The 57671-nt window shown below is 29.7% G+C and carries 40 protein-coding genes (2 of these 40 cut by a window edge); 18 read left to right on the top strand and 22 right to left on the bottom strand.

What is annotated here, in order from left to right; genetic code table 11:
- The 7 genes from ABNT14_RS05890 to purB form a co-directional block, all read right to left on the bottom strand.
- On the bottom strand, positions 1–1451 hold the 5' portion of the coding sequence (locus ABNT14_RS05890; protein WP_101903779.1) for a SulP family inorganic anion transporter. Its footprint begins 754 nt before the window's first position; 1451 of the gene's 2205 nt are visible here — the first part of the coding sequence; the start codon lies at positions 1449–1451; its stop codon lies off the left edge, out of view.
- A gap of 1 nt (position 1452) precedes the next feature.
- Positions 1453–2280: a universal stress protein gene (locus ABNT14_RS05885; RefSeq protein ID WP_101903778.1), complete on the bottom strand. Its 828-nt coding sequence runs from the start codon at positions 2278–2280 to the stop codon at positions 1453–1455.
- Between the two features lie 89 nt (positions 2281–2369).
- Positions 2370–4076, bottom strand: coding sequence for a DNA polymerase III subunit gamma/tau (gene dnaX, locus ABNT14_RS05880; RefSeq protein WP_101903777.1), 1707 nt, complete (start codon positions 4074–4076; stop codon positions 2370–2372).
- 100 nt (positions 4077–4176) lie between these two features.
- The gene (locus ABNT14_RS05875; protein WP_101903790.1) at positions 4177–6507 is read right to left on the bottom strand and encodes a TonB-dependent receptor; all 2331 of its coding nucleotides are present in this window, start codon (positions 6505–6507) and stop codon (positions 4177–4179) included.
- Positions 6508–6677: 170 nt separating this feature from the next.
- Complete coding sequence (locus ABNT14_RS05870) at positions 6678–6959, bottom strand: hypothetical protein (protein WP_159459563.1); 282 nt, start codon at positions 6957–6959, stop codon at positions 6678–6680.
- Positions 6960–7098: 139 nt separating this feature from the next.
- Positions 7099–7521 carry a hypothetical protein gene (locus tag ABNT14_RS05865; RefSeq protein ID WP_101903775.1) on the bottom strand — a complete coding sequence of 141 codons (423 nt, stop codon included), beginning with the start codon at positions 7519–7521 and terminating at the stop codon, positions 7099–7101.
- On the bottom strand, positions 7521–8864 hold the full coding sequence (purB, locus tag ABNT14_RS05860; RefSeq protein WP_101903774.1) for an adenylosuccinate lyase: 1344 nt from the start codon (positions 8862–8864) through the stop codon (positions 7521–7523). Before purB ends, ABNT14_RS05865 begins: the two co-directional genes overlap by 1 nt.
- Before the next feature lie 181 nt (positions 8865–9045).
- On the opposite strand from purB, the gene ABNT14_RS05855 reads away from it, so the two are divergent.
- From ABNT14_RS05855 to ABNT14_RS05815, 9 genes are all read left to right on the top strand, one after another.
- Positions 9046–9468 carry a group III truncated hemoglobin gene (locus ABNT14_RS05855; protein WP_101903773.1) on the top strand — a complete coding sequence of 141 codons (423 nt, stop codon included), beginning with the start codon at positions 9046–9048 and terminating at the stop codon, positions 9466–9468.
- A 94-nt stretch (positions 9469–9562) separates the two neighbouring features.
- Positions 9563–11659 carry a vWA domain-containing protein gene (locus ABNT14_RS05850; protein WP_348719401.1) on the top strand — a complete coding sequence of 699 codons (2097 nt, stop codon included), beginning with the start codon at positions 9563–9565 and terminating at the stop codon, positions 11657–11659.
- Between the two features lie 74 nt (positions 11660–11733).
- Positions 11734–12123, top strand: a complete 390-nt coding sequence (locus ABNT14_RS05845; protein ID WP_058885076.1) for an acyl-CoA thioesterase — start codon at positions 11734–11736, stop codon at positions 12121–12123.
- Positions 12124–12168: 45 nt separating this feature from the next.
- Positions 12169–12507 (top strand): hypothetical protein, encoded by a 339-nt coding sequence (locus ABNT14_RS05840; protein WP_145993490.1) that lies wholly within the window; start codon positions 12169–12171, stop codon positions 12505–12507.
- Positions 12508–12828: 321 nt separating this feature from the next.
- The gene (locus ABNT14_RS05835; protein ID WP_101903771.1) at positions 12829–17181 is read left to right on the top strand and encodes a CusA/CzcA family heavy metal efflux RND transporter; all 4353 of its coding nucleotides are present in this window, start codon (positions 12829–12831) and stop codon (positions 17179–17181) included.
- A 59-nt stretch (positions 17182–17240) separates the two neighbouring features.
- Positions 17241–18443, top strand: a complete 1203-nt coding sequence (locus tag ABNT14_RS05830; RefSeq protein ID WP_101903770.1) for an efflux RND transporter periplasmic adaptor subunit — start codon at positions 17241–17243, stop codon at positions 18441–18443.
- Between the two features lie 10 nt (positions 18444–18453).
- Positions 18454–19137, top strand: a complete 684-nt coding sequence (locus ABNT14_RS05825; protein ID WP_101903769.1) for a HupE/UreJ family protein — start codon at positions 18454–18456, stop codon at positions 19135–19137.
- A 10-nt stretch (positions 19138–19147) separates the two neighbouring features.
- On the top strand, positions 19148–19792 hold the full coding sequence (locus ABNT14_RS05820) for a hypothetical protein (protein ID WP_232115115.1): 645 nt from the start codon (positions 19148–19150) through the stop codon (positions 19790–19792).
- 80 nt (positions 19793–19872) lie between these two features.
- Positions 19873–20709: a prohibitin family protein gene (locus ABNT14_RS05815; RefSeq protein WP_101903768.1), complete on the top strand. Its 837-nt coding sequence runs from the start codon at positions 19873–19875 to the stop codon at positions 20707–20709.
- A gap of 403 nt (positions 20710–21112) precedes the next feature.
- Here ABNT14_RS05815 and ABNT14_RS05810 read toward each other — a convergent pair whose 3' ends face one another.
- The gene (locus ABNT14_RS05810) at positions 21113–22948 is read right to left on the bottom strand and encodes a DEAD/DEAH box helicase (protein WP_101903767.1); all 1836 of its coding nucleotides are present in this window, start codon (positions 22946–22948) and stop codon (positions 21113–21115) included.
- Positions 22949–23120: 172 nt separating this feature from the next.
- Positions 23121–24473 (bottom strand): hypothetical protein, encoded by a 1353-nt coding sequence (locus ABNT14_RS05805; protein WP_101903766.1) that lies wholly within the window; start codon positions 24471–24473, stop codon positions 23121–23123.
- Positions 24474–24655: 182 nt separating this feature from the next.
- Here ABNT14_RS05805 and ABNT14_RS05800 point away from each other — a divergent pair, with 182 nt between their 5' ends.
- Together ABNT14_RS05800 and ABNT14_RS05795 are read left to right on the top strand one after the other, a co-directional pair.
- Positions 24656–26275 (top strand): ABC-F family ATP-binding cassette domain-containing protein, encoded by a 1620-nt coding sequence (locus ABNT14_RS05800; protein ID WP_101903765.1) that lies wholly within the window; start codon positions 24656–24658, stop codon positions 26273–26275.
- 587 nt (positions 26276–26862) lie between these two features.
- Positions 26863–30054 (top strand): type ISP restriction/modification enzyme, encoded by a 3192-nt coding sequence (locus tag ABNT14_RS05795; protein ID WP_101903764.1) that lies wholly within the window; start codon positions 26863–26865, stop codon positions 30052–30054.
- A gap of 428 nt (positions 30055–30482) precedes the next feature.
- Here ABNT14_RS05795 and ABNT14_RS05790 read toward each other — a convergent pair whose 3' ends face one another.
- On the bottom strand, positions 30483–31040 hold the full coding sequence (locus ABNT14_RS05790; protein WP_101903763.1) for an RsmD family RNA methyltransferase: 558 nt from the start codon (positions 31038–31040) through the stop codon (positions 30483–30485).
- Positions 31041–31193: 153 nt separating this feature from the next.
- On the bottom strand, positions 31194–31934 hold the full coding sequence (locus ABNT14_RS05785) for a hypothetical protein (protein ID WP_101903762.1): 741 nt from the start codon (positions 31932–31934) through the stop codon (positions 31194–31196).
- A gap of 102 nt (positions 31935–32036) precedes the next feature.
- Between ABNT14_RS05785 and ABNT14_RS05780 the strand changes: the two genes are divergently transcribed.
- Both ABNT14_RS05780 and ABNT14_RS05775 read left to right on the top strand, forming a co-directional pair.
- Entirely contained in the window at positions 32037–33458 is a 1422-nt protein-coding gene (locus tag ABNT14_RS05780) for an ATP-dependent DNA helicase (RefSeq protein WP_101903761.1), read from the top strand.
- Between the two features lie 106 nt (positions 33459–33564).
- Positions 33565–34194 carry an energy transducer TonB gene (locus ABNT14_RS05775; RefSeq protein WP_101903760.1) on the top strand — a complete coding sequence of 210 codons (630 nt, stop codon included), beginning with the start codon at positions 33565–33567 and terminating at the stop codon, positions 34192–34194.
- Between the two features lie 256 nt (positions 34195–34450).
- On the opposite strand, the gene ABNT14_RS05770 is transcribed toward ABNT14_RS05775, so the two are convergent.
- From ABNT14_RS05770 to ABNT14_RS05760, 3 genes are read right to left on the bottom strand one after another with little or no spacing between them, the layout of a single operon-like run.
- On the bottom strand, positions 34451–35542 hold the full coding sequence (locus tag ABNT14_RS05770; protein ID WP_101903759.1) for a M42 family metallopeptidase: 1092 nt from the start codon (positions 35540–35542) through the stop codon (positions 34451–34453).
- A 43-nt stretch (positions 35543–35585) separates the two neighbouring features.
- Entirely contained in the window at positions 35586–36425 is an 840-nt protein-coding gene (locus tag ABNT14_RS05765) for a lysophospholipid acyltransferase family protein (protein ID WP_101903758.1), read from the bottom strand.
- Between the two features lie 53 nt (positions 36426–36478).
- Entirely contained in the window at positions 36479–37105 is a 627-nt protein-coding gene (locus ABNT14_RS05760) for an NUDIX hydrolase (protein WP_101903757.1), read from the bottom strand.
- Positions 37106–37242: 137 nt separating this feature from the next.
- Between ABNT14_RS05760 and ABNT14_RS05755 the strand changes: the two genes are divergently transcribed.
- Positions 37243–37557: a hypothetical protein gene (locus tag ABNT14_RS05755; RefSeq protein ID WP_101903756.1), complete on the top strand. Its 315-nt coding sequence runs from the start codon at positions 37243–37245 to the stop codon at positions 37555–37557.
- Between the two features lie 98 nt (positions 37558–37655).
- Here the strand turns inward: ABNT14_RS05755 and ABNT14_RS05750 are convergent, their stop codons facing one another.
- Positions 37656–39782, bottom strand: a complete 2127-nt coding sequence (locus ABNT14_RS05750; RefSeq protein ID WP_101903755.1) for an endonuclease — start codon at positions 39780–39782, stop codon at positions 37656–37658.
- 185 nt (positions 39783–39967) lie between these two features.
- Between ABNT14_RS05750 and pheT the strand changes: the two genes are divergently transcribed.
- The 3 genes from pheT to ABNT14_RS05735 all read left to right on the top strand — a co-directional run bounded on the left by pheT (position 39968) and on the right by ABNT14_RS05735 (position 44235).
- A complete protein-coding gene (gene pheT / locus ABNT14_RS05745) occupies positions 39968–42394 on the top strand; it encodes a phenylalanine--tRNA ligase subunit beta (RefSeq protein ID WP_101903754.1) in 2427 nt (808 codons plus the stop codon).
- Positions 42395–42493: 99 nt separating this feature from the next.
- Positions 42494–43525: a quinone-dependent dihydroorotate dehydrogenase gene (locus ABNT14_RS05740; protein ID WP_101903753.1), complete on the top strand. Its 1032-nt coding sequence runs from the start codon at positions 42494–42496 to the stop codon at positions 43523–43525.
- A gap of 86 nt (positions 43526–43611) precedes the next feature.
- Positions 43612–44235: a LysE family translocator gene (locus tag ABNT14_RS05735; RefSeq protein ID WP_101903752.1), complete on the top strand. Its 624-nt coding sequence runs from the start codon at positions 43612–43614 to the stop codon at positions 44233–44235.
- Here the strand turns inward: ABNT14_RS05735 and ABNT14_RS05730 are convergent.
- Positions 44232–44789, bottom strand: coding sequence for an HNH endonuclease signature motif containing protein (locus tag ABNT14_RS05730; protein WP_101903751.1), 558 nt, complete (start codon positions 44787–44789; stop codon positions 44232–44234). The genes ABNT14_RS05735 and ABNT14_RS05730 overlap by 4 nt on opposite strands.
- Before the next feature lie 445 nt (positions 44790–45234).
- Here ABNT14_RS05730 and lon point away from each other — a divergent pair, with 445 nt between their 5' ends.
- Positions 45235–47709: an endopeptidase La gene (gene lon / locus ABNT14_RS05725; protein WP_101903750.1), complete on the top strand. Its 2475-nt coding sequence runs from the start codon at positions 45235–45237 to the stop codon at positions 47707–47709.
- Between the two features lie 542 nt (positions 47710–48251).
- Here lon and ABNT14_RS05720 read toward each other — a convergent pair.
- From ABNT14_RS05720 to ABNT14_RS05695, 6 genes are all read right to left on the bottom strand, one after another.
- Positions 48252–49928 carry an RluA family pseudouridine synthase gene (locus ABNT14_RS05720; RefSeq protein ID WP_251009897.1) on the bottom strand — a complete coding sequence of 559 codons (1677 nt, stop codon included), beginning with the start codon at positions 49926–49928 and terminating at the stop codon, positions 48252–48254.
- Positions 49929–51510: 1582 nt separating this feature from the next.
- Positions 51511–53010, bottom strand: coding sequence for a hypothetical protein (locus tag ABNT14_RS05715; RefSeq protein WP_101903749.1), 1500 nt, complete (start codon positions 53008–53010; stop codon positions 51511–51513).
- 83 nt (positions 53011–53093) lie between these two features.
- Complete coding sequence (locus ABNT14_RS05710) at positions 53094–53738, bottom strand: SPOR domain-containing protein (RefSeq protein ID WP_101903748.1); 645 nt, start codon at positions 53736–53738, stop codon at positions 53094–53096.
- 60 nt (positions 53739–53798) lie between these two features.
- Complete coding sequence (locus ABNT14_RS05705; RefSeq protein ID WP_101903747.1) at positions 53799–56108, bottom strand: FdhF/YdeP family oxidoreductase; 2310 nt, start codon at positions 56106–56108, stop codon at positions 53799–53801.
- The gene (gene fdhD, locus ABNT14_RS05700; RefSeq protein WP_101903786.1) at positions 56105–56932 is read right to left on the bottom strand and encodes a formate dehydrogenase accessory sulfurtransferase FdhD; all 828 of its coding nucleotides are present in this window, start codon (positions 56930–56932) and stop codon (positions 56105–56107) included. Before fdhD ends, ABNT14_RS05705 begins: the two co-directional genes overlap by 4 nt.
- A gap of 36 nt (positions 56933–56968) precedes the next feature.
- On the bottom strand, positions 56969–57671 hold the 3' portion of the coding sequence (locus ABNT14_RS05695; RefSeq protein WP_101903746.1) for a class I SAM-dependent methyltransferase. It continues 479 nt past the right edge of the window; the window shows 703 of its 1182 coding nt (coding positions 480–1182); the start codon falls outside the window, past its right edge; the stop codon is at positions 56969–56971.

The following is a 57671-nucleotide window of genomic DNA, read 5'->3' as shown; positions in this document are numbered from 1 at the left end:
TCAATAATTGCTTCTTCAGTTTCAGGTATTTGATCTAATTTTGATTTTAATTTTGTGAAGTTTAAAAAACTTGCGAAGTTTTTTACTGAAACATAATATTTTTCATCTTCTTTAAACATTAAAACATTTGGTTTTAATAGGTTTGTAATAAAAAACATAATGTTTTTATTAATAAAAACATGAATGATAAAAGTAATAAAAATACCCACTAAAATACCCGTAATTAAATTGGTAGCTATAGTAGTTAATAGGGTTGCCAAAAAGATAATTAATTGCTCTTTTCCTATTTTAAATACTTTAACAATATTTTCGGGTGATGCTAATTTATAACCTGTATATACTAATATTGCTGCTAAAGCTGGTAATGGTATTTTTCGTAATTCGGTAGCGAAAAGTAAAATAAATACTACTAAAAATAATGCATGAAAAAAGTTTGCTGAACGATTACTTCCTTTGTTATTTACATTAACAGAGCTTCGTGCTATTACCGTTACAACATTTAAACCACCTAGAAGACCACTGATTACTGTGGCTAAACCTAAGGATCTGATGTCTTTATTAACGTTAGAACGACGCTTTAAGGTATCTAATTTATCTACCGCTTTTATACTTAATAAACTTTCAATACTAGCAATTAATGTTATGGAAATTACTGCATTTATAAATTCAAATTCATAAATTTTATCAAAATTAGGAAAAGCAAAGCTCGATAAAACATCGTTGGGTAACTCTATTAATAAACTTTTATCAATAGGGTATGGGCTTACTGAAAATAAATCATAATAGTAGTACATACCAATACTTAAAACAACAATCCACATAGGAGCAGGGATTAATTGAAAGTATTTATTACGTATTTTACTGTAAAAAACCATGATTAATAAACTAACAACACCAACTAAACCTGCACAAAAAATACTGGTGTTATCGGTTTTTATAAAATCAATGATTCCGCTAGGCATTTGTAAAAGTAAGTCTATAATACTTCCTTTTGCATTTAAATTACCCAGCATTACATGTATTTGTTTGGCAAAAATACCGATACCTATAGCTGCTAGCATTCCTTGAATAGCGGAGGATGGAAAATAATCTCCTAAAGCTCCCATTCGAAGAAAACCAAGAATAATCATGATAATTCCTGAAATAACAATGGCCGCAAGGGTATATAAATATCCTTGATGCATATTGCCAGCTCCTAAGGTAGTTATTGCTGCTAATACAACAACAACTAATCCATTTCCAGGACCTGTAATTGTTACATTAGAACCTCCCAAAATAGCAACAACAGTACCTCCTACAATTGCAGCAATAACTCCTGAAATTGGTGGTGCCCCTGATGCTAAGGCTAATCCGAAACCTAAGGGAAGGGCTATTAATGATACTACGAAACCTGCAAAAATATTTTGAGGTATTTCACTTAAAAATGTTTTAAAACGTTTTGATTTTCCCATTTTACTTAACTATTAAAACATCTGTTGGTAATTCGGATAAGATATATTCAATATCATGCGGAAATATTCGATCTAAAAGCCCTATTTTTTTAGGGGCACTTATAACCAATAAATCGGCTCTTTTTACTTTTGCATAATGACCAATAGAATATCCTCTACGACCAAAAATATTTTGTGTTTTTATGATAATATCAGCTGTTTTAATGTGTTTTAGCATTTTATTTACACGTGCATCTTCACGTTTTTGCACACGTTCTTTGGTTAGTGTTGCTTTACGTAATGATACGTCATCACTTACGTTTACGTTTAATTCGGCAGCACTTATTTCTTCAACAATAGTAACTCTTTTGCAGTCTAAACTTGTAGCGAAATTAAAGCCTGTTTTAATGGTTTCTTCTGTTTTTTCGTCTTGTAAACCACTGATAACAATGTGTTTACAGGGCGCTCTTTCTGTAGATGGTTTTATTAATAATAATACAGAGCAAGGAGCTTTACGGGTAAGTTTTCGGGCAATTGAGCCTACATAATAGGTGTATATTTTTTCTTTTTGTAAAGCACCCAGTATTAATAGATCTACTTTTTCTTGTGTTGTTGTTTGTAAAATTACATCAACGGGTTTTCCTTCTTGCCAAATAACTTTTAAAGGTTTTTTTAGGGTAGGGGCCTCACTTAATAAGTGTTGTAGTTGTTTTTCTTTTTCGTCAGATTTTTGTCCGACGTGAACTCCAATTAATTGTGCATTAAACATATTTGACAAGCGAATGCTCTCAAATAAATTAGCTTTTAAATTGGGGGAAAAAGCAATACCAATAAGAATGTTTTTTATCAAAGTATAAATTTTAAAAAGCCCTAATATATAATTTTCTGACTGTTTTAAAAAAAATAGAGGATTAAAAATAAATAAGCATTAGATAGTTACTAAATATCTAAGCCAAAAATACTTTTTAATTTTTCTATTACAGGATTTTTCTCTTTTAATTTGGTATATTTTTCTTGAGGAGTATAGGCAAATTTTTTCTGTTCAACTTCATTAACTATAATTTTTAAATGAATTGCATAATTATTTAATTTTTCACGCAAAAATCGAGTAAGTTTAGCTTTAATACGTTCTAATTGGGTTTGCATCAATTCATTTGGGATAGAAAAAGTAATTGCATATTCTTTTGCTAAAACAGGTTGGTTAGAGGCTAAAACTGAAGCAATACTAAGATCGCCTAGTTGTTGTGTTTTTAAAGTGTATGCTTTCCAAGCATCTTTAAGTTCTTTGTCTGTAAAAAGAGTTTTAGGATGGTTTTCAAAATTTTCAGAATCATACTCTGTATTTTTAACCACTGGTTTTTGATGAACACTTTTTAAAGATAAGCCTGAAGTGCGGCGTTTTATATTTTTTAATAATGGTTTTGATGATGGTTGACTAGTAGCGCTAATTAGCGGCTTTATTGGAGCCGCTGATACTTTTACTGTTTGTTTTACAATAGGTTCTGCTGTGTTATTTTTTACTGGAGATAAAGAAGTAAAAAAAGTAGCTGGAATTATGTAGTTGCTAGATTTTTTTTTTGCTCCATCAAAATTGATAGAGGCTATTTGCATTAAGGTTAATTCTACTAGCAATCGTTGGTTTTTACTGCCTCGATATTTTAAATCGCAATCGTTTGCTTTGTCAATTCCTGGGAGCAGAAACTGCATACTTGCTTTTTTTGATTGTTCAAAATATTTTTTCTTAGTAGTATCACCAACTTCAAGTAAAGAAATAGTAGTGGCATCTTTTGCAACCAACAAATCTCTAAAATGAGATGCTAATCCGTTTATAAAATGATGACCTTCAAAACCTTTGTTTAAAACAGCATTAAAAGCCAGTAAAACTTGTGGAATTTTTTGTTCAATTAGTAAATCAGTAATTGTAAAATATACGTCATAATCTAACACGTTTAAATTTTGGGTGACTGCCTCTCGAGTTAAGTTTTTCCCTGAAAAACTAATTACTCTATCAAAAATAGACAAAGCGTCACGCATGGCACCGTCTGCTTTTTGAGCGATAATATGCAGCGCATCATCATCTGCTGTAATATTTTCTTTAATGCAAATGGTTTTTAAATATTCTTTTGCATCTAAAACACCAATACGTTTAAAATCAAAAATTTGACAACGAGATAATATCGTGGGAATAATTTTATGTTTTTCGGTAGTTGCTAAAATAAAAATAGCATGGGCTGGAGGCTCTTCTAGGGTTTTTAAAAAGGCATTAAAAGCCGCTTGAGAAAGCATGTGAACTTCATCAATGATATATACTTTGTATTTTCCTGTTTGTGGAGGAATACGAACTTGATCGGTTAAATTTCGGATGTCATCAACAGAATTATTTGATGCTGCATCTAATTCAAAAATATTAAAAGCAAAATCTTCATCAGTTTTAACTGTTGTATTGTCTTCTTGATTGATGCGTTTTGCTAAAATACGCGCACAAGACGTTTTTCCAACACCTCTAGGACCTGTAAATAATAATGCCTGGGCTAAATGGTCATTTTTTATAGCATTTTCAAGCGTGTTTGTAATTGCTTGTTGCCCAACTACATCTTCAAAAATTTGAGGACGATATTTACGTGCTGATACTATAAAATGTTCCATTTAATTGCTCCTTTTTATACTTACAAAAATAGAAAAACTCCGCTATAATAGCGGAGTTTTTTACATTTATTTAAAAATCATTTTAATTTTTAAATAAAAATTAAATCGTAAAATCAATTCCAAAAACAATATTTCTACCAGCATTTAAAATAGCGTCTGATTTTAAACGGGATAAATGATTTATATATTTTTTATCAAAAATATTTTTAACACTAATTGATGTTGTAAATTTATATTTATGAATAAAAACATCACCGCCAATACCAAAATTAACCAAACTATAGCTAGGTGTTTTTGTTTCAAAAGAGCTTATGTTTTTTTGTTCAAAAGAAGAATGAATACTTAACGAAGTATAGCCGTTTTGTAACCATTTCGTGTTTAAAACTTCGGTTCTAAGCGTGTTTTTTAAGGTATTTGCCGGTATTAATGGTAAATAACTGTTTTCGTTTTTTGTGTTATTTCGTTTACCGATAACTGTTTCAAAACTACTTTCTAAATGCAACCAATCTAAAGGGTGTGGGTGTAAATGAACTCCAAATTCACCACCGTATAATTTAGCATCTTCTTGTAAATAGGTATAAACAGGTGCTTCATCTTCAATTTTACCCGTTGGCGATAAATAAATATAATCATTTATTTTATTATAAAATCCGTTGGCAAAAACCTCAAAATGTTTCGATTTATAATCAAAAGAAATATCTAATTGCAGGTTTTTTTCGTTAGATAAATCATTATTTCCTTGTTCAAATCGATTGGTTCCGTGATGAACACCATTTGATGTTAATTCGGCTAAATTGGGAGCTCTAAATCCGTTAGCGATATTTATACGAGTATTTATATCTTTAAAAAGTAAGGTTTTAAAACCTAAGGAAGCTGTAAAACTATTAAATTGTTTATCTATTGGATTAAAAATATGAACTTCATCTTCATGCTTAATTTCATGTTTTTCGGTTTTTATAGCCCTATTATCGAAACGAATTCCTCCTTGTAATTTAGTGGTTTCGTTTACATCAAAATTAGCGGTTGTAAAAACACCAAAATCATTAATAGTTGCATCAGGAATTAATAATTCGTCACCAAAATTAGTGTTTGTTTGATGCAAACCTTGTGTTCCTAAAAGAATTTCAAAATTTTTCATTTTAGGAAAATGATATTTCAAATTATAGCTAAATGTTTTTAGCTCCATATTTAAGGCCGGCTCATTATTTGCGTGTTCGTCATGCTCCTGATGGTCATCGTGATCATGATCTTCGTGATTCGCATGGTCATCGTGTTCGTCTTCATGCTCATGTTCATCATCATGATGTTCATGTTCGTCTTCAAATTCTTTTCTACTATTGATTGTATATCCTAAATCGATATCTAATTTTGAAGCGTTAAAAAAAATGTGATTATGCAAGCTTATAATATGGTTATTAATATCTTGATACGGGTTTTCAAGGGCTGTTTTTTTGGTTTGTGTTCCAATTCCTTCTGTTAAACCTAGTTTTGAGTTATTAAAATTATAACGCAATGCTGATGAGAAGTTTTTTTGATGAAAACCAACACCTAATTTCAAATCTTTTTCTTTAAAACGAGTATTAGTAACACGATATGAAGGTGTTTTGTAATCAGAATGAATTCCATATGTTCCACGAGCTAAAAATTGCCATTTTTCAAGAGATGATTTAACACCTAACGACATATTACTTCCCATTGTATTGGTAAAATAACGCTGATTAACATTGGTTTTAGTGGTGTTTTGCGAAGCAAATTTTTCTGGTTGAATATATAAAACTCCTCCTAAAGCATCGGAACCATAAAGAAGCGATGCAGGTCCTTTTATTACTTCAATACCTTGAATACCAGATTGGTTAATACCTAAACCATGTTCGCCACCAAATTGTTGATTTTCTAATCGAATTCCTTGGCTATACACTAAAACACGGTTACCGCTTAAACCTCTAATTACAGGTTTTCCGATAGATGCGCCTGTTGATATTTGAGAAACTCCTGCAATATTTGTAATTCCTTCTATAAGTGTCGTAGCACCTGTTCTATGCAATGCTTTTGCCGATAATCGCTCAACTTTCATTACATTTTCAGATTGTAATTTATTAAAAGGCGTAGAAATAATTATTTCATCAATTTTAAAAATAGCTTCTTCTAGTAAAGGATTAAAAATTTGGTTTTCGTTATTAAAAATAAATGTTTTTGAAACATTTTTAAAACCTAAATAATTAAATGTAATGGTTATTTTACCGTTAGGAATATGATTAAAAGTGTAGTTTCCTTGCGCGTCTGAAGTAACGCCTTTGTGCAGTTGTTCTGCATAAATTTCAACACCTAATAAAGGGTTTTTATTAATGTCTGTAATTTTCCCTGAAACTTTATTTTGTGCATACGAGTTTGAAATCCCTATTAAAAATAGGAAAAAGATTATTTTTTTCATTAAATGTTTTTTATGAATATTTTTATTAATAAAATTTTTATAAATCATCCTTAAAATGATTATAAAGCGTTGTAATACGTAATTATGAAGCATTATTTTACTTCTTTCATTTTATTAAATAAAAAAGTGAAATTAAGTTCAAAAAAACACGATTACATAAAAAGGCTATGTTAAACCGTAAAATAGGGTGGACCTCGGGTAAGTTTTTTATCGGTATAAACAACCGAAATTACTTGTGGTTGCTCGTTGTAGTTATTTTTGTAAAAGTGTTGTGGAATTACAGCGTAATTTGAAGCAGCTGTGTATGAAAATACTTGAAAATGAAAATCGTCTAATGAACAATCTAATTCTTGTTCATGAAAATGATGCTCATCGATACTGGTACAAATAGTATGTTTGTGATTTTCAAAAGTATGCACGAGTTGTATTACTGACGGAAGTAGTAATAGCAACAAATTTAAAAAAGCGATATATTTTTTGAAACGATACATTGAATTTGCAAATGTATAAAAAAATAAAGACCTGAGAGTTATTTATAATTCTCAGGTCTTTTAAATATTATAAAAGGCAGTTAAGCGCCAATTTTAATTTCTAGTTTACTTTATAAACCGTTCCGTTTTGTTTGAAATTTGAATATCCAATTTTAGCGGTAAAACTATAAGAGCTATCAGTTACTTTGGTTATTTGCACAAATATCGGGTCTTTATCTAAATCATTTTTAGGGTTTTTCATACGTAATGAATAGGCAAAATTATTTTTCCATTTGATAAAAAGTGTATCAATATGTTTTTCTTGCTTTTCACTAACCGAACCATCAGCCAAAGAAATACTTGTTGTTTTGGTATATTCTTCAATTTGTAAACTGTCAGTTCTTACAATCGTTGTTTTTCCGTAGTTATTGCTCCCTGGTATTTGAAAATTTCCGTGTTTAAAACGTTCGGGATCGCCTTGTTTATCCGTAGAATTACAAGAAACCACTAAAAAAGCTACTAAAAAATAAAAAAAATATCTCATTAAATTCCTGTGTAATTAGCTGGTGTAATTGCTTTTAATTCTTCTTTAATTTCTGATGAAACCTCTAAAGTATCAATAAAATTAGCAATTGATTTTTGATTGATTTTTTCGTTGGTACGCGTTAATCCTTTTAAAGCTTCGTAAGGATTAGGATATGCTTCACGACGTAAAATTGTTTGAATTGCTTCGGCAACAACTGCCCAGTTATTTTCTAAATCTTCAGCAAATTTAGATTCGTTTAATAATAACTTATTCAATCCTTTTAAAGTAGATGAAAAAGCAATTAACGTATGCCCGAAAGGAACACCTACATTACGTAAAACAGTACTATCGGTTAAATCACGTTGTAATCTTGAAACAGGTAATTTTGCTGATAAATGCTCAAAGATAGCGTTGGCTAACCCTAAGTTTCCTTCAGAGTTTTCAAAATCAATAGGATTTACTTTGTGTGGCATTGCTGATGAACCAACTTCTCCAGCTTTAATTTTTTGTTTAAAATAATCGTTTGAAACATACGTCCAAACATCTCTGTCTAAATCAATTAAAATAGTATTTACACGCTTTAAACCGTCATATAAAGCCGCCATGTGGTCGTAATGCTCTATTTGAGTCGTTGGAAAAGAGTGGTGTAATCCTAAAATATCTTCAACAAAATGCGTTCCGAAGTTTTTCCAGTCGATATCTTTATAGGCTACTTTATGTGCGTTAAAATTCCCTGTTGCTCCACCAAATTTAGCGGCGTGAGGCGTGTGCTGAATGTGAATTGCTTGATTGTTAATACGCTCTACAAAAACAAAAAATTCTTTTCCTAAACGAGTAGGAGAAGCAGGCTGTCCGTGCGTTCGTGCTAACATTGGAATATCGTCCCATTCTTCAGATAAATCGGCTAATTTAGATACTAATTCATCTAAAGCAGGATAATAAACTTCATCCATCGCGTCTTTAATAGATAATGGAATTGCCGTATTATTAATGTCTTGAGAAGTTAATCCGAAGTGAATAAACTCTTTATATTTTTGTAATTCTAATTTGTCAAATTCTTCTTTGATAAAATATTCAACCGCTTTTACATCATGATTTGTAATCGCTTCAATATCTTTAATTTTCTGAGCATTTTCAGTAGAAAATTCTTCGTAAATTTTACGTAAATTAGGATATAATTCTTTATTGAAGTCGGCTAATTGTGGCAAAGGAATTTCACATAAAGCGATAAAATACTCTATTTCAACTTTTACTCTGTATTTAATTAGGGCTTCTTCAGAAAAATAGTTTGCTAAATTGGCTATTTTATTACGGTATCTACCATCAATAGGAGAGATGGCGTTTAATTGTGTTAAGCTCATGATTTATGCTTTTTTATGTAATTTTGTTGTGTTGTTTCGCAAAAATAGAAAATACTATTCTTTTTTAACGGATTATAATTGATTAATAATTAAGTTCTATTTTATTTTTTATTTATGACGGTTGTCATAGAATAATAGCATATAAAAAGATACTTTTGTATTTTATTAAAAGTCACTTAAAATGAATGAAATAGATACAAAAGAAATTGAAAATAGAGAAGATGTTTTTTTATTAGTAAGCACTTTTTACGATAAAATTAAAGCGGATGATTTTATTGGGCATATTTTTTTAAAAACAATTCCTACGGATGCTTGGGATGCTCATTTAGAAAAATTAACGGATTTTTGGGAATCGAATCTTTTTTTCGTTCGAAAATTTAAAGGAAATCCGATGAAAGCCCACAAAGATTTAAATACTCATTTTAATCACAGCATTTCACAAGAGCATTTTGGAAGATGGTTGCTTTTATGGTTTGAAACATTAGACGAAAATTTTCATGGAGCAAAAGCCAACGAAGCAAAAGAACGTGCTAGAAATATCGCTTCTATGTTGTTTTTTAAAATGTTTGAAGATAAACCAAAAGCAAAACTAACAGATTCTTAACAATAAGAAATAATAACAGAAAAAATTTAACAAAGCTATTTTTATTAAATAGCTTTTTTTACCTTCACAAATTCAACTTTTTTAAACTTTTTTTGTGGAAAAGATAACTATCATTTACCTTGTTTTGGCTGTTTTGTTAAGTGTTGTAATCGCTTATTTTCAATATTTTTACAAAACAACACAGAAATCTAAAAGAAATAAATTCCTTTTTGCTTTAAAAACATTGAGTTTATTTTTACTGTTTTTATTGTTGATAAACCCTAAAATAAAAAGCATTAAAACTCAAAATATAAAACCTGTTTTAAGTATTTTAGTAGATAATTCATCATCAATAAAATATTTTAATGCCGAAAAAACAGTAGCATCGGTTTTAAAAACCTTAAAAAATTCCGCCAAAATTACCGATAAGTTTGACGTTCAATATCTTTCTTTTGATAAAAAAACAACAGTTTTATCGGCTGATAGTTTAAATTTTTCAGGAACTCAAACAGCTATTTACCAAGCAATAAATGCAGTGAATAAATTGCAAAAAGAACGCTTAAATGCGACTGTTTTAATTACTGACGGAAACCAAACTAACGGAAATGAGTATCAATATATAACCTCAAAAAACAAAGTTTTCCCCGTTGTTATAGGCGATACTACCGCTTATCAAGATTTGCAAATTTCACAGGTAAACGTTAATAAATACAGTTATATAAAAAATAAGTTTCCTGTTGAAACCTTAGTCTATTATCAAGGAGAATTTAACGGGAAAGAACAAATAAACGCTACTTTTTCAATTACACATCAAGGTAAAAAAGTGTTTTCTAAAAAGGTTACCTTTTCGGCAGATAATCCTACAAAAACAATCACTACTAATTTAACTTCGGATAAAAAAGGAATCCAATATTATAAAACGTCAATAAGTGAAATTAAAAATGAAAAAAACACCAAAAATAATTACAAAAATTTTTCAGTAGAAGTTATCGACCAGCAAACAAAAGTATTAATTTTAAGTTCTTTCTTACATCCTGATATAGGAGCGATTAAAAAATCGATAGAAAGTAATAAACAACGAAAAGTAGATATCGCTTTTATAAATGATAAAAACATTAAATATAATGACTATCAGTTTTTTGTTTTTTATCAACCAAATAGTTCTTTTAAAAAGGTTTTTGAAAAAGTAACATCTAATTATTTAATCGTTTCAGGAACAAAAACGGATTGGAATTTTTTAAACACACAAAATTTAGGCGTTCAGAAAGAAGCCATTAAGCAACCTGAAAATTATACGGCACTTTATAACGCCAATTTTTTACCTTTCTTACAAAAAGACATCAATTTTAATGATTTTCCGCCACTAAAAGATGTTTTTGGAGAGATAAGAATAACAGGCGATGCCCAGATTTTATTACATCAAAAATATGCAGGTTTTAAAACCAAAGAACCCTTATTGGCGACTATCGAAAACTTTGAAAATAAAAATTATAAAACTGAAAAATCGACAAAAAACAATCAAAAACACGCTGTTTTATTTGGAAAAGGAATCTGGAAATGGCGTTCAGCTAGCTTTTTAGAATCACAAGGAATTGAAAATAACTTTGAAAATTTTGATGCTTTTTTAGGCAATTTAGTACAATATTTAGCCTCTAATAAAAAAAGAAAAAGACTATCTGTAAAAAGTAAATCATCATATCTACAAAATGAATCCGTAACAATTTCAGCTTTTTATGTTGACGAAAATTATAAATTTGATAACAGGGAGTCTCTAGAAATAACCATTACAAATACCCTAACAAAGCATCAAAAAACACTGCCTTTTTCATTGGTAAATAATTCGTATCAGGTTTCAATTTCTGACCTTTATTCTGGCTATTATTCATATAAAGTAGCTGTAAAAAACAACAGCAATCAAAAAATAAACAGCTACGGGAAATTTAAAATAACCGAATTTAACATAGAAGAGCAGTTTGTAAATGCCAATGATCAAAAACTACATCAATTAGCCTTAAAAACAGCAGGAAAATTAATATATCCTGATAAAATAGATAATTTTTTAACGCAATTATCCGAAGATAAAACCTATTATACTACTCAAAAATCAAGCATCAAAAAAGAACATTTAATTAATTGGAAATGGCTTTTATCGTTAATCATTGTTTTATTTTCAGTAGAATGGTTTATCAGAAAATTTGATGGTAAAATATAAAAAACGAATCGCTTTTAATTGTGTAATTTAGCATTGTTCCTGTACTTTGTATATATAATTTAAAACTTAAAAAGATGAAATTTAACACCAGAAAATGGATAAAACCAGAAGATTTAAACCCAAATGGAACGTTATTTGGCGGTCGATTATTACAATGGATTGATGAAGAATTAGGAATTTATGCTATTATTCAATTAGAAATACCCCGAACGGTTACTAAATTTATGTCTGAAATAGATTTTGTAAGCTCTGCTAAACAAGGCGATATTATTGAAATTGGCATCGAAGTTGTAAAATTTGGGAACACCTCAATTACCTTAAACTGCCAAGTACGCAACAAGCTTACCCACAAAACAATTATAGAAATAGACAAAATTGTAATGGTTAGTTTAGGTGAAGATGGAACACCAATACGCCACGGAAAAACCAAGGTTGAATACGTTAAAGACCGATTAAATAAATAATTTTTATATCTTTGTTACTGTAATTTATTTTTTTAAATCAATAAATTGAAAATTATTAGCATCCTCATATTAACCTTATTGCTCTTTGTGCCTCCGGTGCAGGGACATTCGGATGCTATTATTTTTTCTGATGCCCAAACCACACATTTTAATACGATGGACGATGCACATTTGCAAACCCATCATCAAAATGATACCGAAGAAGAAAGAAATACCGAACACCATCATCATTGTATTTTTTTAGGTATTTCAAGCGCTGTAATTGCGCCTGAATTCAATTTTCAGATTATTACATTCTTTCAAAAACACTCAAAAAATCATTTTTATAAAGTGTTAAATACCGCTAGTTATTTAAACCAGCTTTTTCAACCTCCAATAGTTTAATTCTTTTTTTACTTTTTAATAATCGTATCATTTTCAACTGTTTAATAGTCGAGGTGATGTTGTTATTTCGTGTAAGTTTTTATCGATTTTCATCCTTTTTATTAACTTTATTTGAAGCAATTTCCCGCTTTTCGCACTCGCTCTTTTTTGAAAAAAATCAAAAAAGGAGCTCAAACAATGCTACAATCGGGGCTAGGCATACAGCTCTTTTACTATTGTTTAGAGCTTTTATTTAAAGAAAGTTACATCAATAATAAGATTCAATTATCGTAAAAATTACACTTCAAAACTTTTAAAAATCAAGAATTAAACACATAAAAGATGTTAGATAACATTATAAAATTTTCAATTAAAAATAAATTGATTATTGGCGCTTTTGTATTGATATTAATTGGTTGGGGAATTTATTCACTAAAACAATTACCTATTGATGCAGTGCCAGATATTACCAATAATCAGGTGCAAATTATTACTTCAGCACCTTCACAATCGGCACAAGATATAGAAAGATTAGTAACATTTCCCATAGAAATGACTATGTCTAGTATTCCTAATATTGAAGAAGTTCGTTCTTTTTCTCGTTTCGGATTAAGCGTAGTAACCATTGTTTTCAAAGATAATGTAGATATTTATTGGGCAAGACAACAAATTAGCGAACGCTTAAACGAAGCAAAAAATAATATTCCAAACGGAGTTGGTTCGCCCGAAATGGCACCTGTAACTACTGGTTTAGGAGAAATTTATCAATATACGCTATTTACAAAAGAGGGGTTTAAAGAAAAGTTTTCTATTATGGAATTGCGTTCTCTTCAAGATTGGGTTGTTCGCCGTCAATTATTAGGAATAAAAGGAATTGCAGATGTTAGTAGTTTTGGAGGTTTTTTAAAACAATACGAAGTTGCTTTACAACCTGAAAGATTGCAAACATTGGGTGTAAGTATCAACGAAGTTTTAGAGGCTTTATCTAAAAATAATCAAAATACAGGAGGTGCTTATATTGATAAAAATCCGAAGGCATATTTTATCCGAAGTCAAGGATTAATTCAATCATCTGAAGATATTCAGAATATTGTTATTAAAAATACTCAAAATGGTACACCTGTTTTAATTAAAGATATCGGAAAAGTACAATTAGGAAGTGCTATCAGATATGGAGCAATGACTAGAAACGGCGAAGGAGAAGTTGTTGGAGGAATTGTAATGATGCTAAAAGGCGCAAACTCATCAAAAGTGATAAAACGTGTTAAAGAACGAGTTGCTCAAATTCAAAAAAGTTTACCCGAAGGAGTTATTATCCAACCTTTTTTAGATAGAACAAAATTAGTCGATAAAGCAATTAGCACGGTATCAACTAATTTAATCGAAGGAGCTTTAATTGTGATTCTTATTTTAGTGTTATTATTAGGAAACTTACGTGCGGGATTAATTGTTGCATCGGTAATTCCGTTGGCAATGTTATTTGCTATTATATTGATGAACTTATTTGGAGTTTCAGGAAATTTAATGAGTTTAGGAGCAATTGATTTTGGAATTATAGTCGATGGTTCGGTGATTATTGTGGAAGCAACATTGCATTATTTAGTGATGAAGAAATCAGGAAAAAAATTAACACAATCCGAAATGGATGAAGAAGTATATCAGTCAGCTTCAAAAATTAGAACCAGTGCTGCCTTTGGAGAAATTATTATTTTAATTGTATATCTTCCTATTTTGGCGTTGGTTGGTATTGAAGGGAAAATGTTTAAACCGATGGCAATAACCGTAAGTTTTGCCATTTTAGGAGCATTTATTTTATCATTAACATACGTTCCGATGATTAGTGCTTTATTTTTAAAGAAAACAATTTCTGATAAAAAAAATATTTCTGATAAAATAATAGGAGCATTACAAAATGTTTATACACCTATTTTAGAGTTTGTTTTAAGCTATAAAAAATCGGTTCTTATTGTTGCTATTATTACTTTTTTATGGAGCCTTTTTACCTTTAAAAATATGGGTTCAGAATTTATTCCATCTTTAGATGAAGGAGATTTAGCCGTTCAAGCAACCGTTTCTACAGGAAGTTCATTATCATATACGATTGATGTTACGAATAAATCTTCAAAATTATTATTAGCAGAATTTCCTGATGAAATTGAACAAATTGTAAGTAGAATAGGTTCATCAGAAATACCTACAGACCCAATGCCTGTTGAAGTGGCTGATATTATTATCATCTTAAAAGATAAAAATGATTGGAAAAAAGCACGTACTAAAAATGAGTTGACCGAAAAAATGAATCATTTATTAGATGAAAATATGTTAGGTGTCAATTTCGGATTTCAACAGCCAATACAAATGCGTTTTAATGAATTGATGACAGGAGCAAGGCAAGATGTTGTTCTAAAAATTTACGGAGAAGATTTAGATAAATTAGTAAAATATGGAAATGAATTAGGAAAAATTATTCCTGAAGTAGCTGGTGCTGAAGATTTGTATATCGAAAAAATGACAGGTTTAAAACAAATTGTTATTGATTATAAACGAAATCAATTAGCATTATACGGTTTAAATATTTCTGATGTAAATACGGCTGTAAATACGGCCTTTGCTGGGCAAAGTGCAGGTTCTGTATATGAAGGTGAGCAACGTTATGATTTGGTTGTTAGAATGTCAAAAGAAAATAGAGCAAATATTAATGATATTCGTAAATTATATATAATGACAGCTAATGGAGTACAAATTCCGTTAGAAAATGTTGCTGATGTAAGCTTTAAAACAGGACCAAACCAAATACAAAGAGATGATGCTAAACGAAGAATAACAGTAGGTTTTAACGTTCGAGGTCGTGATGTAGCAAGTATTGTTACTGAATTACAACAAAAAGTTAGCAAAAAAATACAATTTGATACTGGGTATTATATCACCTATGGCGGAACTTTTAAGAATTTAGAAGAAGCACGTACAAGATTAGGAATTGCAGTTCCTGTTGCTTTATTATTGATTTTTTTACTTTTATATTTTACTTTTAAATCGATTAAACAAAGTTTTTTAATTTATACAGCAATTCCAATGTCGGCAATTGGTGGAATTTTTGCATTATGGCTTAGAGATATGCCTTTTTCAATATCGGCAGGAATAGGATTTATAGCCTTGTTTGGTGTCGCTGTTTTAAACGGAATTGTATTAATTGCAGAATTTAATCGTTTGAAAAAAAATGGAATAACTGATGTAAAAGAAATCATAAAAAAAGGAACTTCTGTTCGATTACGTCCCGTAATTATGACGGCAATGGTAGCTTCATTAGGGTTTTTACCGATGGCTATTTCAGCATCGGCAGGAGCAGAGGTACAAAAACCATTGGCAACCGTGGTTATTGGTGGTTTAATATCGGCAACGTTATTAACCTTATTAATTTTACCAGTTTTATATCTGTTTTCTGAAAGTAAAAATGCTAAATCAATAAAAATAAATTCAAAAATACTGAGTTTGTTATTTATAATATCAGGAAGTTTATTTGTTCAATCACAAGAAATAACAAATAAAAATCCTCAGAAATTAAGTGAGCAAGACGCAATTAATATCGCTTTAAAAAAATCAATAACTAATTATAAATCTGATTTAAATATCGCTAAGAAAAAAGCAGGAATTAGAAGTGCAATTACTTTAAATCCTCTTTCTTTAAAATATCAAGATATTGGAGTTAGTGCTGGTTTATCGGAAAAAGAATGGTCTGCAAATCAAAATTTTGGTGCTGTTTTAACACATCTTCAAAAAAGAAAATTAGCGATTGCAAAACATGAATTAGCAATTTCAGAAAATGAAATTTCTATAAAAGAAATTATCAGAAATACTAGAAGTTTATATCAGCAATGGAATTATTTATATGGGCTTATTTCATTACTTAAAGAGCAAGAAAAAAATAGTAATCTGATTAAAAAAATTTCTAATAAATTATACAATTCAGGAGAAATAGGAGGTTTAGAAAACGATTTAACAATCTTACAATCTTTAGATATTCAATCTAAAAAAAGTACTATTTATAAGGGTTTTACATCCGTAGAAAATAAATTAAAAGAATTATTACAGATAAAAACAGCTATAATTCCTCAAATAAAATTTCCTATTAAAAAAACGCTAAAAAACGCTGTTTTACTTAAAAATAATATCAAAAAAGATAACCTTTCAAAGGCATTCTTAGAAATTTTATCTAAAAGAGAAAAAGTAGCTAAAAAGAATATTTTAGTAGCAAAATCAATTTATTTCCCTGAAATAACAGCTGGGATTGTTAATAGAAAAACAGAAAATGCAACCGATTATACAGGTTTTAATATCGGGTTGAATGTTCCTATTTCATTTTGGTCTAACAATGCTAAAATTAAACAACAAAAAATAATATCCAAAGAAATAACTTTTGAAAATGAAGCGAATAAAATAGCTATTCATAATAATTTTAAAAGTTTACAAGAACAAATAAAATATTTAAAAACGGAATTATCTTCTATTGACAGAATGAAAATAAAGGCTGAAAAATTTATTAAAAAACTAAAATTAGCATATACATCTGGCGAAATAGATGCGTATCAGTACAATCAAAGTTTTAACATTTATTTTCAGGTGATGCAAAATTATTTGTTGTTGATTCATAATTATAATCAAACAGTAATTAACTACGAATTTTACACAAAAAAATAATAAAGATTAAAAGGCTCGGCTCTTATTTAGTCGATTTAGCCAAATAAAAATATAAAAAGATGAAAAAATATATCAATAAAATAAGTTTATTAATAACAATAGTATCGATTATCAGTTGTAATTCGAAAAAAGAAAATCATAAAGGACACAACCATACATCCGAAGAAAAAGAAATAAAACATAAAGAATCAGAAGAAAAACATGCCGAAAATGAATTGCATTTAACAAGTGAACAAGTAGCGTCTGCAAATATAAAAGTAGCCGAAATTACGCAACGAAAAATACGAAACAGCATTGCCGTAACAGGAACAATAGAAGTGCCTCCGCAAAGTAAAGCAACTATTTATGCTCCTTTAGAATCGTTTGTGTATAAAACCGATTTATTACCTGGAGATAAGGTGAAAAAAGGGCAGACCCTTGCCGTTTTAGAGCATCCAAATTTTATAAGATTGCAATATTCGTATTTAGAGGCAGTGAATAATAATAAGGTTACAAAGGCGGATTATGAGCGTAAAAAAATGCTGTTAGCAAACGAAATTACCTCTAAAAAATCATTTCAAATAGCAGAAGGAATGTATAATTCTTCAAAAAGTTTGGTAGCTAGTTATGCAGCACAATTAAAGATGGCAAATTTATCGGCAAGTAGCATTTTAACAAATGGAATTCAACAATATGTGTATATAAAAGCGCCAATTTCGGGCTATGTGGTAGAAAATAACTTGAATAAAGGTATGTTTTTAGCTGCAAATTCTGAAATGATGGAAATTATTGACACCGATCATATGCACGCCGAATTAAATGTTTTTGGAACGGATATTACCAAAATTAAAAAAGGGGATGAATTTGTTTTTAAACCTTCAGGAATTGACTCAGAATATCAGGGAGTTATAAAATTAATCAGTCAAAAAATAAACGATAAAACAAAAACGGTAAATGTTCACGGACATTTTGAGGATGAAAAAAATGTGTTAAAATCAGGGATGTTTATCAATGCGGAAATATTATTAAATGGCGAAAAAACATTTGCAATTCCTCAGGCTGCAATTATAGAAAAAGAAGGCGAAAGCTTTATATTTGCTGCCGAAAATAGTGTAGAATTTATTCCTTTAAAAGTAACTTTAGGGAATAGTGATACAGGTTTTGTAGCTATAAAAACAATTGAAGGAAATAATTTTGATGTTAAAATAGTTACGCAAGGTGCTCATTTTTTAAAAGGCAAATTATTACAACAAGCAGGTGGCATGGAAGGCCATGTGCATTAATTAGATGACGATGGATTTAAAAAAAAACCGATTATTACTGTTAATTTTACTACTCATCCCTTTGGCGGGTTTTGCCCATGGAGTAGATGAAACGACTCAATTATTTTTAGTAAATAATAAAGGAGTTTCTTTTGGTCCGTTCCTTTATATGGGTGCAAAACACATGCTTACGGGCTATGATCATTTACTTTTTTTGGTAGGAGTATTGTTCTTTTTGTATAAAACAAAAGACGTTATAAAGTATGTTACTTATTTTACAATTGGACATAGTTTTACTTTATTATTAGGCGTATTAACTGATGTGAGTATTAATGCTTTTTTGATAGATGCCATTATAGCATTTTCAATAATATATAAAGGATTCGATAATTTAGGCGGTTTTAAAACGCTTTTTAATAAACAGCCTGACACTAAAAAAGCCGTGTTAATTTTCGGGTTATTTCACGGGTTGGGTTTGGCTACTAAATTACAGGAATTTCAATTAGATAAAGACGGGCTTCTTGTTAATTTATTAGGGTTTAATTTAGGCGTAGAAATAGGACAGTTTTTAGCTTTAGGCGCAATTTTATTGTGTATTTCTTACTGGCGACATTATGAAAGTTTTTTAAAATTCTCAAAAATTACCAATGTGCTTTTAATGGCAGCAGGATTTTTATTATTAGGGTATCAATTAACAGGGTATTTCATTTCTTAACATATAAATAATGACAACAAATAAACAAACTTCAATAACTTTAATGAGTAAAAAACAACTAATAAAATCAGTATTTATAGCCTTTTTTATAGGATTATTGGTTTTTTTTATAGCCGTATTACCTGCTGAATATGGCGTAGATCCTTTAGGGACAGGCAAATTAATGGGCTTTGCTAAGCTTTATCAAGAAAATAAAAAAGAGCTAGTAAGCGATGCTTCATCTAAATTAAATTTCAAGAAAATAACGCTTAAAAGTATTGGTTCTAATCCAAATATTGTAAAACCTTTAGAGGCTAATAACCCGCCTTCTGAACAGCGATTAATTGAAAGACAAGATAGTATTCGTGTTATCGTCCCTGCTAAAAAAGGGATAGAATATAAAGTTAATACTCTTAAATACAGTAGTTTTAATTATGAATGGTCATCAGAAAAAAAAGACATTCTTTATACTGATTTTCATGGGGAAGTAAAACAAAATAATCCGCCTGAAGAGGTATTTTATGAAAGTTATACCGTCGCATATTCTAATAATATGGCAGGAACTTTTACCGCTCCTTTTAAAGGAAAGCACGGTTGGTATTTTAAAAATTTAACAGATAAGGATATTACTGTTGTTTTAAAATTAAAAGGAAAATACAAAATATTTATGAAATAAGCAATTTTAAGGTTTCGCTTTACTACGATTTAAAACAAGATTAATTGTACATTTGAAATTAAATAAATTAAACTATAAAAATGAATAATAACAGAAAATTAGATTTTCAATTACCAAAAGGGGGATTTCTTTTAGCAATAGTTGCTGTACTTGGAATTATTGCTTTTTCAAAATCGACAGTAACCATAAAATCAGGGCAGGCAGGTGTTTTATATAAAACATTTGGCGGCGGTGTAGTAACTGATCAGCCAGCAATGGGCGAGGGATTCCAAATTGTAGCTCCTTGGAATAAAGTTTTTATTTATGAGGTACGTCAACAAGAGATTTTTGAAAAAATGCAGGTTTTATCATCTAATGGTCTGGAAATTAGACTAGAAGCTTCGGCATGGTTTCAACCACAAACTGATAAAATTGGTTCTTTACATCAGGAAAAAGGAGAAAATTATATTTCGAGAGTTATTCAGCCAGCTATTCGTTCTGCAGCTCGTAGTGTTGTAGGACGTTATACCCCTGAACAATTATATTCTAGTAAAAGAGATGTTATTCAAACAGAAATTTTTGCAGAAACAAAAAAGATTTTAGACAAACAGTTTATTCAATTAAATGAAATTTTAGTTCGAGATGTAACTTTGCCTACAACTATTAAAACAGCAATTGAACGTAAATTAAAACAAGAGCAAGAATCTTTAGAATATGAGTTCCGATTGGTTACGGCTCAAAAAGAAGCAGAAAAACAAATTATTGAAGCAAAAGGTAAAGCGGATGCGAATAAAATTTTAAGCGCTTCTTTAACCGATAAAATTTTACAAGATAAAGGAATTGAAGCTACCTTAAAATTAGCAAATTCGCCAAATAGTAAAGTGGTTTTAATTGGTTCGGGTAAAAGTGGAATGCCTATTATATTAGGAAATCAATAATAATTTAAATTGAAAAACCTGAACTAATTGTTCAGGTTTTTTTATGTCTTAATATGGTTCTAGCATCATCATATTGTCTTTGGTAGGCTAGCTCGTTTAAATCATAACTAAAAAAGAAAGTTTCGGTTCATTAAAAAAATATTTTTTAAGTATCAGTCAGTAAGAATACAACCTTTTACTAAATCAAAAAAATCTACATATCTATATTTTTTTATCGTCCGTAAACTGATTAAGGTTTAAAAAACTATATATATAAATAATTTTTAAGTCGTTTATTTTTTTATAAGTAGGTAGGAACAAAGGTTTAGTCTGTTTACTCCAAAATAATGGAAATTATAAAACAAAAAAAGACAGCTCAATTGAGCTGTCTTTTTTTTGTTTTATATGATGTAAAAGATTGTAATTAATCTCTGTTACGTCTTCTTCCAAAACCTGAAGATGCACCGTCACCGCTACTTCTTCTTGGAGAAGAAGAACTGCTATCGTTACGTCTTCTTGAATCTCTATCTCCTCTTGGAGCTCTATCTCTAGAACCTCTATCTCTTGGAGCTCTGTCGCTTCCACCACGAGGTCTTCTTCCGCCAAAACCACCACTACGGGGTTTTCTTCCGCCTCTTCCACCGCCACCACGGTTAGATTTGGTAATTTCAATATTAACAGAACGTCCGTTAAAATCGGCATCATTATTACTAAAAGCTTCTAATGTTTCTTTTTCAAAGTTTTTATCTATTTCAAAGAAAGAGAAAGTATCTAAAATATCAATCGCTCCGATTTCAATTTTATCAGCAATTTTTTGGTCATTAATTAATCCAATTAATGTTGCAGGGTTTAATTTATCTTTTCTACCTAAGTTGATAAAGAAACGAGTCATATTTTCGTCTGTTGCTCTAGCTCTTGAATTATCTCTAGAAGATAAATCATTTAAATCATCAGACTTATTATAATACGTTAAGAATTTATTGAATTCTAAAGAAACAAATTTTTGAACTAATTCTTCTCTACTTAAGTCTTCTAATTTTTCATAGATACTTGGTAAAAATTCTTCAATTTGTTCATTGTTAACCTCTGTAGCTTTTACCTTTTCAATTAAGTGCATTAATTGATTTTGGCAAATTTCTTTTCCAGTAGGAACTTTTTTAGCTTGAAATTTCTTTTTGATAATACGCTCAATAGAACGTAATCTACCTTTTTCTTTGTTGTTTACTAATACAACAGAGATACCTTTACTACCAGCTCTACCAGTTCTACCACTACGGTGATTGTAGTTTTCAATTTGGTCTGGTAATTTATGGTTAATAACGTGTGTTAAATCGTTTACATCAATTCCACGTGCAGCAACATCAGTAGCAACTAAAATTTGGATAGTTTTTTTACGGAATTTCCCCATAACACTATCTCTTTGTTGCTGAGATAAATCTCCGTGTAACGAATCTGCGCTATAACCATCTTTAATAAGATTGTTAGCAACTTCTTGAGTTTCACGTCTTGTTCTACAAAAAATAATTGCGTAAATATTAGTATTTACATCTGCAATTCTTTTTAAAGCTTGATAACGAGTTCTTTCGTTTACTACATAGTATTCGTGGGTTACGTTATCAGAACCTTGATTTTTTTCTCCTGATGTAATTTCAACAGGGTTACTCATATAATTTCTGGCAATTGCTTCAACTTCTCTAGGAAATGTTGCCGAAAATAATAATGTTTGTTTTGTTTCAGGAGTAGCATCTAATACTTTATCAAGTTCATCTTTGAACCCCATATTAAGCATTTCATCAGCTTCATCTAAAACTAACCATTGTACGTTTCCTAATCTTAATGCTCTTCTATTTATTAAATCAACGGTTCTTCCAGGAGTACCAACAACAATTTGCGCACCTCTTTTTAAACCTCTAATTTGTTCTTCAATATTAGAACCACCATATACTGTTACAACTTTTAAGTCTGGAATGTATTTAGCGAAATCTTTAATATTATTTCCTATTTGAACGGCAAGTTCACGAGTAGGCGATAAAATAATAGCTTGAGTATTTTTATCAGAAGTATCTATTTGTTCGATAATAGGTAAACTAAAAGCAGCTGTTTTACCTGTTCCTGTTTGAGCAAATGCTTTTAAATCATCGGTAGATGAAATAATTTGAGGAATTGCTTTTTCTTGAATTACAGTTGGTTTTTCGTAACCTAAATCTGTTAATGCTTTGTTTATAGGCTCTTTTAAGCCTAAATCTAAAAATGTTGACATATATACGTCTGTGTTCTTTAGATTCACAGACGCCAGTATCTGTAAACCTGATTCTTAATTTGGACAATAGATTAATAGCTAGTAATCTGGTAGTTAATAATCTAGACTTTATTTTGCTTGAAAAATAAAATCCCGCAAATTTACGCTTTTTTACATAAAATAACAACTATTATTAATTGTTTTGTAAATCTTGCACTTGTTTATTGATATTTTTAGCCGATAAACTAGTGTATCCGTTTTTGATAATACCTTGCTTATCAATTAATAGCATACGAGGGAATTTACTTGAAGAAAAATTACAAACAAGGCTCTTTTCAGGTAGGGTATATTGGTGTTTTATAGCTATTTTTTTGGTGTATCTTTTAAAATTATTACATAAATTAACTACAATAAAGGTAACATTAGGATTATTTTTTATTAAAAAATTAGTTCGAGATGAAATCCAGTCATCTGAAGCGTATTTATAGTCTTTAAATAAAATTACAGCGCTTTTTCCTTTTATCAACTTTGAAATACGTTTTGTTTCACCTGTTGAAGCTATTAAATTAAAATCGGGCAATTTATCGCCTGTATTTAATAATTTAAGGTCATTAACCAATCGTTGCATGTTTTTTTTCTGCTCAATATTGGTATTTAACTTAAAGAATTCAAAAAATGTTTTATTTTTATTTTCATCGTTTGGTTCTTTAAAAAAATGACGTATTACCGTATTATAAAGTAGTTTGTTTTTTATTTCTTCCGAAGAAATACTAGCATCAATATTATTTAATAAATTACGTGTAAAATTAACGGAATTACCTTTTTCAAGATATACATCGTTATATAATTTATCAATTGTTAAAGCATAATAGGGGCTAAAAAAAATTAGAGAATCTTTTTTTAAATTGATATCTGCCCGATAATCAAAATAAGAATCCACTAATTTTTCAGGAGTTTTTTTATTGAAGTTTTTAATAGCATATTGTTCTGAATACGTATAAACAGGGTAAAACAATGCTACTTTTAATATTTCTAAAAATTCTTTAGAAGCCTTTTCTTTATTTCTTTTTTTAAAAGTGATAAATTTTTGTTCTTTAATTTTTTTAATAGAATCAATTTTTATTAAAAAATCATGTTGTGAAAGCTGGTATAATTTTTCAAAATTTTTGTCGTCTTGTTCTGTTTCTAAAAAAGCTTCAATTAATATATTGTTTCTATTGGCATCTTTTCCGCTAAAGACTAACGATTCATCAAAACTCCAAGTATTTAAACGAAATAATAAACTGTCTTGAGGTTCTAGGTAAACATATTGATGTTCTGTTGCGTGTCCAAAAACATACAAACCTTTTTTTAAATGTTTATAATTTCCTAAAAAGCTGTTATCTTTTTTTAAATAAATAGTATCATTAAATGTATAATTATCCGATAAAGTGATATAGTTTGATTTCGGATTAATAATTTTACCGCCAAAATAAGTAATTTTTGGTGTTTTTGATGAATTACATCCAATGAATAAAATTAATAGGGGTATTAAGTATTTAGTCATGTGTTGGTTATTAACGGTATAAAAACATACTGTTCAAAAATAAACATATTGCTATCATTTTGTTGTTAATTCGTTGTTAAAAGAATTATCGCCGCCAAATGTAATGTGTTAAATAGTTCCTTGCAAATTCTTTTTAGGCAACTATATTTTATACTTTTGTAGCCGAATTTAAAAAACTTTCAATGTTATCAGTTTCTAATTTATCAGTTCAGTTTGGTAAGCGTGTTTTGTTTGATGAAGTAAACACTAAGTTTACTCAAGGAAATTGCTACGGTATTATCGGAGCAAATGGAGCGGGAAAATCTACTTTTTTAAAGATTTTATCAGGAGTACAAGAACCTACTTCGGGTCAGGTTCATTTAGAGTCTGGTAAAAGAATGTCAGTATTAACACAGGACCATTATGCTTTTGATGAGTTCACTACTTTAGATACTGTATTAAAAGGGAATAAAGAATTATATAAAATTAAATCGGAAATTGACGCTTTATATGCCGATTATACCGATGAAAATGCCGAGAAAATAGGCGAGTTACAAGTTCGTTTTGAAGAAATGGACGGATGGAATGCCGATTCTGCTGCGGCAACGTTATTATCTAATTTAGGGATTAAAGAAGAAGACCATTACACTTTATTAGCCGATTTAGACTCTAAGAAAAAGGTACGTATTTTATTAGCCCAAGCTTTATTTGGGAATCCTGACGTGTTAATTATGGATGAGCCTACCAACGATTTAGATTTTGAAACTATTTCTTGGTTAGAAAATTTTTTAGCGAATTTTGACAACACGGTAATCGTAGTATCGCATGACCGTCACTTTTTAGATGCCGTTTGTACACATATTTCTGATATCGATTTTGCTAAAATTAATCACTTTTCAGGAAACTATACTTTCTGGTATGAATCTAGTCAATTAGCAGCAAAGCAAAGAGCCCAACAGAATAAAAAAGCCGAAGATAAAAAGAAGGAATTAGAAGAATTTATCCGTCGTTTTTCTGCAAATATGGCAAAGTCGAAACAAGCGACTTCTCGTAAGAAGATGATAGACAAGTTAAATGTTGATGAAATTAAGCCATCTAGTCGTCGTTATCCTGCTATTATTTTTGATAGAGATAGAGAGGCGGGAGACCAAATTTTAAACATTGAAGGATTATCAAAAGATTTTGAAGGAAAACCTTTATTTGCTAATGTTGACATTAATTTAAACAAAGGCGATAAAGTAGCAATTATTTCAAAAAGCTCGAAGGCTGTTTCTACTTTTTACCAAATTATATCAGGAAATGAGCAAGCCGATTCAGGTAAATTTAGCTGGGGAGTAACAACTACACAATCGTATTTACCGTCTGATAACTCATCATTTTTTCAGAATGGCGAGTTAGATTTAGTAGATTGGTTACGTCAGTATGCACAAACCGAAGAGGAAAGAGAAGCTGTATTTATTAGAGGTTTCTTAGGGAAAATGATTTTTTCTGGCGAAGAGGCTTTAAAGAAAAGTAATGTATTATCGGGAGGTGAAAAAGTTCGTTGTATGTTATCGAGAATGATGATGACAAGAGCAAATATTTTAATGTTAGACGAGCCTACAAATCACTTAGATTTAGAATCTATTCAGGCATTAAACAACTCGTTAATTAATTTTAAAGGAACAATTTTGTTCTCTACCCATGACCACGAGTTTGCACAAACCGTAGCAAACAGAGTTATTGAAATTACGCCAAAAGGGGTAATCGATAAATATGCTACTTTCGATGAATATTTAGCCGACCCAAAGGTAAAAGAATTAAGAAAGAAGATGTATTCATAATATATTTTACAACATATTTATAAAAAGGAAGCGCAAATATTGTGCTTCCTTTTTTTTGTGCTTTTTTGAAGTATATTTTTTTTGAAGCTATTTCCCGCTTTCCGCACTCGCTTTTTTTATTTTTAAAGGGAAAAATAAAAAAGAGCTCAAACAATTGCTTCAATCGGGGCTAGGAAATCCGTAGTCTTAAAATTATTTTATTTTTAAGAACCTAAATAGAAATTATCAATTCTAGCCTGTCAGTTCGAGTGATTTTTTTTCCTTCAAAAAAATAGTATCGAGAACTTTTTAGTATCAAATTCATCAACAGAAAATAATTCAAATTCTCGATATCATTTTAATACAGACCTCACAGGTTTTTAAATTAAAACCTGTGAGGTCTATTTTTATAGCCATTTAATTTTTACAGCTTTATTTGATAATTATTTGCTAATAAAATGATACTTTTAGCCGTAAAAACAAAGAGTGCCTTCTATGAAAAAGATGAATACCAGAAAAAGCACTTTTCTAAATAAAATTTAATAAAGACTCTAAAGAAAATCAAAATAATTATTTGATTACATTTAAATTGCATACAAAAAAACACTATGACCATACAAGAATACATTACCAAAATAAATACGCTTTTTATAACTGGTAATGCCCGAGAACACTCTTACAGAGGAGATTTACAAAATCTTATTATGGCTATTTTGCCCGATGTGTTAGTAACCAACGAACCCGCAAGAGTTGCCTGCGGTGCGCCTGATTACGTATTAACACGTAAAAATATTCCTATCGGATATATTGAAGCGAAAGATATCGGTGTTGATTTAAAAAGTAAAACCCTAAAAGAACAATTCGACAGATACAAAGCTGGTTTAACAAACTTAGCGTTTACCGATTATCTAGAATTTCAGTTTTATAGAAATGGCGAATTAACCACAAAAATTGCCATCGCTAAAATTGAAAATGAGCAAATTGTTGGAATCCCTGAAAATTTTAAACAGTTTACGCAACTGATAAAAAACTTTGCGCAAATAGTATCGCAAACCATAAAATCGCCCACCGTATTGGCGCAAATGATGGCGGGTAAAGCCAAATTAATGGCGAATATCATTGAAAAATCTTTAAATAAAGACGACCAAAACGAACATCGTTCGAATATAAAATCGCAAATGTTGTCGTTTCAACAAATGCTAATTCATGATATTGATAACAAAGCTTTTGCCGATATTTATGCACAAACAATCGCTTACGGAATGTTTGCCGCCCGATATCACGACCCAACATTAGAAAGCTTTTCAAGACAAGAAGCCGCCGAATTAATCCCTAAAAGTAATCCGTTTTTACGTAAACTTTTTCAAGATATTGCGGGCTTCGATTTAGATGACCGTATTGCGTGGATTGTAGATGAATTAGTACAAATATTTTTAGCGTCCGATGTTGCCGACATCATGAAAAATTTCGGTAAAAGCACCAAACAAGAAGACCCTGTTGTACATTTTTACGAAACGTTTTTAGGAGAATACAATCCCGCTTTACGCAAAGCTCGTGGTGTTTGGTACACACCGCAACCCGTGGTTAATTTTATTGTTCGGGCGGTGGACGATGTGCTAAAATCAGAATTTAAACTCTCGAAAGGTTTAGCAGATACCAGCAAAACAACTATCAGAGTAAAAACAGATATTGCTAATAAAAACTTTAAAAGCGGTTATAAAGAAGTCGATAAACAAGTTCACAAAGTACAAATTTTAGACCCCGCAACTGGTACAGGAACTTTTTTATCCGAAGTTATAAAACACCTTCACAAAAAATTTAAAGGACAACAAGGAATTTGGAGCAACTACGTTTCTAAAGATTTAATTCCTCGTTTAAATGGTTTTGAATTGTTAATGGCAAGTTATGCAATGGCACATCTTAAAATGGATATGCTACTCACAGAAACTGGCTACAAACCCAAAGACAATCAGCGTTTTAATATATTTTTAACCAATAGTTTAGAAGAAGCTCACAAAGATAGCGGTACGTTATTTAGTAGCTGGTTAGCCGATGAAGCCGACCAAGCAAATGCCATTAAAAGAGATGCCCCTGTAATGTGTATTATTGGAAATCCGCCGTATGCCGTTAGTAGCACTAATAAAAGTGAGTGGATTTTAAATTTAATGAAAGATTATAAAAAAGATTTAAAAGAAAAAAGTTATAATTCTCTTTCTGATGATTATGTTAAATTTATAAGATACGGACAGCATTTTATCCAAAAAAATGGAAGCGGTGTTTTAGCTTATATTTCTAATAATAGTTTTATTGATGGAATAACGCATAGACAAATGCGAAAAAATTTATTAGAAACTTTTGATAAAATTTATATTTTAGATTTACACGGAAACGCAAAGAAAAAAGAAACTTCTCCTGATGGTTCGCCCGACCAAAATGTGTTTGATATTATGCAAGGCGTTTCTATTAATATTTTTGTAAAAACAGGCGATAAAAAACCAAAAGAATTAGGAAAAATTTTTCATGCCGATTTATTCGGGAAACGTGATTTTAAATATGATTTTATTTCTGAAAATAATTTAGCATCAATAAAATGGAAGATTTTAGAAAATAAAAAACCTTATTATTTCTTTGTTCCTAAAGATTTTCAATCCGAAGAAATTTATAATAAAGGAATTAAAATAAATGAATTATTTAATACATATGGTCCAGGTGTAGAAACAGGTCAAGATAAACTATTCGTATCTCACAATAAAAAAACATTGAAAAATACTTTTAATATTTTATCAGAAAAAAATGAAAATTATTATAAGGAATTATCAATAATTAATAAAAAGTCTTATTTAATAAAAGATAAATTATTTAATGATGATTTATCTGATGTTCCTATCAAGAAATACATTTATAAAATATTTGATTTTAGATATATCGCTTATGCTAATAAAAGTTTAAGACGAGCAGATTACAATGTTTTTAAACACATAAAAAACAATAATAATCTTTTTTTAAATTTAATGAGAACTATTGTTGCTACAAATAATTATAGTAGTATTATGATTACTAATAGTATTATTGACAAAAATCTTTATAGTTTTCAAACTTATGCTTTCCCTCTATATTTATATTCCGAAGAAAAAGCAAATCTTGAAATTTTTTCTGAAGATAAAAAAGGAGAAGCAATAACACGAGTTCCTAATTTAGATAAAAAAATAATCAATAAAATTGCTAAAAAATTAGGTTTAAAATTTACTACAGAAAAAGAAGAAACCGCAAAAACTTTTGCACCAATTGATGTTTTAGATTACATCTATACCGTTTTACACTCGCCAAATTATAGAGAAACGTACAAAGAATTTTTAAAGATAGATTTCCCTAGAGTTCCTTTCCCTAAAGATGAAAAAACATTTTGGGACTTGGTAAAATTAGGCGGAGAAATACGCCAAATTCATTTATTAGAAAGCCCCATTGTAGAAGATGCAATTACGCAATATTTAGGCGATGGCGATAATATAATTACTCGAAAATTAACAAAAACCGATATTGGTTATCAGGCTGTAACCGATACACACGGAAAAGTTTGGATAAACGACATCAATTATTTTGATAATGTTCCTTTAGTTGCTTGGGAGTTTTATATTGGTGGTTATCAACCAGCTCAAAAGTGGTTAAAAGACCGCAAAGGACGAGAATTAGATTACGAAGATATTTTTCATTATAATAAAATTATCGTAGCCTTAACACAAACCGACAAAATAATGAAAGAAATTGATTTGATTGATTTTATAGAAAAGGACGAGAAATAAAATATTTGATAAAATGATAAAATAACGTCATACTGAATTTATTTCAGCATCGCATAAAGTGAAGAACTACGTCAAATTAGGGTGTGAAACTGAAATAAAATCCTTTTGACGGATTCGGTTTTATGCTATAAAAAATTTAAAAATTAAGTTTAAAAAATTAAATAGGTTCTAAATTTTATAGCTACTTGTTTTGCGTTAGGGATTGAAGCAATTGTTTGAGCTCCTTTTTATTTTTTCTTTTAAAAAAATAAAAAGAGCGAGTGCGTAAAGCCCGACCTTTAGGTAACGCCCAAATTATCTTCAAAATAATCATCAAACAATAAAAAGGCGAACTTATAGGGTTCGCCTTTTATATGTATCGAAAATTCATAATTCTCGATACTATTTTAATTCCTTTTAGTCATTAAAATCACTCGAATTGACAATGTTTAAAAATCATCAAAAGATTCATCGAAATTAAAAAAACTAAAGACATTTCCTCCATAACGCTTGTCGTAACGGTGGTTAGGATGGCTTGTTAAATCGGTATGTTTGTCATGCTCAATAATTAACGTTCCATCTTCGTTTAAAAGGTTACGCTCAAAAACGAGGTCGGCAATTTTTAAAAATTTATCTTGGTCAAAATCATATGGCGGGTCGGCAAAAATAACATCCGATTTTAATCCTGTTTTTTCTAAGAATTTGTACACATCACTTTTATAGGTGTTAATGTCAAACTCAAGTTGTTTAGCAGTTTCATTGATGAATTTAATACATCCGAAGTGTGCATCAACCGAATGAATAGTTGTAGTTCCTCTTGATGCAAATTCGTAACTGATATTTCCTGTACCCGCAAACAAATCTAACACGGCGATGCCATCAAAATAATAATCGTTGTTTAAAATATTAAATAATGACTCTTTAGCCATATCGGTTGTAGGACGTACGGGCAATTTTTTAGGAGCAGAAAGCCGTCTGCTTTTATATTTTCCTGAAATAATTCTCATTATGATGCTAGGATAAAATTAAACTGATTTAATAAAAATACAAATGTAAAATATATTAGCGCTTTTTAGGTTTGCTAAACGTATTTTAAAATAAAAAAATCCATCCAAAATAAATTGGATGGATTTTTATAATTAAGGGAAAAAATACTTGAATTATTTTTTCTTGTTGGCAGCCATAATTTCTGCTTTATCGTAAGCAGGAGGCCAGTTACCACCCGTAGTTACGTCATCTAACGAACCAACAGAAACAAATTCACCTTTAATTTGGTCGGTTTCTTTAGCTTCTAATTCTTGTTTAATTAAATGTTTTTTCATTCCTTTTAAAACAACAGCTTTTTCTATTTTAGCTTCAAAAACAGGAACAAATAAACCAGCAACTTTTTCAACTTTACCTGTAGCTAAGTTAAATTCTTTGTCGGTTCCAGGAACTTTAAACATTGATTTATAGTCTTTACCCGCAAAATATTTAGATACCGCTTCGTAACCAATAGTATCAACTTGTTTTTTAGATACAGTAACGAAAATTCCACCACCTCTATCTACTTTTTCTTCAACATTTGTAGTTTGTGTTAAAACTAATTGCCCTTTTTCAATAAAGTTAATTAAAGAATCTTTACTGTTTGTGTAAGTTCTGTTAACTTCCTTATATTTTACTTCAGCATCACGAATTAATTTTAAATTGCTAATAACTTTAGCGTATCGAACTTCTTTTTCTTTAGCAAAATGTATAGGCTCCATAATACCTGAATAAATTTTAAATGCTAAGAAAACAGTTGCTACTAATAATAAGATAGACACTAACCATCTGACTTTTAAGGGTACAAACTTAACGATAATGTAAGCTAAAAGAATTGCAACTACAGTAGCTGCTAAAATCATTAATAATAAATTCATTTTTTTTGTTTTTATATATAGTATAAGCAAATCTACACTTTTTTTTCAATCATTAAAATATTTATCGATTAAATAGAATTATCTTTGTTAATTATTTAAGATATGATAACATTAGCATCTAAATTTTATGAAGAAGTTATAAAAAGCTTCCCGTATAAACCAACCCTAAAACAAGATTTATTACTCAATAAACTAGCTGATTTTATTTTTGATACCAATAATAACGCCTTATTTTTACTAAAAGGATATGCTGGTACAGGTAAAACAACTATTATAAGTTCAGTAGTTAATAATTTAGAAAAAGCTAATAAAAAAGCTGTTTTGTTAGCTCCCACAGGACGTGCGGCTAAGGTTATTTCTGGCTATTCTAAAAAGAAAGCTTTTACCATACATAAAAAAATATATTTTTCTAAAAAACAAGGGGCTGGCACAATGAGTTTTGTAAAACAGCCCAACAAACATATTAATACCATATTTATAGTTGATGAAGCCTCTATGATTTCTGATGCCCAGCAAAATTCAAAAATGTTTGAAAATGGGTCTTTATTAGACGATTTAATTAGTTATGTGTATTCAGGAAAAAATTGTAAGCTTGTTTTTATAGGAGATACCGCACAATTACCGCCCGTAAAACTAACAATAAGCCCCGCTTTAGATGCCGATAAACTTTCTTATAGTTTCGATAAAAATGTCGTTGAAATTGAATTAGATGAAGTAGTACGTCAGCAACAAAATTCAGGAATTTTAGCAAACGCCACGGATTTGCGTATGTTAATTCAATATAGTACTACCGATTTTCAGTTTGATGTTAAATATCCTGATATTATCCGACTAGAAGATAGTTACGATATTCAAGATGCTATTACATCGGCATATGATGGTAATGTTGGGGTAGAAGATACCGCTTTTATTGTACGTTCAAATAAAAGAGCAAATCAGTATAATAATCAAATTAGAAGGGAAATTCGGGGGCAAGAAAATGAAATTTCTACTGGCGATTATGTAATGGTTGTTAAAAATAATTATTTTTGGCTAAAAGAATCGTCATCGGCAGGTTTTATAGCCAACGGTGATATTTGCGAGGTAATGCGTATTAATTCAATTAAAGAATTATACGGTTTTAAATTTGCTGAAGTTGAAGTTCGAATGATTGATTATCCTGATATTCCAAATTTTGAAACTGTTTTATTGTTAGATACATTATCGAGTGAAAACCCATCTTTAACTTATGCTGAATCAAATAAATTATACGAAGCTGTAAAAGAAGATTTTGCCGACCAAACGAAATATAAACAGTTTATGGAGGTAAAGAAGAATAAGTATTTTAATGCTCTTCAAGTAAAATTTTCTTATGCGATGACCTGTCATAAATCGCAAGGAGGGCAGTGGGATACTGTTTTTATAGAACAACCGTATTTACCCGAAGGACCAAGTGTTGAATATTTACGTTGGTTATACACCGCAGTTACCAGAGCACAAAATAAGCTTTACTTAATCGGTTTTAAAGATGATTATTTTTTGTAATAACTTTTTAATAACATTTATTTAATTTAAAATCTGTGACTTATATAAATAAATAGTGTCACAGAAATAGAGGTTTTACCAAAAAAAATCTATTATCATTGTTTTTATGAAAAATTTTATACTACTTATATTTCTTTTTGCATTTCAGTTAAATTTTAGTCAAAATAAAAAAGTATGTCTTTCTAATGAAGAAGATAGCCTTGAAGATGTTAATCAGATATCGGTAAAAAATAAATGTAAAGTATCGGGGTTTAAGAGGCATTTATCTGTTAAAAGAGCTAGAAAAACAAGAAGTACTAAAAATAAAAAAAGTATTTTAAACGATAAAAATAGCACATCAAATACTAAAAATGTAACGAAAATTAAAGAAGAATTAGCCTCTTTAGCTTCTTCGATAATTGCAAGCGAAAAACCAATTTCTTTTACCGATATAGATACTGTTCCTTTATTTGCTTCAAAACAAAGAAATACAGATGCTTTTGATGATTTTAATGAAAAGATAACACGTCATATTGATACTAATTTAAAGGACGTTGCTGGAGCAGAAGGAATTGTATCTGTAAGTTTTATTATTGATGTTAATGGCGATGTAAATTCTATAAAAGCAAATAGCGATAACAGTATTCTTTTAGAACAAGAAGCAATTAGAATTATATCGTTACTTCCAAGGTTTATACCTGGAAAACACGACGAAAAAAAAGTAAATGTTTTTTATAATTTTCAAATGGAGTTTTAGAGGCTGTTTAAGTTTTATTTGAAAACGTTTTATAACTGAAAAATAGCATCTATCAAAGTGATTTTATTTCAGTTTCACATCCTGATTTACTATCATTTTGTCAGATTGTATCGAGGTTTAAATCATTTTCTGTTGATAAGTTCTCACATTTTTTGAAGAAAAAAACACTCGAAACCACCAAGTAAAACCAATACCAAAAATCCCTCTAAAATTAGAGGGATTTTTGTTTTTATCAAAATAGATAGTATGGTGAAATTTATTTAAAATACGAAAAATCTTCTCCGTATTCTATTTTTAATAAACTTTCGTAAATCATTTTAATTACATTTTCAACATCATCACGATGTACCATTTCAACGGTTGTGTGCATATAACGTAATGGTAAAGAAATTAATGCCGAAGCGACCCCTCCGTTACTATAAGCAAAAGCATCGGTATCTGTTCCTGTGGCTCTTGATAATGCCGAACGTTGAAAAGGAATATTTTTTTCTTTAGCAGTATCAATAATTAAATCACGTAATCTTTGTTGCACAGCAGGAGCATAGGCAACTACAGGACCTTTCCCCATTTCTAAAAGCCCTTCTTTCTTCTGATTAATCATTGGGGTAGTTGTATCGTGTGTTACATCGGTAACAATTGCTACATTTGGTTTTATGGTGTGTGAAATCATTTCAGCACCACGTAAACCAATTTCTTCTTGAACAGAATTTGTAATATATAAACCGAAAGGTAATTCTTTTTTGTTCTCTTTTAACAAGCGAGCAACTTCGGCAATCATAAACCCACCCATTCTGTTGTCTAAAGCACGACATACAAATTTATCACCATTTAAAATATGGAATTCATCTGGGTAAGTAATAACACAACCAACGTGAACGCCTAATTTTTCAACTTCTTCTTTTGTAGCGCATCCTGTATCAATAAAAATATTATCAGGTTTAGGTGCTTCTTCATTTGCTTTATTACGAGTATGAATTGCTGGCCATCCAAAAACACCTTTTACAATTCCGTTATCGGTATGGATGTTTACAATTTTACTAGGTGCAATTTGATGGTCAGAACCACCATTGCGAACTACATAAATTAATCCATCATCTGAAATATAATTTACATACCATGAAATTTCATCGGCATGCCCTTCAATAACCACCTTATATTTAGCATCAGGGTTAATAATACCTACAGCAGAACCATAAGTATCGGTAATAAATTCATCTACATATGGCTTTAAATAGTCCATCCAAATTTTCTGTCCTTCCCATTCGTAACCAGTAGGAGCAGCGTTATTTAGGTATTTAGCTAAGAAATCGATTGATTTCTCGTTTAAAATTGATTTAGTTTTAGCCATAATTTATTGATTTAGTTTGTTATGTTTCTTCTTTTGATAATTTTTATTCTTCTTCGTCTTTTTTATTTTTGGTATCTTTATCTACCCATGAACGACGTTTTTCAATAAACTCTTCTTGTTCTTTTAATTCTTTAGGTGTTAAAACCTTTAAAAAAGAAGGATGTTGCTCTATAGCGTATTCAATTTTTTCAATAATACTTGCTACTTCTTCGTTTTCGTAATCAATTTTTAAAGGTTCTTTAATTACCATTGATTGTAAAACATTACGTTTTTTAATTACCAATCCTTTTTTATCAAAAGAACGTCTAAAACCATCAATAACAATAGGCACTACAACGGGTTTGTAGGTTTTTATAATATGAGCAGTACCACGACGTACAGGTTTAAAAGGAGTTGTTGTTCCTTGAGGAAAGGTAATAACCCATCCATCATCTAAAGCTTTGCTAATATTTGAAATATCCGACATTTTCACTTGTCTTTTTACATCTTTTCCTTTGCTTCGCCATGTTCTTTCAACCGAAATAGAGCCTGCATAAGCAAATATTTTAGGTAATAATCCTGCTCGCATAGTTTCACCAGCGGCTATATAATAGATGTTTAATTTTGGTTTCCATAAATAACCAATATTTTTAAGATTATCGTCACGCCCTTTTAAAGAGGCATTAAAAACATGAAACATTGCAGCTACGTCAGCAAAATAAGTTTGATGATTAGAAATAAATAATACGTTTTTGTCTGGAAGATTTCTTAAAATTTCAGACCCTTCGATTTTTAGTTGGTTAAATTTTCGGTATCTTCCATGAGAAATTATACCAAGTGCTTGAATAAGAACCCTTTTCAAGAACAATAGATGTCCGAAAGGATTCCTTTTTAATAAAGGCATTTCTAGTTTTTTTTAAGTGTAATAGCTAAATTACAAAAGAAATCGAAAAAATACTATTTAAATAAATCTTTAATTTCCGATAACATCATTGCCGTTGCTCCCCAAACGATATAATCATTTAATTTAAAGCATGGTACAGCTTCTTTTTTCATATATGATGTTACCATTTCTTTTGATGTTAAATTATTGTCGTTTAACAAGTCGCTCATTAAAACTTCAATTGTATTTGCTACTTCGTAATTTGCTTTAAAAGCTGGTTTTTCTTGAGTAAAACCTATAAACGGAGTTACTAAAAAATTACTAGGAGGTATATAGGTATCTGTAATTTGACGAATAATTTTAATTTCTTCGGATGAAACACCCACCTCTTCAAAAGTTTCTCTTAAAGCTGTTTGTTTAAGATTGGTGTCTTTTTTATCTATTTTACCTCCAGGAAAACTAACTTGAGCGGAATGTTTACCTTTATAAGTTGCTCTTAATGTAAGTAAAAAACGAGTTTGATTATTTTCATCAGGATAAAACAAGGCTAAAACAGCTGCTTTTTTAGGGTTTTTACTTTCGATTAATTCTTGCGGGAATTTTATTCTTAATTTCGGAGCAAGTTTAAACTGAGAGGTTAATCCTCCTAAAGGTTTATTTTTTAACTGTGTTATTTTATTTGTTAAATCAGAAAAAATCATTGTTTAGGTTATTTAGAAAGAATTAAAAAATAGTAATTAAAGTAAAAATACATCTTTATAAAGTAAAAAAATAAATTAATTTGGCTTGGATTTTGATTTAGAATAAACCTACTTAATACTTTTAATTTTAGAGATAAATGAATACACAAAATAAATATATAAAATTAGCGCTAAGTTTATTGTTTGATGCTATTGGTTTGTTATCGTATGCAATCCCTGGTTTAGGCGAATTGTCCGATATGTTTTGGGCACCAGCATCGGCATATTTAATGACCAAAATGTATAAAGGGAATAAGGGTAAAGTTGCGGCAGCCGTTTCTTTTATTGAAGAAGTAATTCCTGGAATCGACATCATACCTACTTTTACAATTATGTGGTTATTTACACATGTTTTTAGCGGTTATGGGAATAAAAAATCATCAAAAACGCCATCAGAAAAAATAATTGAATAGTCTTGGTTTTACTTAATTATAAAATCTTAAAGAAAATAAAAAAGGCAATCACATATATGATTGCCTTTTTTTATTAAATAATTACTGATATAATATCTTTATTTTTTAATAAATTTCTTAGTAATAATTTTTTGATTATCATTAATTTCAAGAATATAAATACCTTTATCTAAATTAGAAACATTAATAGTATCATGGTTTATTTGACCTTTTAAAACCGTTTGACCATTCATATTTATAATTCTAAATTGTGCATTTCTATTATCTAAAACTTGAATATTGATAAAATTAACTGCTGGATTTGGATAAAAGTTAGCACTAAAAATAGGTGTTTGGTTTCCTAATTTTTCAGCTGATATAAAAATATTTTTAGAAGTATTATATAATTCTTTTCGCTGACTTTGTCCTATAGTTACGGTATAATCTTCTACTTCACCATGAGAAAAAGTTTCACAAGCAGTTGCTTTAGCATCCCATTTCATAGAAACACGCATTCTTGTTTTTCCTGTTAGCACAGAAGAAGGTACGTAAATATTAGAAGATAAATTACCCGCACTTGATGATGATCCGCTAACCACTTGTTCATCATTTTCAAAAACACCATTTTTATTAAAGTCAATCCAAACTTTCCAAAATTCAGTGTATGCTTCGCTTGAAAAACCTGCACTTACAATAAGTTCATTATTCCCATAATTTAAACTAGCTGTTTGTGCTGTAAAATCAGCATAACCACCATTTGACTTGGTAGCATTAGAAATTCCGCCGATTACCACATTGTCTATATATTCATAATTTGCATTTTTTCCTTTTGAAACGCAATAAGTAACAGCAACTTCTTCTTTAACTTCTTCTTCGATATTTGGGGTAGTAGGAGCATTAGCATCTAAAACATGATTTGATACCCCGTCAAAAGTATCTTTAGAAAGAATATTCCACTGAGAAGCGTCATAAACAGTACTTGCTTGTTTAATGCTAGCTTTTCGCTGTAAGGTTTTATCTTTAGCAAAAACAACTGAACTACTAGGGTTTCCAATAACATCAATAAGAATATTCTCTTTAAATAAACCAATAGCATCATTTCCGTTAAACGATAACACGCTTGTATCTAATAACTGTGCCTTGTTTTTTAAGGCTGAAGTAGCACTATTATTAGCAATTACATACATTTTTTGATTATTTAAAACACCGCTTAATGTTAGAGTGTTTGTCCATCCGCCCCCGTTAGAGGCTTTCTTTAATGAATATCCTTCTAAATTAATTGCATTTCCTGTAAAATTTGCAATTTCTAAAGCTTTATTATTTGATGAACCTTCTATATATTCTGTAATAAATAAATCGGCAACTGTAATTGATGTAGTTGTAGGTATTTCTGTTGTAGGTGTATTATTTTCTTCAGAAGAAGTATCTGTATCTGTTGTTGTATTTGAATCGTTATTTGTGTTTTCAAATAAATTTTCTGCTTGAGGTCCTCCCCAAATTTGGGTTGCAAAAGCAGGATTGTCAATAAACGGATTTCTGTTTCCTTGTATTGATTCTATAATAGGGTTTCGTTGTTTTTCAAAATCAGAAACAGGGTCTTCTACATTCCATTCTAATAATAAATTAATCATGTTAGAGTCTAATGGATTAGCCGACCCAATAGCAACATTGCTAGGTAAACATTGATTTCCGTAACGAAGATACATGTACATCATCATGCGAGCAACATCTCCTTTCCACTGATCACCAGGATACCATCCGCCAGAAACACTTCCTGCGTTTCCTGAACCTGCAACAAATTTTTTACTACTTCTTTGCGAATTAAAAGAAATATCGGCTGGTCTTAAATGATGAATATCGGCTCCTGAACCAGAAGTTCCTAAATTAGGCGTTCCTAATGACTTCGGATATACATGTTCTCTGTTCCATTGTGTACCAGCAGAACCACCATTTGCATCTTTACTTCGTGTGATATCGGTAACGTAATTTGCATCGGTATTATCATATCCGTAAATTAAAACAACTTTTGAATTATCTGTAATATCTAAATCTGATTGTTTTAAAGCATTCCATACACCAGGGCTATACGATAAATTAACTTGTTGTGTACTAATTATTTTTGTTGATAAAGCATCTTTTAATGCCGTATTTGTTAAGCTTAAGTCTATATCATTATAATAAGACGGAATTTGAGAAAATATTGAAACTGATAACATCAGTAAAAAGAAGGGTAATAATTTTTTCATGTAAATTGTGTTTGTGTTGTTTTTATTAATTATGAATTTCGGCAAAAAAACAACTTTTTATTGAGAAATCAATTATCAAACGATTAAAAATCAGTTTGATATATTTTATGATAAAAGCAGGGCTAAACAAGGCTAGTTTTTTACTTTATTTTACTTAAATTTGTCGTTCAAATTAGAGATTGATTATGAAGATATCATACAATTGGTTGCGCCAATTTTTACAAACGGACTGGGAAGCTGAAAAAACAGGAGAGTTATTAACTGACTTAGGTTTAGAAGTAGAAGGAATTGCAACTGTAGAAAGCATCAAAGGAAGCTTAAAAGGCATTGTAGTTGGTGAAGTAAAAACATGTGAAAAGCATCCAAATGCTGATAAATTAAAAATAACTACTGTTGATTTAGGCGATGGAAATCCGATTCAAATAGTCTGTGGTGCACCAAATGTAGCTGCTGGGCAAAAAGTGCCTGTTGCCACTGTTGGTACTATTTTATATGATGAAAAAGGGGAGAGCTTTAAAATTAAAAAAGGAAAAATAAGAGGCGAAGAAAGTTTCGGGATGATTTGTGCTGAAGACGAATTAGGTTTAGGTAAAGGTCATGACGGAATTATGGTTTTAGATGCTAATTTAGTTGCAGGAACTCCATGTGCTGAGGTTTTTAAAATAGAAACTGATTATGTTTTTGAAATTGGCTTAACCCCAAACCGTGCCGATGCCATGAGTCATTTTGGTGTCGCTCGTGATTTGCGTGCAGGATTAATGCACCAAGGAACAAATTTAGAATTAATTTCGCCTTCGGTTTCTGATTTTCATGTAGATGAACGCACTCTTAAAGTTGATATTGAGGTTGAAGATAAAAACCTTGTGCCTCGTTATTGTGGAATTACCATTACTGATGTTGAAATAAAAGACTCTCCTGAGTGGATTCAAAACAGGTTAAAAGCTATTGGAATTGTACCTAAAAATAATATTGTTGATATTACAAACTATGTTTTACATGAGTTAGGTCAACCATTACATGCTTTTGATTCTCAAAAAATTAGAGGTAATAAAGTTGTTGTAAAAACATTAGAAGAGGGAACAAAATTTACAACTTTAGACGATGTAGAAAGAGAATTATCAGCTGATGATATTATGATTTGTGATGCTGATGACAATCCATTGTGTATTGCAGGTGTTTTTGGAGGAGCAAAATCGGGCGTTACCGAACATACTACCAGTATTTTCTTAGAAAGTGCTTATTTTAATCCGGTATCTATTCGTAAAACAGCAAAAAGACACGCTTTAAATACCGATGCTTCTTTTCGTTTTGAACGAGGAATTGATATCAATTTAACAGAATATGCTTTAAAACGTGCAGCTTTATTAATTGAAGAATATGCAGGAGGAAAAATGTCTTCAGATGTTTTATCTTTTTATCCAAAGAAAATAAAAGGTTTTGAAGTCTTTTTATCTTTTGAAAACACCTATAAATTAATAGGACAGGAAATTCCAAAAGAAACTATTAAAAATATTTTAGCTTCTTTAGAAATTAAAATAAATAGTGTAACTGAAGGAGGTCTAGGATTAACAATTCCTTCGTACCGAGTAGATGTACAGCGTGAAGCCGATATTATTGAAGAAATTTTAAGAGTTTACGGGTATAATAATATTGAGTTTTCTCATAAATTAAATACCTCTATTTCTTTTGATAGCGATAAAAATGTTAAAGTAGAAAATATTGTTGCAAATCAGTTAACTTCTTTAGGGTTTAACGAAACAATGGCAAATTCTTTAACAAAGGCTGATTATGTAGCTTTATCTGATACATTGAATGAAGCACAAAATGTTGAAATTTTAAATCCGTTAAGTAACGATTTAAAAGTGATGCGTCAATCATTATTATTTAGTGGTTTAGAATCTGTTTCTTATAATATAAACAGAAAAAATAATGCGTTGAAATTTTATGAATTTGGGAAAACCTATCATAAATATGAAAGCGGATATCAAGAAGATAAACATTTAACTTTACTTGTTACTGGTAACAGAACAAAAGATAGCTGGAAAGTAACTTCTGAAAACGCAGATTTCTTTTATTTAAAAGGAATTGTAACCTCATTATTTAGTAGGTTAGGGTTTGATAATTTAAAAACATCACCTGCAAAATCAGATATTTTTTCAGAAGGATTAACATTGAGTTTAGGTAAAACTAAATTAGTAGAATTTGGGGTTTTAAAAACAAGTATTTTAAAAGAATTTTCTATTAAACAAGAAGTATTATTTGCCGATTTTAACTGGCAAAATATTTTAACCTTAGTAGGAAATAAGAAAATTAAAATTACTGAGTTTACAAAATTTCCAGCGGTAAAACGTGATTTAGCTTTGTTATTAGATAATAAAGTAACATTTAAAGAAATTTATAATTTGGCTTTTCAATCAGAGAAGAAATTATTGAAAGAGGTAGATTTATTTGATGTATATCAAGGTGATAAATTACCTGATGGTAAAAAATCATATGCTGTGAGTTTTGTTTTACAAGATGAAAATAAAACACTTGCCGATAAACAGATTGATAAAATAATGCAAAAATTACAAGCAACTTTTGAAAAGAATTTAGAAGCTGTTTTAAGATAATAATTTAAAAGCTCCATTTATTTGGGGCTTTTTTTATGACTTCTTTTAAAAAATATGGCTAAAATTTAGAAGATCCTTTTCAACCTTTAATAAAACAATATGTACAAACAATTAATTCGCCCAATTTTATTTCTTTTTGATCCTGAAAAAATTCATTACTTTACTTTTTCAGTTGTAAAAACAGTTTCTAAAATTCCTTTTGTTTCTTCAATATTTAGAAGTATGTATCAGGTAAATGATAAAAAATTAGAACGTAATTTATTCGGACTAACATTTAAAAACCCTGTTGGTTTGGCTGCTGGTTTCGATAAAAATGCGGTACTATATAATGAGTTGGCAAATTTTGGTTTCGGTTTTGTTGAAATAGGAACGGTAACTCCAAAGGGTCAGGCAGGAAACCCAAAGAAAAGATTGTTTCGTTTAAAAGACGATCAAGGAATTATTAACCGAATGGGATTTAATAATGAAGGCTTAGAAGTTGCAATTGAACAGTTAAAAAAGAATAAAGGTAAAATAATTATCGGTGGAAATATTGGAAAAAATACCGATACCACTCCCGAAAATTATACGGAAGATTATGTAACTTGTTTTAAAGGATTACATCCGTATGTAGATTATTTCGTTTTAAATGTAAGTTGTCCAAATGTTGGTAGTCACGCAAAATTAGACGATGTTTCTTATTTGAAAGAATTGATTACCGAAGTACAGGTTTTAAATAATAAAGAGGTAAAACAAAAACCGATTTTATTAAAAATTGCGCCTGATTTAAACAATCAGCAATTAGATGAAATTATAGAATTGGTTGCGCAAACAAAAATTGATGGCGTTATTGCATCGAACACTTCTGTAAATAGAGGTAATTTAAAAGCATCGAAAGAACGATTAACTGAAATCGGAAATGGTGGTGTAAGTGGTCAGCCGGTAAAAGATAGAAGTACCAAAGTAATAAAATATTTAGCGGATAATTCGAACAAATCGTTTCCTATAATTGGAGTTGGAGGTATTCATTCTGAAAAAGATGCCTTAGAAAAAATTGATGCAGGAGCATCTTTAGTTCAAATTTATACTGGATTTATTTACCAAGGACCTAGTTTGGTGAAAAGAATAAATAAAGCTATTTTAGCAAGATAAACTCAACTTTATCTTTTAATTATCTGAAAAAATGAAGTATCTGATGATACTTCATTTTTTTTAGATTTTATATTTGAAAATTAAAAATGTCATCAGAAATATTAATTTCATTTGCCTTTGCAACAGCAACATTAGCAATTTCTCCAGGTCCTGACAATGTTTTTGTTTTAACACAAAGTATTGTTAATGGTAAAAAATATGGATTAGCTACTGTTTTAGGTTTAATGACAGGTTGTATTATTCACACAACTTTAGTTGCTTTTGGTATTTCTGAATTGATAAATCAACAAGAAAATTTATTTTTTAGCATTAAATTATTAGGAGCAGGGTATTTATTATATTTAGCATATCAAGTATATAAAAGTGATGCTAAAATTTTGTTATCAACGGATAATTTAATTTATACTAAAAAATCTACTGTTAAATTATTTCAAAAAGGCTTTTTAATGAATGTCTTAAACCCTAAAGTTACTATCTTTTTCTTAGCTTTTTTTCCACAATTTTTATTTTCTAAAACATTATCAACAGTTATACAGTTTTATATTTTAGGAGGTATATTTATTGCTATTTCATTTTTTATCTTTTCGGCAATAGCTCTTTTAGCAGGCTCACTTTCATTAGCGATTAAAAAAAATGCCCAAATAGGTGTCTGCCTAAAATGGGCACAAATAATTGTTTTTATTAGCATTTCAATACTAATACTTAATTAACCTTCATTTACATAACCCCAGTTTTCTCCAGTTTTTATTCTATGTAATTGCATTTCTGAAATGCCAAATTGTTTGGCAATCATTTTTAAACGAGTCCTTCTATTTGGGTCGTTTAATTTTCGTTTAATCAACATCACTTTGGTTTCTGTAAGTTTTGTTGTACTTGGTTTATACCTATGAACCTTATTTACATATTCAGGGTTTGTAAACTGATGTATTTCTTTTTCTCTTTTTGTAGCCCATTTAAGATTTTCAAGTCTATTGTCTTTTTTATCATAATTTAAATGAATTACATATTGATCATCTTCTTTACGAGGTAAAAAAGCTTCAGCAACTAATTTATGAACATATCGACTCGTCGTATTACCATTAACACGTTGTTTTAATGGTAAATTTTGGTAACCATTTATAAAATATTCTTTTACTAAAAACTCTTCTTCAGTTTTACAATTGATGATTCGTCCGTAATTAGATATTTTAAATTTTTCTTTTTCAGAGATTTTATTATCAAATATTATTTCTTTCCACAATTCATTTCTGTAGTTTCGTATCATATTTTCAATATTTATCTGAACTTAAATAATAAATAGCATTTTATTATTTATAGCAAAAATACATTTTTTGTTTTAGATAATTTAATTCTTCGTAATTAATTGATTTTTATTTGGTTTAAAACGGGGAGTATTACTCTTAAATTTATCGAATAAACAATACAATACAGAAAATAAGATATTTATTTATAAAAAGGAAAGTGAGAACAAAAGGCTAAAAATAAATATAAGTGATGTGTTTTTTTTGAGTTATAGTCTTTTAGCTTACTTTTATGTAAAATAGCAATTAGATAAAAAAAGGCATCCTGTCTTTTTTTACTTGGCATAACAATTGACCTATACAGATACAGTAAAACACCTATAAACACCTATATATCGTTGTTTATTAGTTAATTAAAAATTTAAGAGGTGCTTTTTACATGATTTTTAAATCGTGTAAAATGTCACTATGACATCTATAAAAGATATGAGTAAATCAAAAATAATACATTTAGACAATTTGTCGCTTCAAGACGCTTTTAATGAGGATTCAGAATTAATACCATTATTAACTCCCGAAGATGAAGAAATAATAAATAAGGAAGAAATTCCTGCTGAATTACCAATTTTACCATTAAGAAATACTGTATTATTTCCTGGTGTTGTAATTCCTATTACTGCGGGTAGAGACAAATCTATTCAATTAATAAACGATGCAAACAAAGGCGATAAAGTAATTGGTGTTGTTGCTCAAAAAGATATTTCTGTAGAAAATCCTAGTTTAGACGATATTAATAAAACAGGAGTTGTTGCTAAAATTTTACGAGTTCTTAAAATGCCTGATGGTAACGTAACCGTTATTATTCAAGGAAAAAAACGCTTTGTAATTGATGAAATTACACAAGAAGATCCGTATTTAAAAGCTATTGTTCAAGAGGTTATTGAAAATAAAGGAGTTGAAGACGAAAAAGAGTTTGAAGCAATTATTGAATCTATCAAAGAATTAGCATTAGAGGTTATTAAAGAAAACCCAATGTTACCTTCGGAAGCATCTATTGCTATTAAGAATATTCAGTCGAATTCATTTTTAGTAAACTTTATTTCATCGAATATGGAATTAAGCGTTGCTAAAAAACAAGTATTACTTGAAGAAGATAACTTAAGAGAACGTGCACTTTTAACATTAAGTAACTTAGATAAAGAACTTCAAAAATTACAATTACGTAATGATATTCAATCAAAAACACGTAATGATTTAGACAAGCAACAGCGTGAATATTATTTACATCAACAATTAAAAACCATTCAAGACGAATTAGGTGGTGTTTCTCATGATCAGGAATTAGATGAAATGAGAACAAAATCTAAAACTAAAAAATGGAATAAAAAAGTTGCCGCAACATTTGAAAAGGAATTAAATCGTTTAAAACGAATGAATCCTCAAATGGCTGAATATGGCGTGCAACGAAATTATTTAGAGTTAATGCTTGAGTTGCCTTGGAATATTTATTCGAAAGATAAATTTAATTTAAAGCGTGCTCAAAAAATATTAAATAGAGACCACTTTGGTTTAGAGAAGGTTAAAGAACGTATTATAGAACATTTAGCTGTTTTAAAATTACGTGGCGATATGAAATCGCCAATTATTTGTTTATACGGACCTCCAGGAGTTGGTAAAACTTCGTTAGGAAAATCGGTTGCTGAAGCATTAGGACGTAAATATGTTCGTATGTCGTTAGGTGGTTTACGTGATGAAGCTGAAATTCGTGGGCATCGTAAAACATATATTGGTGCAATGCCAGGGCGTTTAATTCAGAATATTAAAAAATCAGGAACATCAAACCCTGTTTTTGTTTTAGATGAAATTGATAAATTAAGCCAGAGCAATCAAGGAGATCCTTCATCGGCAATGTTAGAAGTTTTAGACCCTGAGCAAAATACGGCTTTTTATGATAATTATTTAGAAGTTCCTTACGACCTTTCTAAAGTTTTATTTATTGCTACCGCAAATAATTTAGGGCAAATACCTTGGGCATTGCGCGATCGTATGGAACTTATTAATGTTACAGGATATACGATTGAAGAAAAAATGGAAATTGCTAAAAAGTATTTATTTCCAAAGCAATTAAAGGAACACGGATTATCAGAAAAACATTTAACGATTGGTAAAAAACAAATCGAAAAAATTGTTGCAGGATATACGCGTGAATCGGGGGTACGTGGTTTAGATAAACAAATTGCTAAAGTGGTTCGTTTTGCAGCAAAATCAATAGCGATGGAGCAGCCTTATAATATTGATTTAACCAATAAAGATATTGTAACTATTTTAGGATCACCTCGTTTAGAACGTGATAAATATGAAAATAATGATGTTGCTGGTGTTGTTACAGGTTTGGCTTGGACAAGTGTTGGTGGCGATATTTTATTTATCGAATCTATTATTTCTAAAGGAAAAGGAGCGCTTTCTATTACTGGTAATTTAGGAAAAGTAATGAAAGAATCGGCTACAATTGCAATGAAATACATCAAAGCAAATGCCGAAGATTTTGGGGTTGAGTCACAAGTTTTAGAAAAATACGATGTACATATTCATGTACCAGAAGGGGCAACCCCTAAAGACGGACCAAGCGCAGGTATTACCATGTTAACTTCGTTGGTTTCGGTTTTTACACAACGTAAAGTGAAAAATAAATTAGCCATGACTGGTGAAATTACACTTCGAGGAAAAGTATTACCAGTGGGAGGAATTAAGGAAAAAATATTAGCTGCTAAGCGTGCGAATATTAAAGAACTTATTTTATGTGCTGATAATAAAAAAGATATCGAAGAAATTAAAGAAAGTTATTTAAAAGGTTTAACCTTTCATTATGTAACTGAAATGCACGAAGTGATTGATATTGCCCTTACTAAGCAAAAAGTTAAAAAAGCTAAAAAATTAATATAATTTTTAGAATACAATTCAAAGCCTCTCAGAATTGAGAGGCTTTTTTATGAAAAATAAACAAAAATAAGGAAAAAAGAGTTTGTTTTTATACTATTATATAACAGGAGTAAGCATATAAATATTCATCAAACTTTGGTAAAAATAAATACACAAAAAAGCTTGCTTATTTAAAAAATATCTCAAAATAGCGTTTCTTGGTTTTTTAATACCACAGGGTCAATATTATTTAATATTGCTTTAATCACACCTATATTTAAATTTAATTTTAGTCAAAAATATTCAAAAAATGCGCTTTTTAGGTAATATAATATCGTTTTCAAGGTAAAATAGTATATTAAATATATGTAAGTTATTTTAATTTTTACGGAGAATTAATAGGTAATTTTTATCATTAAAAAAAATAAAATGCTATTTAAATTTCATAAAAAAAACATTTACAAAAAAAATGTGATTTAAACAGATATTTTAATTTTTAAATAGTATAGGGTCAATATTATTTATTTTTACCTAAATCATAGCTCTATTAAAGCCAATTTTTTTCCTTAAAAATCAGATTTTTTTGTAAAAAGCATTTTTTCTTTAGTTATTGGGTGTAAAAAAGCTAAAGTATCGGAATGTAAATACAATCGATCTGATTTTTTTCCATACAAATCATCACCAACAATAGGTATATTTAAGCCTGAACCATGAGATGCATGTACTCTTAATTGATGTGTTCTCCCTGAAATAGGGTAGAAGTGAATTTTTGTTTTCCCATTTTTTCGTTCTATAACTTCCCAGTTTGTTTTTGCTGGCTTACCATGCTCGTAACACACTAGTTGTCTAGGTCTATCATCTAAATCAACACGAAGCGGAAGCGTAATTGTTCCTGTATTTTCAGTAACAATTCCATCTAATAAAGCAGTATATCTTTTTTTAATTATTTTATTTATAAATTGACTTTGTAAAAATTTATGTGCTTCTTTGTTTTTTGCTAAAACCAATAAACCAGAGGTAGCCATATCTAAACGATGTACAATAATAGGTCCTGAAATATCTTTAACCTGTTGTTTTATTCTACTATATACCGAATCTTGAATATTAATACCTGGAACAGACAGGAAATCAGCAGGTTTACAAATAACAATTAACTGATCATCTTCAAAAATTACTTCAATTTCTTTACCAATTGCAGGATTTTCTAATAGAGGATTGGTATCCATTTCAATTCCTGACAACATATGCGATAAAATAGGTTTACATTTTCCTTGACAAGCCGGGTAAAATTGTTGGTGTTTTCTAATTTCTTTATTTGGTGATTTTCCCCACCAAAACTCAGCCATTGCAATAGGTTTTAAATCGTTTAAAAAAGCATATTGCAGTAATTTTGGGGCAGCACATTCACCAGAACCAGCAGGTAAATTATGTACAGAAGTCCCTGAAAATAATTCAGCTAAGTTTTGTTTTTCTTTTTTTTCGTTTAAAAATTGATATTGCTCAGAAATATACATTTGTAAACTATTTGATTTTGACTTACGTAGCGATTTTAAGGCTATTATCTGGTCTGTAAAAACCGACAATTTATCTTCTTTTGGTTTTAAAGTGTGTTCCCAATAGCGTTTTACGTTATTAAAAAAATGTTTCGCATCTAAACTTTCTTTACTTAATTCATTTTTAAAAAGAATAAAGTTTTCAGTAGACAATTCTTTAAAAGCTTTTTCTCTTCGTATAGCTCTCTCTCTTTTAGCTATCTTTAAAGTCTCTTTTTTTTTATTAATATCAGCTATAGCCTTATTTTTTGCTAATTTATTTTCAGATAATAATAAATTATAATCAATATTTGTTTCTAAAGATTCTATCTCAGAATTTATTGCTATTAAATTATTCTTCTCTTTTAAATAATAAGACTCTTCAGTAAGCATATCATAAACCGGCGGAACAAATTTTAGATGCGTATTTGTCTCTGCTAATTTCCCTGAAACAGCAGCGATATAACCGATTTCATTTTTTTTGTTTTTAACAACTAAAACCCCGAACATTTTACCAATAGGAAGTCCTTTTTCATTTGGGTTTAGTCCGAAATTATGTTCAAAATCGGTTTGTGTTTTTAAATAATGTATTATTTCTTTTGTAGCAATTTCACATAAGGGGTGTGGTTCGTAATAAAATGGAAAGGTAAATTTATTAGGAAGTTGTATATCGTTTATTGGGCTAGAAAAATATTGAAAGTGTGTGTTCAAAATAAGATAAACTGTTTTAAATAGATACAAATATACTTTTTTGATAATGTTTTTTAGGCTTATAATTAGATCAATTAAGTTTATTTTTCAAGATTCAAGATAGATTTCCTCCAAAAACAGGGGTAAGGGCTTTAATAAAAAGTCTTCAGATTATTTTTTATGATAAAAAAGTCAAATAAGTGTTTTGTTACTCTGATTTATTAGTAGAATTTTTAACCATCTATCACTAAAAAAATTAAAGAAATCGGTTTTTTCAAGAAAAAACAGGAGGAGTAAAAAGGAGGATAAAGGTGTTTGGTTAAAAAACTACACTATCATACATTTGTAACAGCTTAAATTAATGATTCATTCAGTATTAGTAGTTAGTAGTGCTGATTATATTTGTAAACTAATACAGTGTTAAGACATTATTAAGTTACATTAACATTGTAAACCAGTGTCTGTTAGATTATTTTAACTTTACGAAGCTGACTTTCTTACAAATGTAATCTAATTTGCATTACATTTGTACACGCTTACTTAGAGTGTTCCTGAAAAGAAGGGAGAGAGATGCTTATATAAACTTTAAACATCATAAACTTAGAACTAACTTAGTTAGAAAGAATTGTATTAACTACTACAAGACAAGTTACTCCAGTATCTTTTTTTAATAAGTGAGAATGATGTATATTAATTTTAGAATTAAGAAGCTTTTTATAATAACTAAAGAATTGCTATTGGGTTGGATTGTGTTAATTTACATTTATACATTACCAACTCCGTACTCCTAACCCTTAAATTTAATTACATTTGTTAACAAGTGCTTTTTAATAATTTATTTTACTTTTGTAACCAATAGAGTATCGAGGTTTCTATAAAAGACTAGTTATTCTATTTGAAAAGGATTATTATTTGAGAGTTGAGAGAGTCTTTAATTCAACAAGTAAAATAAGAGATTAATTGATATAATAGTTAAAGTAAATAAATACAAGAAGGAATCTGTTAAAGAAAATTTAGTTCAGTTTATCATCCTGATTTTTATAGTTATTTTAAAAACCGTGTAGATGTAGCCTGAAATAAAAAACTTATTAAATATAAGGAATAACGAGAATCTAACATTTAAAAAGTGGGGGAGTTTTATTTAAAATTGCTAAGATCCTCTGTTTAAAAATTAAAGAAAAACTTTTATTAGTTTTTTAGTTCGAGTGATTATTCTTCAAAAAAAATGTATTAACAAAAACTTTTTCAGCATGAAATTCATCAAATAAATAAAATCTTCGGATACCATTTTAATTTTAATTTATTTTAGGTCATTAAAATCACTCGAATTGAGATAAGCATCATTAAAAAAAAGCTAAAAAATTACGGTAAATATAGACTCCGAAACTAAAATAAATTCAGTTTTACAAGAAGTATAGTGTTTAAAAACTGGAGGGTATTACTTTAAAATTACTAATATTTAAGTAATTAATAAAAGAGAGGGGGTGTAGTATAAAACAGTATAAAAACAGCCATTATAAGTTTGAAAAATTTAATAGTGGCTGTTTATGTTCTGTTTTATTCTTTTAATAAGTGGTATTAATGAACATTTAATTCAATGAACTTAACGAAGGCTTAAAAATGAAAAATGGTAGTTAATTCCTAAATTAAAATAGGTATTACTTAGGTTTCCTCCACGAGCTTTTACATAACCTAAAGCTCCACGAACGTTTAATTTATCGGTTAACTTATAGTTAAGACCTATACTTGGTTTTACAATTAAACCCTGTCCTGTACTAATTCCACCACCACCACCAGCACCTGCTAAAAGCTGAGTAAATACCGATGTTGTATTCTTAAAAAAAGTAGTTGACTGAACTCCTACACCAACAATACCCTCCGCATAAGCACCTGCACCTCCAAAATCAGCAAATGAAGTTTGCCCGCCTACATACACGTATTTATTTAAGAATAGGTTAATTTGCAACGAAATTTGATGCATGTTTTGAGAAAACCCACCTTTATTATCTCTTTTAGCATTTGGATATAACTCATGTTTTAAAATTATTTCTAAGTCTTTGAATTTACCCGATGAAAATGTTTTTTCAGTAGATGAAATACCATCTTTATCAAGGTAGTATTTCAATCCAAAACCTAAGGTTGAAGAACTAAAATGAGCATCAGGGCTCATTAAAAAACCTTTATTAATAGATATATATGTATTATCAAATATTTTTTGCTCAATAGATAAATCAGGGTATATTAAAACCCCTCCTTTAGTATCAACACCACCGCCGCCACCAGCTCCAACACCAAATTTAGCTAAGATATTTGTACAGTTTTTATACAGACTTGCATGATAACCTGCCCCTATAAATACATCCATATATCCAGCTTTAATTCCGTGATAAGCACCATCAGCTTTTACAAAAAAGAACATATTTTTATTTAAATAAGAATTCAATTCAAAACCTGCTAATCGCATTTTTTTTCCTTTGTAACTTCCTTTTTTTACATCTAAATTATTTAAATGAACAAGCATTGAAATAGTTTTACTAGGGTTATTCCAATCGCTATTTTTAATTAAGGTATCAAGCTTAAAAGAGCCTTTATATTCTTCATTTTCTTTAAAATTAGTTGCTGTATAAAACAATAAAGGTATTTGAATAGCAACATTAAATTGCTGGCTTTTAATTGCTCCTTTATCAAAGAAATTAATAAAGCTATACCCGGCAGTTGTTGAAAAATACTTAAAATTATATCCTGCATTTAAGTGTGGTAAAATAAACGCACCACCACCATCAGGAGCTGACGCACCACCACCGCCACCAAAATGAAACCCAGCATCAATAAATAGTTTTTCGGTAATTTTTTGCTGTACACCAGCATTAACACCTAAGGTAAAAAAACCACCACGAATTCCGGTTACAGCACTATAAATACCAATACCAGCATAGCTCCAATCATTTATTTTTAAATTATAATGAATTCCTGTAAAGCCCATATTTTTTTCATTACCAGGCATTTTTATATCTAAAAAATCTAACTGACCAAAGGCTATTTGAGTTTCTTTTTGAGCTATTTTATTTTGGCTATTCTGCCCGTAAAAAAAATGAACACTCATAGTTAATAACACTATAAATGTTCGTTTAATAATTTTAATTAACATTAATTTATTGTTGTTTAATTGTCGGTAATACTATTTAATTAATCGTGTATTTTTTGACGTTTTCCATCAATATAAGAAGCTACAAAAGCATCTTTAAACCCAAGTTTTATCAATTCTTTTTTAAATCTTTTAGCTTCACTTAATGTAGTAAATAAGCCTAATGAATATTTAAAATAATCATCTTCAGAAGTGATTATTGCTGGTATTGTTTTAGAAGATAATAGAGGGAATTTTTTCTTATTATAAAAGACTCCTACCTGAACAGAATAGATTGTTTCACCAGTTGTATTATCCTTTACTTGACTAATAACTTCGTCTAAATTTTCTGAGCCTATTATCGAATTTGAACTTTCATTTTGAGTATTTTCTAAAGACATTGCTGCAATATTTGCGATATTAATACTGTCTAAAACACGTATATTTTCCTTATTTTTTATAGCTTCGATATCTGCTTCTGAAAAAGTAGGTGCTTGTGTAGCACTCGTGTAAAAATAATAACAAGCTCCTAATGATATCCCTAAAAGTAAACCTAATAAAATTGCTGTAATTCTAGATTTTTTCTGAAAAGAAGTAAGTTTTTCTTTCATTTCAGTTAATTCTTCCTCGGCTTTTTCTCTTTTTAACTTAGTATTATCTAAGTCTTCTTGCATTAATATAAGATTTTCTTCTTCTATGAAAGGCATAATTATAAATTGATTTATGTGGTTAATTAAAAATATTCTCGACTAAAATAAAATTCTTTTTTACTCTTGCTTTAGTATCGTAATAATCACTGTTTTAGAAGCTGGAGTGTGACTAATTCTTGCTTTACTTTTAAGCGGAACTAATACATTTGTTTCAGGAAAATAAGTAGCGGTACATTGTTTTGGAATACTATAAGGAACTACTAAAAAGCCCGAAGCACTTCTTTTTTCTCCTTGAAAATGACTTGTTAAATCTACTTTATCTAATTTTGATAATCCTTGAAATTTCATATCTTCAGGGTTCATAAAAATAATTCTTCGTTCATTTAAAACACCTCTATATCTATCATCTAAACCATAAATAGTTGTGTTATATTGATCGTGAGTTCGAATGGTCATCATCATAAATTGATTATCTTCTAACACAACATCCGAAGGTAAATTTGTAGAGAAGTTTGCTTTCCCTGTTAAAGTAGGAGCGTAGTTGTTATCTCTAGCATTGTTAGGTAAATAAAAACCTCCTTTTACACGAACTTTTTCGTTGTAATTATTAAAACCTGGAATGGTTGCTTCAATTTTATTACGGATTAAATCGTAATTTGAAACAAGTATTTCCCAATCAATTTTAGTATTTTTTAAGGTTGCTTTAGCTATACCAGCAACAATTGCAGGTTCGCTTAATAAATAATCGGAACTAGGTGATAAATGCCCGTTAGATTGATGCACAACTCCCATGGAATTTTCTACGGTAATAAATTGATCTCCAGTTTTTTGAATGTCTTTTTCAGAACGTCCTAAACAAGGAAGAATCAACGCTTTTTTTCCATGGATTAAATGACTTCTATTTAATTTTGTAGAAATTTGAACCGTTAAATTACAGTTTCTTAACGCTTGTGCAGTATATTCTGTATCAGGAGTTGCAGAGATAAAATTACCTCCCATTCCTACAAAAACACTTGCTTTTTTAGCATGCATTGCTTCAATAGCCGCTACAACATCATACCCATGTTTACGCGGTGCTTGAAATTGAAATTCTTTTTCTAGACTATCTAAAAAGCTATCTTTTGGCTTTTCCCAAATACCCATAGTTCGGTCGCCTTGTACGTTCGAATGCCCTCGAACAGGGCAAGTTCCTGCACCTTTTTTACCGATACTACCTTTTAAAAGCAGTAAGTTTACAACTTCACGAATATTATCAACACCATTTTTATGCTGTGTTAATCCCATTGCCCAACAGATAATTATCTTATCATTATTGATAATCATTTGAGCTGCTTCTTCAATTATTTCTAAAGATAAGCCCGTTTGAGGCAATAATTCGGCAATAGTATAAGTATCTAAATCGATTAAAAACTCCTCTAAACCATGCGTTTTTTCTTTTATAAATTGATGATTAAAAACGCCACCTTTTTCTTTTTCTTGAGTTTTCATCAACTTTAAGATGATTTTAAGCAAGGCAACATCACCATTTATTCTTACTTGAAGGAATAGATCTGTTAATACATCACCAGAACCTAACCATTTTAAAGGATTTTGAGGATCTACATATTTCATTAAACCAACCTCAGGAAGCGGATTTATGGTCATTATTTTACCACCATTATCCTTTGTTTGTTTTAAAGCACTAAGCATTCTTGGGTGATTTGTCCCGGGGTTTTGCCCAATTACAATTACTAAATCAGAATGTTTAAAATCATCTAATGTAACTGAACCTTTACCTATACCAAGTGTTTGAGAAAGTCCGCTTCCGCTACTTTCATGGCACATATTTGAACAGTCTGGCAGATTATTTGTTCCGAATTTTCGAACAAATAATTGATATAAAAAAGCCGCTTCATTACTTGTTCTTCCAGAGGTATAAAAAATAGCTTCATCAGGGTTTTCTAATTCATTTAGCTCATTTGCAATAAGTTTAAAAGCATTTTCCCATGAAATTTCTTCGTAATTATTGCTTCCTTCTCGTAAAACCATAGGATGTGTAATACGTCCACTTTTTCCTATATTATAATCTGACCATTCTGATAGTTCTTGAACTGTGTGTGTTGCAAAGAACATAGGAGAAACTCTATTTGTTGTAGCTTCTTCAGCAATTGCTTTGGCGCCATTTTCACAATATTCAGCTAAAAAGGCTCTTTTTTGATCAGGATCAGGCCATGCGCAACCAGGACAGTCAAAACCATCTAATTGGTTCATGTTTTTTAATAATTGAATCCCTTTTACAACTCCTGTTTCAGAAAAAACATGACTTAATGCCGATTTTATCGCCTTTGTACCTACGGCTTTTGTAGGGATTTCAATAAGCTTTATTCCTGTTAAATTTTCAGGAGGCTGTGCTTTTACAGTCTTTTCTTGTTGTTTTTGATTACTCATAAATTTATATGTTGAGGATTTGCGTAAACGGTCATTTTATCATTTCGACTAAAACCAATTAAACAAATACCAAATTCTTTAGCAAAATCGACTGCTAAAGAAGAACAGGCAGAAACAGCAATTATAATACGAATTTTCGCAAAAAAAGCTTTTGAAACAATTTCATACGAAACACGTCCGCTAACAAGCATATAACTTACTTGCTTTAGCTGTTGTTTTTGAATTAAATCGCCAATGCACTTATCAACTGCATTGTGCCTACCAATATCTTCTTTAATCGTTAGAATTTCTTTTTTATTATTAAACAATGCGCAAGCATGACTACCGCCTGTTTTTTTGAATAAAAATTGTAAATCAGTCATTTTTAAAAACATATCAAAAGTAATATTTATTACTGATGATTTAAGATTTATAACGTCTTTATTATTATTATGTTCAGTAGAAAGCGACTTTCCTTTAGTTTTTAAGTCTTTCAATTCTTTTTTTCCACAAATACCACAGGAAGAAACAGATAAAAGGGTACGTTTATTTAAATAGCCATTTCTTAGTTTATTCTTCGGAATTGTAACATTTAAAATAGTAGAGGCATCAGTATTGATTTCAACAGTATTGATTAATAAGTCCTCTTTGCTCTTGTAAATATCTTCTGCGTATAAAAGTCCTCTAATTAATTCTATATCATCACCAGGAGTTCTCATTACAACGGTATATGATTCATTATTAATATTAATTTGAAGCGCTGCTTCAACAACAAGTGTATCTGCAACTTTTAAAGCATTATTTTTTGATATTTTTATAGATTCGTAAACACTAATTTTTTTCATCATTAAAAGCAAAAGTACATAAAAAAGAGGTTTTTTTTATGCTGTTTTAGTACAATGAATTACAATTCGTTTATTACTGCTATTTGTTGTAAAAAATAAGTACACATCGCCACCATCTTTAATTTTGGTTTCGGTTCTTATTTGCGCTACAGTTTTTGGAAAATTTCGTGTAGTAATATTAGCCTTTAACATTGTTAATTCCTTTTTTATTTTTTTCTTATTATAAGGATAAACAGCTATTATTTTAAAAGTTCTACCAGGGAAATCAACAAGTATTTTTTCGGAAGTATATAGATGAGAATGTTGCTGCAATTTAGATATGTTATATGCTTTTGCTACTTCATTAAATCCTCCTGATTTTAAAATGGCACCATTAGGCTCATATAGGTAATCTAAAGGATTACTATAGGTTATTTCACAGCTCTTGTTCATGAAAAAAGAAAACTCCTTCTTTTTGTTAATGAGCAAGTTAACTGTCTTTACCTCAATTGATTGATTAGATTTTAAGTCTAATAAGAAAAGAAGCTCTTTTACTTCGTTATTAACAGCAACAACATGAATTTCTTTTACAAATTTCAATTCATTTAGCGTTGATTTTATATCAAGCATTGGTGAATTTTTAATTAAAATAGTATCAGATTTTGTAAATAAAAAATCAATGTTTTCAGGTACATTTGGCAAGCAATCTTTTAATAAAAAAACCTTTCCTTTAACATCATCTCTACGAGAAGGGTCTATA

The sequence above is a fragment of the Tenacibaculum dicentrarchi genome (assembly GCF_964036635.1).
Classification (GTDB): Bacteria; Bacteroidota; Bacteroidia; order Flavobacteriales; family Flavobacteriaceae; genus Polaribacter; species Polaribacter dicentrarchi.
Note: the sequence above shows the minus strand (reverse complement) of the source record. Positions and strands in the feature narration are given on the sequence as shown.

Excerpts from the sequence above, each read along its gene's own strand:
- dnaX (WP_101903777.1), bottom strand. The coding sequence starts at position 4,076 with ATGGAACATTTTATAGTATCAGCACGTAAATATCGTCCTCAAATTTTT.
- ABNT14_RS05875 (WP_101903790.1), bottom strand. The coding sequence starts at position 6,507 with ATGAAAAAAATAATCTTTTTCCTATTTTTAATAGGGATTTCAAACTCG.
- ABNT14_RS05865 (WP_101903775.1), bottom strand. The coding sequence starts at position 7,521 with ATGAGATATTTTTTTTATTTTTTAGTAGCTTTTTTAGTGGTTTCTTGT.
- purB (WP_101903774.1), bottom strand. The coding sequence starts at position 8,864 with ATGAGCTTAACACAATTAAACGCCATCTCTCCTATTGATGGTAGATAC.
- ABNT14_RS05855 (WP_101903773.1), top strand. The coding sequence starts at position 9,046 with ATGAATGAAATAGATACAAAAGAAATTGAAAATAGAGAAGATGTTTTT.
- ABNT14_RS05845 (WP_058885076.1), top strand. The coding sequence starts at position 11,734 with ATGAAATTTAACACCAGAAAATGGATAAAACCAGAAGATTTAAACCCA.
- ABNT14_RS05835 (WP_101903771.1), top strand. The coding sequence starts at position 12,829 with ATGTTAGATAACATTATAAAATTTTCAATTAAAAATAAATTGATTATT.
- ABNT14_RS05830 (WP_101903770.1), top strand. The coding sequence starts at position 17,241 with ATGAAAAAATATATCAATAAAATAAGTTTATTAATAACAATAGTATCG.
- ABNT14_RS05825 (WP_101903769.1), top strand. The coding sequence starts at position 18,454 with ATGGATTTAAAAAAAAACCGATTATTACTGTTAATTTTACTACTCATC.
- ABNT14_RS05820 (WP_232115115.1), top strand. The coding sequence starts at position 19,148 with ATGACAACAAATAAACAAACTTCAATAACTTTAATGAGTAAAAAACAA.
- ABNT14_RS05815 (WP_101903768.1), top strand. The coding sequence starts at position 19,873 with ATGAATAATAACAGAAAATTAGATTTTCAATTACCAAAAGGGGGATTT.
- ABNT14_RS05810 (WP_101903767.1), bottom strand. The coding sequence starts at position 22,948 with ATGTCAACATTTTTAGATTTAGGCTTAAAAGAGCCTATAAACAAAGCA.
- ABNT14_RS05805 (WP_101903766.1), bottom strand. The coding sequence starts at position 24,473 with ATGACTAAATACTTAATACCCCTATTAATTTTATTCATTGGATGTAAT.
- ABNT14_RS05800 (WP_101903765.1), top strand. The coding sequence starts at position 24,656 with ATGTTATCAGTTTCTAATTTATCAGTTCAGTTTGGTAAGCGTGTTTTG.
- ABNT14_RS05795 (WP_101903764.1), top strand. The coding sequence starts at position 26,863 with ATGACCATACAAGAATACATTACCAAAATAAATACGCTTTTTATAACT.
- ABNT14_RS05790 (WP_101903763.1), bottom strand. The coding sequence starts at position 31,040 with ATGAGAATTATTTCAGGAAAATATAAAAGCAGACGGCTTTCTGCTCCT.
- ABNT14_RS05785 (WP_101903762.1), bottom strand. The coding sequence starts at position 31,934 with ATGAATTTATTATTAATGATTTTAGCAGCTACTGTAGTTGCAATTCTT.
- ABNT14_RS05780 (WP_101903761.1), top strand. The coding sequence starts at position 32,037 with ATGATAACATTAGCATCTAAATTTTATGAAGAAGTTATAAAAAGCTTC.
- ABNT14_RS05775 (WP_101903760.1), top strand. The coding sequence starts at position 33,565 with ATGAAAAATTTTATACTACTTATATTTCTTTTTGCATTTCAGTTAAAT.
- ABNT14_RS05770 (WP_101903759.1), bottom strand. The coding sequence starts at position 35,542 with ATGGCTAAAACTAAATCAATTTTAAACGAGAAATCAATCGATTTCTTA.
- ABNT14_RS05765 (WP_101903758.1), bottom strand. The coding sequence starts at position 36,425 with ATGCCTTTATTAAAAAGGAATCCTTTCGGACATCTATTGTTCTTGAAA.
- ABNT14_RS05760 (WP_101903757.1), bottom strand. The coding sequence starts at position 37,105 with ATGATTTTTTCTGATTTAACAAATAAAATAACACAGTTAAAAAATAAA.
- ABNT14_RS05755 (WP_101903756.1), top strand. The coding sequence starts at position 37,243 with ATGAATACACAAAATAAATATATAAAATTAGCGCTAAGTTTATTGTTT.
- ABNT14_RS05750 (WP_101903755.1), bottom strand. The coding sequence starts at position 39,782 with ATGAAAAAATTATTACCCTTCTTTTTACTGATGTTATCAGTTTCAATA.
- pheT (WP_101903754.1), top strand. The coding sequence starts at position 39,968 with ATGAAGATATCATACAATTGGTTGCGCCAATTTTTACAAACGGACTGG.
- ABNT14_RS05740 (WP_101903753.1), top strand. The coding sequence starts at position 42,494 with ATGTACAAACAATTAATTCGCCCAATTTTATTTCTTTTTGATCCTGAA.
- ABNT14_RS05735 (WP_101903752.1), top strand. The coding sequence starts at position 43,612 with ATGTCATCAGAAATATTAATTTCATTTGCCTTTGCAACAGCAACATTA.
- ABNT14_RS05730 (WP_101903751.1), bottom strand. The coding sequence starts at position 44,789 with ATGATACGAAACTACAGAAATGAATTGTGGAAAGAAATAATATTTGAT.
- lon (WP_101903750.1), top strand. The coding sequence starts at position 45,235 with ATGACATCTATAAAAGATATGAGTAAATCAAAAATAATACATTTAGAC.
- ABNT14_RS05715 (WP_101903749.1), bottom strand. The coding sequence starts at position 53,010 with ATGAGTGTTCATTTTTTTTACGGGCAGAATAGCCAAAATAAAATAGCT.
- ABNT14_RS05710 (WP_101903748.1), bottom strand. The coding sequence starts at position 53,738 with ATGCCTTTCATAGAAGAAGAAAATCTTATATTAATGCAAGAAGACTTA.
- ABNT14_RS05705 (WP_101903747.1), bottom strand. The coding sequence starts at position 56,108 with ATGAGTAATCAAAAACAACAAGAAAAGACTGTAAAAGCACAGCCTCCT.
- fdhD (WP_101903786.1), bottom strand. The coding sequence starts at position 56,932 with ATGAAAAAAATTAGTGTTTACGAATCTATAAAAATATCAAAAAATAAT.